The organism is Pseudomonas sp. F1_0610, from assembly GCF_047470865.1.
Lineage (GTDB): Bacteria > Pseudomonadota > Gammaproteobacteria > Pseudomonadales > Pseudomonadaceae > JAZDRH01.
Genome location: NZ_JAZDRH010000024.1, coordinates 1 through 47,982, shown reverse-complemented (window position 1 = coordinate 47,982; position 47,982 = coordinate 1). Strand labels below are relative to the sequence as shown.

The window sequence follows — 47,982 nt, the reverse complement described above, 5'->3', positions numbered from 1 at the left end:
ATTAATTATTCTTATTGTATGTGAAAGTTTTTTATGGGCTAAAAGCTTTTGACTCGATTACTTTTGCCCAAAAATTTAATGGCGTATTTAAGAATGTGTGCAATTTTCGGGAGTGCCTTACTGCATTCATCTTCAGAAAGGCTATATTTAATTAGCATTCTAAATTTCTTTGTAATTTGAGTAAGTGGTTTATATAAATCTCTTCATACCAGCACTTAGCATGTTTAATAGGTTGTATTTAGCTTAAGCAAATGGATCACTATCCTTATCATTATGCCAATTGTATTCAATATGCTGCGCAATATTCTGGGCATATTCGATATTAAAACGATCCGCGACAAAGCCTAGCGCCATATCTATGCCTGCAGATACGCCTGACGACGTATAAAACTTACCGTCTACGCACCAGCGAGCTGTTCTTTTCCAGTTAACGGCGTTGCTATTATTAATCACCCAGTCCCATGCTTTTTTGTTGGAGGTAGCGGTAATTCCATCAAGTATACCCGCTTTAGCAAGTAAAGCAGCGCCAGTGCAAACGCTTAAACACCAGAGGCTGGCATCTGCTAACTGTTTGAGCTGGGTAAGAAAATGAGTGTTGCTAACTAAGGCGCGTGTACCGCGGCCGCCTGGTACTAAGAATACAGCGTTAGGATCAGTTTGAGCGACGGATGTCATGCTTTCTACGCCTTGAGCACTGCGAATTAAGCCGCCATTAAGTGATACACAGTTAATTTTAAAGCCTTCAACATTACCTAAGACCTGTATTGGGCCTAAAGCATCTAAGGTTTCGTAATCATTAAACAGCAACACATTAATTAACATCTTCACTCCTTAAGCATGTGAATACATGCGGCATTCGGCTAGTAAAGCTAGGACATTAGGGTCGCGTTCACGAGCTTTTAGAAACACAATACCAATACGCTGTTTTAGCTGATATTGCTCTTGCAAAGTGATGAGTTTAACGCGATTTTCGTAAACTGCTGCAATTCGCCCGGGTAAGAGCGCATAGCCTACGCCGGAACTAACCATGCTAAGTAAGGTAAAAATATCGTTAACTTGCATTGCCACTTTGGGCGTAAAGCCTGCTTTTTTAAATACACGATCGCCATCTTGATGGGTGGCAAAGCCCGGCGTTAGGGTAATGAAGGTGGAATCTTTAAGTTCGGCCAAATCGACTTTTGAGCGTCGTGAGAAAGGTGAGTCGTTAGGTACTGTTAAGTAAATATCATCGCTAAAAATTTCATAGCTTTCACAGTCGCTATCTTTGGTATGTTCGCTGAGCGACACTAAAATAGCGTCTAGCTCCATGTTTTTAAGTTTATAGAGCAGGTCGCTGTTAGAGCCTAAGATTAGATCAATATTTAGTTCACTACGACGTAATTTCACGCCCATAATGAGTTTTGGAACGGTTTTGACCGTTAATGAATAAAGTGCGCCTAGTTTGAAGCGTTCGGCGGAGAAGCCTGCCGCTTCACGGGTGAGGCGCACAGCCTCTAAGGTGTCGGTAATAATCTGCTGTGCTTTATCTTCAAGCACTTGTGCGCTGGCTAGGGGCACAAGCTGGCGGCCATCGCGTTTAAAGAGCGGGCAGCGTAGGGCGCTTTCGAGGGAGTGAATGGCTTTATGCGCGCTGACGGTGCTGATACCAATCTCTGAGGCTGCACGTGACAGGTTACCTGTGCGCATAAAGGCGAGAAAAATCTCAAGTTTTTTTAGCGTGAGTTCTTCATCTATCCGCATGTTTAGCCTTTAGTGAAATTCAACCGCGTTGCCACAGACTGTAAAACACCTGTCCTGTATGTTTTTCACGGTGCAAACGCCAATTAGCAGGAAGCCCTAAGCAGGAGGGTGCTTGTTCGCTTTCCGTATATATCCAAGCATCTTCGCTTAACCAGTGGTTATCTTCTAACAAATGGCAGGCATTTTTCAGTAGATCTTGGTGGAAGGGAGGATCGAGCAATGCGATATCAAAAGGCTGCTGAGCGGCTTGTGTTAAATACTTAAGGCTATCGGTTAGTTCAACTTGGCCTGTATTACAGTTTAACGTAGTAAGGTGCTGCTTAAGTGTATTGACGGACTGGGGATTAAGCTCTAGCGCTAGTGCATATTCAGCACCACGCGATAAGCCCTCTAAAAAGAGTGCACCACTGCCGGCAAAACAATCTAGGAGTTTAGCCCCTTCAATATAAGGCGCTAACCAATTATAAAGGGTTTCACGAACACGGTCAGGGGTTGGACGCAAACCCGGCGCTTGAGTAAAACTCAAACGCCGAGAACGCCATTGCCCACCAATAATGCGTAGTTGGCTAGTGCCATTATGCGTTGTTACTGCATTACGCATGGATTTACGGCTCATTGATGACTGTATCCTTGTGCTGTTGTTTCTTTACGATCTACGGCTGGCGGTAGTGGTTTTTGAGCAACTTTTGGCCCTACGCTAACAACGCTCATGTTGTCTAACTGTACGTGTTTTTGCATGGCATGCTTAACTTGTTCCAACGTTAAGTCATTGATTTGTTGCATAAACTGCTGCTGCCAATCCAGCGGCATATCATAAAATCCATAAGCACCTAACTGCCCTACAATAGCTGAGTTGCTGGCGGCTGAGAGTGGATAGCTACCTGCGATTTCGCGCTTGGTATCAGCCAACTCTTTTGCTGTTGGGCCATTATTGATGAAATCAGCTAACAGCTCTTTGATAAATACTAGAGTTGCATCGCTAAGTTCTGCACGTGTTTGCAAGCTAATAGTGAATAAACCACGTTCTTGCAGGGTGCTAAAGTTTGAATAAACACCATAGGTTAAACCGCGTTTTTCCCGTACTTCTTCCATGAGGCGAGAGCCAAAACCACCGCCACCAAAAATTTGGTTGGCGACAAAGAGTGCAGGGTAATCAGGATCGCCACGTTTAATGCCTAAAGACGCTAAGGTTAAATGTGTTTGGGTAGATGGGTAAGTAATATGAACATTTTCAATTTTTCTTGCGGTTGGGCTTGCAACAGCTGGGAATGCTTGGCCTTTAGGCATAGCTTGGCTGATCTTCTCAGCCATTTGCTCAGCTTTTGCACGGCTAATATCCCCTACAATAGCAATGTTCAAATTGCTTGAGTTGTAGGCGTTACGATGGAAGGTGATGAGGTCTTGGCGTTTAATTTGTTTAATAGTACTAGCCGTGCCTGAACTCGGATGAGCATAAGGATGGTCGCCATAGAAGGTATCGTATAGCGCTAAGCTGGCAATGGCACCAGGGTTTTGCTTTTGCATTTCAAAACTAGCCAGCAGTTGGTTTTTTAAGCGATCAAGAGCAGGCTGTGGAAAGCTTGGCTGGGTAACCACTTCAGTGAATAGCTTAAGTGCAGGATCTAAGTTGTTTGGGTTGCTTAAACTGCGCAAGCTCATTACCGCCATATCACGGTAAGCTCCCGCATCAAACTGAGCGCCTAAGTTATCAAATTCCGCTGCAATATCGCCCACAAGCTTCTTGCCTGTACCTTCATCAAGCATGCTGCTAGTGAGGTTGGCTAAACCAAACAGCTGGCCATCACGTGAACTACCGGCAGCAAAGGTTAGCTGAATGTCCACCATGGGCAATTCACTGGCATGCATAAAGAGCACCTTAGTGCCTGTACTGGTGCGCCATTCTTGTATATCTAAAGCACGTGGTGCACGAGCGGGTTGATCCAATAAAGATAAGCTCTTGATCTTCGGATTATGTGCAGACAAGCTACTGCTAGTGTTTTGTGGTAGACAGCCTGAAAGTATAGCTAAGCTCAGTAAACTAACTGTTAGTGTGCGAGTAAGGCTCATGGGCGCGCCTCCTGTGGATAAAGATGAACAACACTTAAACGCGATTTAGTAAGGTAAGTACGCGCCGCTTTAGAAATATCAGCTGGAGTTACTTGCTCCAACGCTTTTACATCTTCGTCGAGCAAACGCCAAGATAAACCAACGGTTTCTAACTGCCCAATAGCTGTAGCTTGCGCCTCAATAGAATCGCGCTCATAGACTTGCGAAGCAATAACCTGTGCACGAACACGATCAAGCTCTGCTTGGGAGGGTGGCGTGGTTTTAAGCTTATCAATTTCTTTCCAGAAGCCAGCTTCAACCTGCTCCAAAGTAATGCCATTTTGCACATTAGGTGTCGCTCCTAAGGCAAACATACTACTGCCACGCGTATGAGCGTCATACCAAGCGTAAGCTCCTACGACTAATTCTTGTTTACGCTCTAAGTTAGTGGCTAAACGCGCACTAGGGCCGCTGCTTAAGACTGCACTGAGCAAGCGTAAGGCATGAATTTGTTTAGGATCTTCAAGGGTATTTAAGCTAGGTACGTTAAAGCCCATCATTAAGCTGGCAACTTGGCTGTTGAGGTAGAGGGTTAGACGGCGCTCACCTGGTTGGTCTAACTCAATAGGCCGTTTAGCGTCGGGAATTGGACGCGCTTTAATAGGGCCAAAATGACGTTGGACTAAGGTTTTGACCTGCTCTGGTTGCACGTCACCAACAATAACTAAAGTGGCGTTATTAGGTGCGTACCATTGTTCGTGCCATTGGCGTAAGTCATTGATTGTCATTCGATTTAAATCGTGCATCCAACCAATAGTCGGGATGCTGTAACTGCTTGAAGGATACACCATCGCCTGAAAACGCTCGTAAGCTAAGGATGTAGGACGATCGTCAGTACGCATGCGACGCTCTTCTTTAATAACTTCAATCTCACGCAGAAACTCATCTTCTGGCAAGGTTAGACCTGCAAGGCGATCAGCTTCTAGCTCTAAAGCAATTTCTAGGCGATCACTGGAAAGTACTTGGTAATAAGCCGTGTAGTCACTACTAGTAAAGGCGTTTTCTTGGGCACCAATATCACGCAAAATCAACGAAGATTCGCCCGGGCCGAGTTTACTGCTACCTTTAAACATCATGTGTTCTAGTGCGTGGGCAAGGCCTGTGCTACCAGGTGTTTCATAGCTGGAACCGACTTTGTACCAAAGTTGACTGACGACTACAGGTGCACGGTGATCTTCGCGTACAATGACTTTTAAGCCATTATCTAGAGTAAATTCAGTGGTAGCGGCAGATTCGTTGGCATTTGCCATAAGTGGTAGTAAACATGCACTAATAAGCAGCACGCTTACCTGACGAAATAGTTTTTTCATGCAAAAAGACCTTTTAAACTGCTGTGTAGTTTTAGCTTCAAGGGGCGGTTAAGTGCTAGGATACGTAACCATTTTACAAACAGCTATTGTAACTCGCTTATAATGAGCACAATGCCTGATAAGATTCTTCAATTGAGTGTTTGGTTCCTTTCAATCTGGAAGTTTAACTGTCCAACCAGACCTCTCTAATATGCCCAGTGGGAGCATTTTACGTGGAAAAAAAGCCTGAAAAAAAAGGGTTATTTAGTTGGTTTCGTCGTAAAAAAGATGACCAAGTAGCCGTTGAACAAGCTGTAACAGAACAGAACACAGAAATAACTCATGAGTCATCAGTTGACGATACAAGTGCTCAGCTAACGCAGCATGTTAACGCTGTTACTGACACAACAGAAGTGCAACATGTGGCAAGCATTGAGCCAGATGCTGTAGCTTCTACGCAAGCAAAGACACTAGAAGAAAAAAACACTAGCGTTATTTCTACGCCAAATACATCATCCTCAGAGCCAGAGCCAGAGCCAGAGCCAGAGCCAGAGCCAGAGCCAGAGCCAGAGCCAGAGCCAGAGCCAGAGCCAGAGCCAGAGCCAGAGCCAGAGCCAGAGCCAGAGCCAGAGCCAGATGTGCCTGAGTTAGAAAAGAATTTAGCGGGACAAGAAAAGCCAAATGCCAAGAAAAAAGGCTGGTTCGCTCGCTTAAAAGAAGGCTTGTCAAAAACCAGCGCTAGCTTTAGCGAAGGCATGGCTAGTCTCTTTTTGGGTAAGAAAAATATTGATGATGATCTGCTAGATGAGTTGGAAACGCATCTATTAATGGCTGACGTGGGCGTTGAGGCGACCACCAGCATTATGCAGAACCTCACTCAACGTGTTAGTCGTAAAGAGTTGGCAGATAGCGAAGCCTTATATAAGGCATTGCAGCTTGAGCTGTCTGAACTACTCAAGCCTGTTGATCAGCCACTACAGATTGATAGTGCGAAAACACCTTATGTAATTTTAGTGGTGGGGGTTAATGGTGTGGGTAAAACGACCACCATTGGTAAATTAGCCTCACGCTTACAAAAAGAAGGCAAGAAGGTCATGCTTGCTGCTGGTGATACCTTCCGCGCTGCTGCAGTAGAACAGCTACAGGTTTGGGGGGAGCGCAATAAAATCCCAGTGATTGCTCAGCATACAGGTGCGGACTCAGCTTCTGTCATTTTTGATGCCGTGCAAGCAGCTAAAGCTCGTGGTGTGGATGTATTGATTGCAGATACAGCGGGACGTTTGCACACCAAAGATAACTTGATGGAAGAGCTGCGCAAAGTTCATAGAGTAATTGGCAAATTAGACGATACAGCTCCGCACGAAGTACTTTTAGTGCTAGATGCTGGCACAGGTCAAAACGCCATTAACCAAACCCGTCAATTTAATGAAGCGGTTTCCTTAACAGGTTTGGCATTAACTAAACTGGATGGCACGGCTAAAGGTGGCGTTATTTTTGCATTAGCTAAGCAATTTAACTTGCCAGTGCGCTTTATTGGCGTAGGTGAAGGCATTGATGATTTGCGCGATTTTAACGCCGATGATTTTGTGAAAGCACTTTTTGCACAAGCAGAGAACGAATGATTCAATTTGAGCAAGTAGCTAAGCGTTACCCTAATGGACATGTGGGCTTACATGAGCTGACGTTTCGTGTAAGACAGGGCGAATTTATCTTCGTTACTGGTCATTCAGGTGCAGGGAAAAGCACTATGTTGCGCTTATTACTTGCCATGGAACGCCCTACCAGTGGAAAAATCTTACTGGCAGGGCAAGATTTGTGCAAAATCAACAATGCACAAATTCCTTACTTGCGTCGTCAAATCGGCGTAGTTTTTCAGAATCATCAGTTATTATTTGATCGCACAGTGTTTGACAATGTAGCCCTACCATTGCAAATCATGGGCTTATCGACAGAAGAAATTAATCAGCGGGTTAGCTTGGCATTGTCTCGTGTTTCATTAAAAGAAAAGGCCATGCAGTCTCCCGCAGACTTATCCACAGGACAGCAGCAGCGTGTTGGCATTGCCCGCGCGATTGTGCATCAACCTGCATTGCTATTAGCCGATGAGCCAACGGGTAATCTTGATCCTCGTTTAGCGGCTGAAATTATGAGTGTGTTTGAAGATATTAACCGCCTAGGCACTACAGTTATTATCGCTAGCCATGACTTGGCGCTGATTGCCCGTATGCGGCATCGCATGTTGACTTTGCAACGTGGGCGTTTAATCGGTGATGGAGAAGCAGGTTAATGAGCAAGCAAATAGTTCCTGATCAACCTGGGGTGCGAGTAGGCGCTACACCAAAAAACACGACAGAATTTACACCTGTAAAAGAGCCAGATACATTTTGGCAACTTTTGCGTATAGGCCTAACTAACCATAAAGCCAGTATTATAGATAGCGTTCAGCGCTTAATACGCCAGCCCTTAGGTAGCTTCTTTACTTGGTTGGTGATTGCAGTTGCGCTAAGTTTGCCCATGGGCTTGTCATTACTATTAGACAGCACTGATCAGTTAGATGGATCATGGCAACAGGCTGCTGAAATTTCTGTTTTTATGGATATTAAAGCCACAGAGACTCAAGCACAGGAGCTTGTTGAGCAAATAGAAAAGCTTTCCGCTGTGGTTGAAGTTAATTTGATTAGCCCACAGCAAGCTTTGCAAGAGTTTCAAGCGCTATCAGGTTTAGGCAATGCGCTGACTGAACTGCCAAGCAATCCATTGCCTTATAGTCTTCTGATTACGCCACAAAAAATTGATAAAGAAGCATTAGAAGATCTTAAACAGCAACTCGCTACTATGCCTTATGTTGAAATAGCGCAGCTCGATATGCAGTGGGTTGAGCGCTTAAGTGCGATGTTACGTGTAGGTAAGCACTTTATCTTTGGCTTAGCATTACTCTTAATTGCAGCGCTTTTACTAGTTATAGGTAATACCATTCGCTTGCATATAGAAAACCGTCGTACAGAAATTGAAGTGATTAAACTCGTCGGTGGCACTGATGGTTATGTGCGCCGCCCATTTTTATATATGGGCATGCTCTATGGTTTAGGCGGTGGATTGCTAGCTTGGTTAATCTTATCTGTCATCTTAAGCACATTGAATAATTCTGTAACAGAATTAGCCCAGTTATATGGCAGCGATTTTAGCCTACAAGGAGTACCCTTAATTGATGGGATTTCTCTAGTATTTGGTGCTATGATGCTAGGTTATATAGGAGCTTGGCTGGCAGTGTCAAGGCATTTAAGGGAACTTGCCCCACGTTAAAAGAGTTTAAGAATTCTTTAATAAAGCCAGTTTAGGATGGAACTTATCCACAGACTAACTATCTGATAGATGTGCAAAATACTGCGAAAGCAGTGACCGCAGGAGGATATCTATTTATGAGTAACAGTAAAGCATTACAACCAGCGTATGTATTATCTCCAGGAGCCAATCTGGACGCTTATGTGCAATCTGTAAATAGCATCCCATTACTTTCTGCCGAACAAGAACAAGCCTTAGGTGAACGCCTTTTTTATCAACAAGACTTAGATGCTGCTCGTCAATTAGTGATGGCGCACTTGCGTTTTGTAGTGCATATCGCACGTAGCTATTCAGGCTATGGACTTGCTCAAAGCGATTTGATTCAAGAAGGTAATGTCGGCTTAATGAAAGCCGTAAAACGTTTCAACCCAGAAATGGGCGTACGTCTTGTGTCTTTTGCAGTACATTGGATTAAAGCTGAAATTCACGAGTTTGTACTGCGCAATTGGCGCATCGTTAAAGTAGCAACGACCAAAGCACAGCGTAAATTATTCTTTAACTTACGTAGCCAGAAAAAAAGCTTACAGTGGTTAACGAACGACGAAGTTAATCGTGTAGCCGATACATTAGGTGTTGAAGCACGAGAAGTGCGTGAAATGGAAAGCCGTTTGACAGGTTCGGATATGGCATTTGATGCACCAACGGATGCAGATGATGACGTAGCCTATCAGTCACCGGCTTACTATCTGGAAGATCACAGTGCAGACCCAGCATTGCAACTAGAAGCTGCCGACACAACAGACAGCGAGAATGCAGAGCTATACCAAGCACTGTCTAATTTAGACGAGCGTAGCCGCGATATTGTAGAGCAGCGTTGGTTAGCAGAAGAAAAAGCTACCTTGCATGAGCTAGCCGCTAAGTATGATGTTTCAGCCGAGCGTATTCGTCAGCTTGAAAAAAATGCAATGAACAAAATTAAGGCGGCCATTGCTGCTTAGTATTTTGTATACAATTAAAAGCCCAACTATAGTTGGGCTTTTTTATTGAAATTTTTTTACTGGTTAGTAATACTGACTAAAGCATTTTAGGTGTAGTCATTCAGCTAGCTACTTTAATTCTATGCTAAATTTTATAAATTATAAGATAAGTTAATATGGACGTTTAATGAATACGCCATCAAAGAAAGAACAAGGTATTTTTGAAAAAGAAATCTTGCATAATAAAATAGTAAAAGAAAGAATACAGAAAATTAATACTGACTTAAACTCAGTGGCTAGCCTTAGTGATATATCTAGCATTTTTTATGCACACGAAAATGAAGGTACGTTAAAGTATAAAAATAAAATATTTTGGTGCGCTATATTCGTTTCTTCTCTTATTTTGTTGATCTCCATTTACTTCATGAGTTTAACCTTTAAGCATTTTGATAGCGGCTATGGCTTTTTATGGCTCATTCTCCCTTTCTTTGCTTTTTCTTTTGCAGCTAATCAGCGAAAAACAGAAGCTGCACGTTTAGCTTTAGTGGAGAAAGCACAGAAAATATACCTCTCGCTAAAATATGGGTTTGTCAATTTTCAAGAGCAAGCGAATATAACGCATCATCAGAATTTAACTGAGTTTTCTGCATTTTTTAAGCGAGGAAATTATGAAAATAAAGTCCCATTTTATGCTTCAGGGCTAATTCAGTGCGAAGATAAAGATGTTCCTTATACAGCTATTAACTATCATTACGTAAATCGTCGAGAGGTAGTTTCTACTGATGCTAATGGCAAACGCAGAATAAAAGTTGTTTATGATCACTTTGATAGTTGGGGAATGTTTTTAGGTGATATTCAGGCCCCAGCATTTGCATTAACTAGCTATAGAAATAATTATTATCCATATCAATGGACAACCTCCTCCATTGCATTTAATAAAAAACATTTTATAACAGGACGCTCAGAAATTGAGTTGGCGAAATTAATGCAACCACGAAATGTTCTAATCCTCGAAAAATTATTTAGCTCCCATGGCTATTTCGAATTTATTTCAGGTGAAAGTATAGACTCTGTATACTGGGCGTTTGAGCAAAATATTTTTTTACGTGATTATGACCAGTTTAACAATTGTGATACAGCAGCTAAAATTGGCAATATGCTAGAAACACTCAGGCTACCCATGTTTGAAAAGTTGATGACTGAAATTAAACCTATTCTTGAAAAAGTGGTGAAATAATGGACTTTACAATTATTCTTATTGTTTTAGCGGTTATTGCTTTTATCGTTATTGCAATCAATAACAGTATTATTACAGCCTACAATAGTACTAAGCGATCTTGGGCAGACGTTAATACCTATGAGCGACAAAAAGTTAATATTTTAGATTCACTCACACCTATAGTTAGCCAATATATTTCGTATGAAAGTGAAACCCTTAAACATATTACTGCGCTGCGCCAAAGTATAGTCTCTTTAGATGGTGCAACGCCTGACGGTGCTAGCTTAGAGAAAATTCAAGCACAAACAGAGCAAGTACTTAAAGGCTTGTCCGTCACAGTTGAAAACTACCCTGATCTTAAGGCAAACACTGTCTACTTAGATTTAATGAAACAAATTACATCACAGAATGAAAATGTAGGAGCAGCTATTACTATCTTTAACCGTAATGTTGAAATTTTTAATAGCAAAATTGAAACCTTTCCAACTAATGTTGTGAACGGTTTTCTAGCTAAAAAGCAACGTATTAATGAGTTTAAAGATAGCACTGCAGAAAAGAATATTGAGTTTAAGCCTAATTTTTAATGCTGGGATATTAGATAAGGCTCAATGCAATAAAGCGCTAAGCTTTTTATATAGCATAGGCGTTTATTGGGAGGATACTTATGGCTGATCAACTGCTACGTCATATCGCATTATTGCAATACATACCGTTAGAACCAAGCAAAATTACTACCGCTGAGCTAGAGTCAAAACTACATGCGGCTGGGTTTAGCTGTACCATACGGGCTGTACAGCGTGATTTACAGAAGCTGAGTTTGATTATGCCATTGGTGTCAGATGAGCGTAGTAAACCTTTTGGCTGGTCTTTTAGTCGAGATAGTAAAAGTCCAGCCTTTCATGCGCTTGATACCAGCACAGCCTTAACCTTCTTTTTAGCTGAGCAACATCTTAAGCATCTCTTACCGCCGAGTGCTTTGAAAGCCTTAGCCCCCCAGTTTGCACAAGCACACCGCCAATTAGATGGCCTTGAGAAGAATGAACTCAGTAATTGGAGTGAGCGAGTACGCAGCCTACCTAATGGAAAAACATTACTGCCTGCTGAAATTAATGAACAAATTTGGAATACAGTGTCAGAAGCCTTGATGGAGAAAAAGCAGCTTGAGGTAACCTACTTGAGTCGCAAACAACAGCAAGCGGCTGATTACCAACTGCACCCAGCAGGTTTAGTATCACGTCATTCAATGACCTATTTAGTGGCACGTTTTACTGATTCAGAAAAATACATGCATTTTGCGGTTAATCGAATTTTGCGCGCTTGTAAGTTAGAACAGGAGGCGCTGGTTGATGATTTTAACTTGGATGCGCATATCGCCGCTGGTAATTTTAGTTCTCGCTCAGCGTGCCCAGAAGTTGAATTAGTAGCTGATATCCATCCACAAGTGGCTTGGATTTTGACAGAAACGCCATTAAGTGTAGAACAAGAAATTACGCCTTTGCCTGACTCTCAGTGGTCAAGACTAATCGCCACAGTGCGTATGGACGAAGAAACACTATGGTGGATTTTTGCATTAAATAGCCAAATAAAGCTATATCAGCCGCAGGAATGGGTAGATCAAGTAAAGCAAAATATCAGTAATCTAGCGGCGCTTTATACGGATTAACTAGAATAAAAATTAGCAGATTTGAGTATTTTACGGTATACCCAATAGTTCGCGAAACAAAAATAGGTTTCGCTTACACACTTAGATAAGGATCAAATACGTTCACTATTTAAATTAATACAATACTTATAGATAGCTTTATTATGGATAGATTAAGCAAATTTTTGATTGGCCTTTCAATTGTCTTTTCACTTTCCCCCGCCCACGCGCAAGATCGTTATATCAACATAGGTACAGGTGGTGTTACTGGTACTTATTATCCACTAGGCAATAACATTTGCCGCTTGGTAAATCGCAATTCAGCCTTGCGTTGCAGTGTAGAAGCCACAGGCGGCTCTGTGTATAACGTTAATCGCTTACAAGCCAAAACTATGGATTTTGGACTTGTACAGTCTGATGTGCAAGCTGAAGCGGTGCTAGGGCAAGGTAATTTTAAGCAACCTGTGCACATGCTACGTTCAGTTTTTTCATTACATGCAGAGCCTGTGCATTTGATGGTGCGTAAACAAGCCAATATCCAACGTTTTCAAGATTTAAAAGAGAAAAGAGTGAATATTGGCAATGCAGGCTCAGGACAACGTTCATTAATGAATTTGATGATGCGCCAAGCCGGTTGGACTAAAAGCACTTTTAAGCTCGCCAGCGAGCTAAAATCTTCTGAGCAAGCACAAGCCTTGTGTGATAACAAAATTGATGCTGCATTTTGGACAGCTGGCATAGGGAATGGCTCTACGCAATCAGCTGCGGCGGCTTGCCCGATTGACTTGGTTAATATGGACGATGAGATTTCACAAGCAATCCTAGCAGCACATCCTGCGCTCTCTAAGGCAATTATTCCAGCTAATACTTATGCTGGAATTAGCCAAGATATTACCACTTTTGGTCCTCGAGGTACCTTAGTTACTCGTGCAGATACAGATGAGGAGGTGGTGTATCAGCTAGTAAAATCGATCTTTGAAAATTTTGAAACCTTTAAAAAGATCTATCCTACGTTTGCTGATTTAGAGCCACAGCAAATGATTTCTACAGGTTTGGTTGCGCCTTTACATAAAGGGGCTGAAAAATACTATAAGGAACAGGGTTGGCTTTAAACTCAGGCGGCAGCTTAGGCTGCCGCTTTTATATTTAGGCGATACTGTAAAAGAACAGCATCATAAAGGGCGCTAAGATGGTGAGAATAAGCCCACTCATGATAGCTGTTGGCATATAGCGTTTTTCACAGCTATCAACCACAAAGGGCAAGGTGGTATCCAACGAAGTTGCACCGCATACCCCAATGGCACTATTGGCATGGTTTCGTCCTAAAAGATAAACCACAGTAATCCCTAGTAATTCGCGAAACAGGTCAATTAATAAGGCAATGCTGCCATAGTTGCTACCCATATGTTGAGTAGCTAAGGTGGCCGACAAACTAAACCAGCCATAGCCAGAAGTTAGCGCTAATGAATGCGCGAGTTTTTCTTGAGTAATAAAACTTAAGATAACGCCTGCAATTAAAGAAGCTACTACCACTAATAGTGGGATAAGTAGAATGCGAGGTGCTAGCCAGCTACGGTCAATCTTAACTGTGGATAAATCAACACCAATACAAAACAGCAGCAAGTACAGCCAATAATAAATATTAAATAGAACTTTTCCTGTATCACTTTCATGCCAATGCAGTTGATAAAAAAGTACGCCTAGCAACACTAAGGCAAAGGCAATACAGCATTCCTTTATAGGATGTAGCATGGCACGCCAGCCTTTACTGGCGCTTGTGTTGGCTGTAGCTTTTTGATTTAAGGGTAAAATAACGATAAATACAATAAGGCTAGTTACCAGAGCATATAAAAGCGCCTGTTTAACAATGCTAAAGCCAGCTGATAACGAGCTAAAAGCTTGCCCTGATTCTAAACCAATGGTGAATAGAATGACCCATACAATAGGTGTAATTAGCTTTAAGAACAGTTGTTTCAGGCGGCTTTTACCTAGGCATTTGCCTGTTATGTAGCCACCAACTAAGGCGATTAAGCAAGGCAAAATAGACGCAAAGATATTACTTAGAACAGACAACATGAAGAGTGCTCACAAAAAAGGCGATCTAGGATCGCCTTGCTGATTATTTCTGGCGTTTAGTGACCCCAGGAAACTCCATTTCCTGATACCTAATAAATTTGGTTTTTTGTGTTAACTTGTAGCCAAGCCAAATAACAATAAAAACAACTAGTCCAATATAGGTAGCAAAGAATCCACCCCAGCTAATGTTGTTAGCCATATAGCTTTCATAATATTGCCCTAAGGTAATGATTAAACATAAGCCAAAGGCAAAAATGGGGCCTATTGGGAAAAAGCTAGAATGATAAGGAAGGTCATTTAGATTATAGCCTTGTGCCAAGTAACCTTTGCGGAAGCGGTAATGGCTAATGGCAATGCCTAACCATGCAATAAAACCTGTCATACCTGAGGCATTTAATAGCCATAAATACACAGTTTTTTCACCAAAAATATAACTTAAAAAGCATAAAGCAGAGATTATCGTAGTGGCATAAAGCGCATTACGTGGAACGCCATTGCTAGATAATTTCGCAAAAATACGGGGTGCTTTACCTTCTTTAGCTAGGGCATATAGCATACGGGTAGAGGCGTACATGCCTGAGTTACCCGCAGATAATACAGCCGTTAAAATAACCGCATTCATCAGTGCGGCAGCGCCAAGTAAACCAGCATTTTCAAATACTAAGGTGAATGGGCTGATGCTAATTTGTTCGATCAGATTGTCACTATTGCTCAATAAACGCGGTGAATCATAAGGAATAATCAAGCTGATTACTAAAATAGCGAAGATATAGAACAAGAGAATACGCCAGAATACTTTACGTACGGCGCTTGGAATGTTCTTACCGGGATCTTCTGATTCGCCGGCTGCAATGCCAATCAGCTCTGTACCTTGGAAAGAAAAGCCAACATACATGGCAATACCAATCATGGCTGGTAGTCCGCCAACGAAAGGTGCGTCGCCAATAAACCAGTTCGCCCAGCCAACGGTGCTCATATCTTTAGTGCCGTCCATGATGCCGAAAATCATCAAGGTGCCTGTGATAATAAAGATAATGACGGTGGCAACTTTGATCAGCGAGAACCAGTATTCAGCCTCACCAAAGCCTCTTACAGAAACATAGTTCAGTAAGAAGGTGATGCCTAAGAATACAGCACTCCAGATCCAGCCATAGCCATTGGCAGACATTTCAGGAAACCAGTAACTCATGACGAGCTGTGCTGCAACAAGGTCAACGGCTACTGTTACGGCCCAGTTGTACCAATAGTTCCAGCCCAGCGCAAAGCCAAAGCCAGGCTCAACATATTTGGCGCCATAGGTAGCAAAAGAGCCTGATACTGGCATATAGGCGGCAAGCTCGCCTAAGCTGGTCATTAAAAAATAGACCATTAAGCCAATTAAGGCGTATGACAAGAGCGCACTACCTGGGCCGGCACTGGCAATAGTCGCGCCAGAAGCAACAAATAAACCAGTACCAATAGAGCCACCAATCGCGATCATGGCCAGATGTCGAGATTTTAATGATCGACGTAAGCCGCCAGAGGCTGGCGCAGATTTAGTTGATTCAGACATTGTTTTCCTATATTACTTTTTCAGCATAGCGCGGATATTGGCTAACGCATCGTTACCGCGCGCTGCTTTTACCTCTACGGGTGCATCATCTTGACCTTCCCACTGCAGATCTTCGTGTGGAAGCTCATCTAAAAAACGGCTATGTGTACAGTTAATCACTTCACCGTACTGTTTACGTTTTGTCGCATATGTCATGATAAGGCGTTGTTTCGCTCGTGTAATTCCCACATAAGCCAAACGTCGTTCCTCCTCGATCGTATCGGCTTCAATGCTAGAACGGTGCGGTAAAATTTCTTCTTCAACACCCATGATATAAACAACAGGAAACTCCAATCCTTTTGAGGCATGCAACGTCATCATTTGCACGCCATCGGCTCCGTCCTCTTCTTCCTCTTGGCGCTCCAGCATGTCGCGCAGCACAAGCTTGGCGACAGCATCTTCAAAGCTGGTGGCACCTTCTTCGTCACGTTCAATTGTATTTTTTAACGCGTCGACTAAAAACTCAATATTGCCAATGCGAAAATCAGCAGCTTTATCACTGGAGCTGTTTTGACGAATCCAATTTTCGTAGTCAATATCTAGCACCATTTCACGAATACTTTGGATAGGATCGTCTTGCGCGCACCGTTGGCGCACTTTTTCCATATAGTGTTTAAAGCGAGTTAGGCGCTCAGTAAAGCGCTTATCCAATACTTCTTGTAAGCCTACTTCATCACAAGCGGCAAACATTGAAATGCCACGTTGAGAAGCATAATTACCTAGTTTTTCTAGGGTAGCTGAGCCAATTTCACGACGTGGCACATTAATAACACGTAAAAAGGCGTTGTCATCGTCTGGATTAATTAGCAAACGAAAGTAAGACATGATGTCTTTAACTTCTTGACGACCAAAAAAACTAGTCCCGCCAGTTAAACGGTAGGGTATTTTATGCACTTGTAATTTTAATTCCATCAATTTCGCTTGATGGTTGCCACGGTACAAAATCGCAAAGTCGCTATAAGGGCGTTGAGTACGTAAATGTGTGGTAAGAATTTCTAAGGCAACAGTTTCTGCTTCGGCATCTTCACTGCGACAGCGAATCACTCTAATTTCATCGCCGTGTCCCATTTCGCTCCACAGTTGTTTTGTAAATACGTGTGGATTATTGGCAATAAGTACGTTGGCACACTTTAGAATACGGCTAGTTGAACGATAATTTTGCTCTAACATAACCACTTTAAGCGAAGGAAAATCATCTTTTAATTGCATTAGATTTTCTGGACGAGCTCCGCGCCAAGCATAGATAGATTGGTCATCATCACCTACCACAGTAAATTGTGCGCGATCTTTAACCAATAGTTTGACCAATAGATATTGGCTGGCGTTTGTATCTTGGTATTCATCTACCAACATATAACGAATACGGTTGCGCCATTTTTCTAAGATATCTGGGTTGTTTTGAAATAAATTGACTGGCTGCAAGATCAGGTCGTCGAAATCGACCGCATTATAGGCTTTGAGTGTGCGTTGATAATGTATATAAATAATAGCAGCCGTTTGTTCACGAGGGTTACGTGCTTTTTCTAAAGCCTGCTCTGGCAGAACAAGGTCATTCTTCCAGTTGCTGATCATGCTTTTAACTTCTTCTACGCCGTCATCACCAGCGTATTCTTTTTGCATAATATCGCTTAGTAAACCTTTTACATCGGAGTCATCAAAAATAGAAAAGCCTGGCTTGTAACCTAAGGCTTGATGCTCGCGGCGAATAATATTTAAACCAAGATTATGAAAGGTGGAAACGGTTAAGCCTTTGCCTTCCCCTTTTTTGAGTAAGCTGCTTACACGCTCTTTCATTTCACGTGCCGCTTTATTGGTAAAGGTGACAGCGAAAATATGGCGGGCGGCGATGCCGCATTCTTGGATTAAATAAGCAATTTTACGCGTAATAACACTGGTTTTTCCCGAGCCAGCGCCAGCTAACACGAGTAGGGGCCCACTAATATAGTGCACAGCTTCTTGTTGGCGTGGATTAAGTCGGGACATAGTCAGCAGTAAATTGCACAAAAGCGGCTATTCTAGCATTGCTAAGCAACAAGCGCTGTCTAAAGACAAAAGAAAGGCGCTAAAAAATAGCGCCTTACTGATCAGTGGTAGGATTATTTAGCGTACAACGTGCAGGAAGTGCATGTGTTGTTCGTATTGATCCAAGATATCTTCAATAATTTCTTCGCGTGACCAGCCCATAACATCATAGTCTTGTCCACCTTCTGTTAGATGAACTTCAGCGCGGAAGTATTTACGATCCTCTTGGTCGTCCTCAATCATAAAGCTTGGTTGCGTATAGGCACGTGGTCGTACCTCATAGATAAAGTTGACTTCATCATTATGATCCACCTCTAAACGCACCTTGTTGCTTTTGGTTTTATCCACAATCACAGTGATGCTTTGCTTCTCTAGCTCGACTTTAACTTCATTAAACGCAGGTTCTACGACTTCATCAATAAAGCGATTAACGTGAGAACGGCGAGGGAACATCACGAGATTACGCAAACGACGTTGCCAACCACCATCATGTTTATTCTGTCGTCCATAGCTTTGGTGGCGCAGTATTTTCTTGGTGGAATCTATGCGCAAGGCTTTAAATAAGCCCCAAGTGGCAACTAACAAAATAATGGAGAAAGGCAGCGCACTGGCAATGGTGGCTGTTTGTAGCGCCTCCAGCCCGCCACTGAGTAACAAGGTGATGGCAACTACACCTGTGGAGGAAGCCCAGAAAATACGCTGCCAAACAGGGGTTTTGGTATTACCGCCAGAGGCCAGCATATCAATTACGAGTGATCCTGAGTCAGCAGAGGTAACAAAGAATAGCACCACCATAAATACCGCAATTAAGGAGAGCAGGGCGGAGAAAGGAAATTGCTCTAAGAAAACAAATAGGGCAATGGAGGCATCTTTGCTCACCGCTTCTGCAATGTTGACAGCACCATCACGCATAATCATATAAATAGCGCTATCACCAAAGAAGGTCATCCACATTAACGTGAAACCGGCTGGTACAAGTAGTACGCCTGTTACAAACTCACGAATGGTACGGCCACGTGAAACACGAGCAATAAACATACCAACGAAAGGCGACCAGGAAATCCACCAGCCCCAATAAAGCAGCGTCCAGCCACCAATCCAGTCGTTGTTTTGTGGTTCATAAGCATAAAGATTAAAGGTTTTACTGACAATTTCGGATAAGTAGGCACCTGTGTTTTGCACAAAGGTTTTCAGTAAGAATACAGTTGGGCCTAATGCCAAAACCAATACCATCAAGCCTACCGCTAACCAAAGATTCACTTCAGATAAAACACGGATACCTTTATCTAAACCAGTAGCGACAGAAAGTGTAGCTAAGCCTGTAGCAGCAATAATTAGAATAACTTGCGTTGTAGTGCCAATAGGCAGCGAGCTAAAAACTTGGTTTAGCCCTGTATTCATCTGTAATACGCCATAGCCCAATGAAGTGGCAACACCAAAGACTGTACCTAAAATGGCAAAGATATCTACAGCATGCCCAATGGGACCATAAATGCGGTCACCAATAAGTGGGTATAAAGCGGAACGTAATGTTAGCGGTAGATTATGGCGATACGCAAAAAAGGCAAGAATCAATGCCACAATGGCGTAAATAGCCCAAGCATGAAGTCCCCAGTGAAAGAAGGTGATATTTAATGCTTCTTTCGCGGCTAGAACTGACTGTGGGTCTGCATCAGGTGGTGCTAAAAAGTGTTTCACTGGTTCAGCAACGCCGAAGAACATTAACCCAATGCCCATGCCGGCAGAGAACAGCATGGCAAACCATGTGGTATTGCTATAATCAGGGCGACTGTGGTCAGGGCCGAGCTTAATATCGCCATAGCGGCTAATAGCTAGAAATACCACACTAATTAAAATAAGCGCAACGGCAAGAATGTAAAACCAACTGGCGTTGGTCAAAATCCATGATTGAACATGGGAGAAAGCGAGCTTTGAACTAGTAGGGAAAACACTCACATAAACTACTAGTGCGATGATAAGAAATGCCGATGTATAAAACACTGGCGGGTTGATTGTTCTATTTTTGGTAGAACTTTCCATTAGGTAAGCACTCCTTGGATTCGGTTGGCCGCCAAGGGGGCGGAAGGCTTAAAAGGGTAACAAATTGATAGCTTTATTTGAAGTTTTGCTCTCCAATCCATAGCTTTTATGTATTGAGTGAAGCGGGGAAAGCCGCTAAATAGAAGCCTTTGGCGAGTATTGATTTTTTTACTACAAAATGAAAAAAGCCCTGAGTTTTTCAGGGCTTTTGTTCGTTTTAGTCGTCACTTCGTGTTAAAAGTGCGGCTTTTTCGCGGCGTGGTCGCTGCTCTAATTGTTCCAGCTGTTCTAAGCTTGGTAGGCGCTCTCCCTTGCGGATAATCAAAGGCTTAGGTGCACTTTGTTCTCTAACAGGGGCTGGTTCATTGTAGCTATTACGTTGCTGCGTTGAATGGTTGTTGTATCGAGTAGAACGTCCCTGCCCCTGACTTTGCTGTCCACGATTATTATTTTGTGGGCGGCTATTCTGACGAGGTTTATGCCCCGTTTGTGTGGTGTTTTGGCGAGGATTATTTTTCTTCTCTTTTTCTGCTTCTGCCAGTAAATGGCTGGTTAAACGAGGTGCTTGGCCTCTTGGTGCGCGTGCAGCGTTATTGCTGGTAAATTGACTATTGCCTTGCTGGCGCCCGCGTTGGCGTTTTTGGTAAGGGCTTACATAATCAACGCTATTGCCAAAGTTATCTACCGCATCATCTAAAAATACTTCAGGGTCACGTCCAGCCGGCGCTGCTGCACGTTGTTGATGGGGGTTAGGTGTGCGCCGTTGGTTATGCTGTGGGCGTGTATTGTTAGAGCTACGACGCTGTTGAAAAGGCTGTTGCTCATCACTACTTTGGGTAGGATTTTGCTGGCGACGCGGCTGACGTAATTGACGTGTTTTGCGTGCAGGGCGTTCAGCTTGCTCTGTAGCATAATGGTTTGGGCTAGCAGGAGCAGCTGCAGTTTCTGATGAACCTGTTTGGGCTTGCTGTTCTTGTTCACGTTGCTTGCGTAAAAACGCATTTTTACGCAGATGATTGCGAGGAGTGCGGACCATATGTGGACGTTTTTCAGTTTTAGGTTCGGAGTCTTTGGGTTCCTCTGACGGCACAAAATTCATTGTGTCGCCAGCAGTAATCGTTTGTTTTGTAAGGCGTTCTATGCTGTGTAGCAGGCGTTCTTCGCTGCCACTAACAAGGGAAATCGCATGACCATTGCGCCCAGCGCGGCCTGTACGGCCAATACGATGCACATAGTCTTCTTCGACGTTGGGCAATTCAAAGTTCACTACATAGGGTAGTTGGTCAATATCCAAGCCGCGGGCAGCAATATCGGTAGCTACAAGAATACGTAACTCGCCAGATTTAAAATCCGCTAAAGCTTTAGTGCGTGCATTTTGGCTTTTATTGCCATGAATGGCGGCTGCGGGTAAACCTGCTTTGTTAAGGTATTCAGCTAAGCGATTAGCGCCATGTTTAGTGCGTGTAAATACTAATACTTGTTCCCAGTTACCTTGGGTCACTAAGTGCGCTAAGAGTTGGCGTTTTTGCGTAGCAGGTAAGCGATAAACAAACTGATCAATACGCTCTACCGTAGTATTAGGAGGTGTGACTTCAATACGTTGCGGTTCGTGCAAAAGATTATTCGCTAACCTAATGATGTCGTTTGAGAAGGTAGCCGAGAATAGTAAATTTTGGCGTTGTTCTGGCAGTAGTTTTAATACTTTCTTTACATCATGAATAAAGCCCATATCTAACATGCGGTCAGCTTCATCAAGCACTAAAATTTCAACTGCTGAAAGATCAACTTTGTCCTGTGAGGCTAAGTCGAGTAAGCGACCAGGGCAAGCCACTAAAACATCAACGCCTTTAGCGATAGCCTTAATTTGGGCTGTCATACCTACGCCGCCAAAGATGCAAGCACTGACTAAAGGTAAGTTTTGTGCATACAGAACAAAGCTGTCATGCACTTGTGCTGCTAATTCACGCGTAGGAGCCAGTACTAATGTATGTGGCTGGCGCTTGCGATGGCGACGTTCAATAACACGTCCACCAGGGAAAATATGTTCAAGAATAGGTAAGGCAAATCCGCCTGTTTTACCGGTGCCAGTCTGTGCTGCCACCATCAAGTCCCTACCTTTTAATACCGCAGGGATAGCTTGGAGTTGTACTGGTGTCGGTTGCGTATATCCCGCAGCTGACACAGCGTTCACCAAGGCTTCAGATAAACCTAGGGAAGCAAATGACATGCAGTCTTCCTGTCTGTCGGCGACCCGCCGACGTTGGGGCGCTATGTTCAAATGCTGCGTACTGGTGTATTGCTCAAAAAGCACACCCTATTCGCGACAACCGTCCTGCGCTGGGCGGATATCCGAATGGAGGCACGTAGCTAGTGGGGAGCCTGCAACAGAGCAGGCTCATAAATCTCAGCGTGGAAGCTTTAGATTTTCCCAGATCGCTAAACTTGGCTCGGCTTGGTTAAGAGTATAAAAATGTAGGCCGGGTGCGCCGCCTTGAAGTAGGCGCTCACACATTTCACTGATCACTTGTTCGCCAAAGGCTTTAATACTTTTGGTATCGTCGCCATATGCTTCTAGTTGTTTACGAACCCAGCGTGGCATTTCAGCACCACAGGCATCGGAGAAACGAGCCAGTCGGGTGTAATTGGTGATCGGCATAATGCCTGGAACGATCGGGATTTCGATGCCGAGTTTACGCACTCGTTCAACAAAATAGAAGTAGCAATCTGCATTAAAAAAGTATTGCGTGATTGCGATATTCGCGCCTGCTTTTACTTTTGTCGCGAAATTGCGTAGATCTTCTTCGAAATTGCGGGCTTGTGGGTGCATTTCGGGATAAGCAGCGACGGCAATAGTAAAGTGGTCATCTGTCTCTTTTCTGACAAATTCCACTAATTCATTGGCATAACGCAACTCTCCGCTTGCCATTCCCATACCAGAAGGTAGGTCACCACGTAATGCTACAAGGCGATTAATTCCTGAGTTTTTATACATAGTTAACAATTGACGAAGATCGGCTTTGGTATCGCCAACACAGGAAAGATGGGGTGCAGTAGACACCTTAATTACATCATTTAAGTGTTTTACTGTATCTATAGTGCGATCACGGGTAGAACCACCTGCACCATAAGTACAGGAAAAATAGTTAGGGTTATAAGTAGCTAAATGCGCAGCAGTTTGCATTAGCTTTTCATGACCAGCATCGGTTTTGGTGGGGAAAAATTCAAAGCTAAATTGGCGTGTGCTACTCATCATTTCGTCCTTTATCTCCAGCAGAAACTGGCTAACTTGTTGCTTATAAAATTAGTTTTTGACCGATTAAAAGCATAATCACGGTATATGTTGTCAGTTTGAGTTATTTCTTTGCGGCTTTACGATACGTTTTTTGCCGATTTAAACTCAATGTATCTTTTTTCAATCTCTCTATGAAAAATGCTATAGCAGTTTTTCGGCTTACCTTGAGATAGCTTGAAGCTAGATTACAGTCATTGGATATAACCAAACAATTATAAAAAGCTATATAGTTATATTTTTTTGTTTTGTTAAAAGTATGACTTGAGTAGTCTTTAGCTTGAGATTTTTAACCTTTTTATAACTTTTTTGGGCAAGAGCAGGTAAGCTATATGGGCTAGTTTTGGGTATTATTTCGGGTAAAAAATGGAAGCGTCAGAAGTACAATTAAGCCGTGTAGAGCTGCTTCAGCATACCGCTCGTCGCAATAGTATTTATGGTCTGAGCAATCTACTTTTATTAGTACCATTACTACTATGGTCACAATTGGCTTATCTTTCTACTACACAAAAGCAGCCAATGAGTTGGCAAATGCTTGGGCAAGTGCTTGGCAATTCCTTGTTCTTGAGCTTTGTAGGCTTGTTGGTTTTAAACTTGTTGTTAGATGTTTTAGTGAGTAAGCGACCACGCTATGTTGGCTTAAGAAAATGCGCTTTTATTTTGAATATTGCCTTTATGCTGTTCTTAATTGTTAAAGGGCTCTATTTAATAATTCCTGTTTTACTCTATAAATTATTAAGTTACTTACGCTATCTCAGTTTCTTTAACGCCAAGGATTTAAAACTATGACAACAGCATTATGGTGTGTACTTATTGTTTTTTTAATGCCCTATGCGGGCACCTTGCTAGCTAAAATATTAGGTAAGATGCCTCTGAAGGCAAATCATGATCCACGCGCTTTTTTAGAGCAAGTACAGGGCATTGCTAAACGCGCGCATAATATTCAGCTTAATAGCTTTGAAATAGCTCCGTTTTTTGCGGCCGCAGTGATTATTGCGAGCTATTTAGCAAAAGTTAACCCTGTTTTGATTGATACCCTAGCAGTGACTTTTGTGATTAGCCGCGTAGTGTACTTTATGTGCTACTTATTAGATTGGGCACTTGTACGCTCAATCATTTGGACACTAGGGCTTTTGATAATAGTGAGCCTGTTCCTCGTTGGGATTTAACTTTTTAGTTGTTGCGTAACTAACAGTCCTAGTTGCGCAATAGCTTTCTCGCTACGTTCATCCCAAGGATAACCATAGCTTAAGCGAATGCAGTGTCTAAACTTTTCACTGGCTGAAAAAATAGGACCTGGCGCTAAACTAATGCCTTTGTTTAATGCCTGTTGAAATAAATATAAAGAATCTACGGCTTCTGGTAGTTCTACCCATAGGAAATAGCTGCCTTGTGGGCGACTAACACGGGCTTCTGCAGGAAAATAACGAGCAATGGCCGCTAGCATTTGTCCTTGCTGTACTTCTAAGGTGTTGCGTAAACGGCGTAAGTGTAAATCGTAGCCACCATGCTGTAAGTAGTCTGCAATGGCCGCTTGAGATGGCACTGCTGGTGAAATCGTGGTCATTAAGCGGAGTTTTTTGATGCGCTCAGTGAACTGCCCGCCAGCTACCCAACCAATGCGATAACCTGGGGCTAAACATTTAGAAAATGAACCACAATGCATCACCAGTCCTTGCTGGTCATAGCGTTTCACAGGTTGATTAGGCGTGTTGCCAAAATACAGCTCGCTATAAACATCGTCTTCAATTAAAGGTACTTGATGTTGTTGTAAGAGCTTATAAAGCTGCTGCTTGCGCTCATTGCTCATAGTGGCACCAATTGGATTTTGCAAAGTAGGCATAAACCAGCAGGCTTTAATAGGTAGTTTTTCTAAGGCGTTAGCTAATGCCGTTAAATCTATGCCATCACGTGGATGCACAGGGATTTCTACGGCTTTAAGCTGTAGTCGCTCAAGCATTTGCAAACATGCATAAAAAGTAGGCGATTCGATAGCAACTAAATCACCTGCTTGAGTAACGCTTTGTAAACATAAACTCAGAGCCTCCATTGCGCCATTGGTGATAACTAACTCATGCGGAGCCAGCAACATGCCAATTTGGCTATAGCGTAAAGCAATTTGTCGGCGTAACTCAGAGTTCCCATCTGTCATATCGCTGACGATTTCATGCTCTGGCATTTGCTTCATACTGCGTGAAAGGCAACTGGCTAAGCGTGCTAAAGGGTATAAGCTGGGGTCAGGAAAAGCAGAGCCAAAAGGAACAGTATTAGGGTCACGTAATGAGTTGAGCACTGAAAAAATCAGCTCACTAACGGCTACCTCGTGGCTTTCTAAGGATTGGCTATACACCTTAGGCTCATCTAAGGGGGCCTGTTGTTGTGCCCGTACAAAATAACCAGAGCGTTCTTGCGCTACTAACAATCCTTTGCTTTCAAGCAGGTAATAGGCTTGAAAAACCGTTGATTGGCTAATGCCATAAATGCGGCTAGCTTGTCGAACTGAAGGCGCTTTTTCTCCCGCCGCCAGTACGCCATTGCGGATTAAGGCAGCAATTTCTTCGGCAAATTGTTCGTAGCGCTTCATGCTGATTACTGTCCTACAGGTGCGGTAAAGTTATTTTTGGTAGTGAGTACGTACTCTGGCTTAGCAATATCATGTACGGCAAAGACTACAGGCACAAAGCTTTCAGTGAGTGCTTGAGTTTGTGTAACAGTCACAGGCAAATGACCAATTTCCCCAGGCTGTAAACTCAATATATGCTCTTTGTTTAACTGAAAATGTGGTGCATCTTTTAAGCTGATTTGGTAAGAGCGTGGTTCTTGTGTTTTATTAATAACCTTAATCATATAGGTGTTTTCGTAATAACCATCAAGATTTTCGCGGAACATGGTGCGATCTTTAATAACATCCATACGCATAGGTGCACGTTCACTCAAGCCCCAGCCTAAACCAATAAACATCACCAATAAAGTGATAGCGTAACCCACTAAGCGAGGCCGTAAAAAATGTGTTTTGCCGCCGGCAAGCGCGCGTTCAGATGTATAGCTTATAAGGTCACGCGGATAATTCATCTTATCCATCACTTCGTTACATACATCCACACAAGCACCACAGTTGATACAGCCCAGTTGTAAGCCGTCACGAATATCAATGCCTGTTGGGCATACTTGAACGCACAGGGTGCAGTCAATACAAGAGCCCATAGTTTCAGTTTCCTGACCCTTTTTACGTGTACCTCGTGGCTCACCACGCTTGGCGTCATAGCTCACTAATAAAGTACTGTCATCAAACATAACGCTTTGGAAGCGCGAGTAAGGGCACATGTGGGTGCAGACTTTTTCACGTAGAAAGCCAGCAGCTAAATAGGTGCCTAAGGTGAAGAAAAAGACCCAAAAAACACTGAGCGCCGTGGCTTGAAACTGCATTAAGTTTACGCTTAATTCACGAATGGGAGTGAAGTAACCAACGAAGGTTACAGCGCTGATTAGACCTACGAGCAACCATAAAAAATGCTTTGCAAAAACACGAATAGCTTTATTTACAGACCAAGGTGCGTTTTGTAATTTAATACGTTGATTACGCTCACCTTGTGTTAGGTGTTCGATTCGTAAAAAAATCCAAGTCCACACACTTTGAGGGCAGCTATAGCCGCACCACACGCGTCCAGCTAAAACAGTCAGAAAAAATAAACCAAAGGCACATATGATTAATAGCGCCGAAAGCAAAATAAAATCTTGTGGCCAGAATGTAGTGTTAAAAATATAGAAACGCCCATTAGGAAAGTCCCATAGTACGCTTTGCCTGTCATTCCAATTTATCCATGGAATGAAGAAGAAAATAGCCAGTAGAAAACCTGTAAATAGCAAGCGAACGTTGCGAAATAGACCGGTGTAGCTACGAGTAACAATGCTGGTGCTGTTCTTTTTATTTTTTTTCGGTGTTTCTATTTGTACAACGGGAATTTGCTGGCCCATGACCTTACCCCAATATGGCTAAACGACAGCGGCATAGTGAAGATAATCTGTTATGAATAACAGCAGCAGATTTTTATAAAAAAAGCATAGCAGATGAGGATGTGTTATCAGTTTATACAAAGGCGCTAGATTAAGAGAAGCTGAACTTAAGACAAAGTTTTGTGTGGTTTTTTGTAAATCTTTGCGCTTGCACTTGGTTTCTATTGGTAAAGCATTGATACTTGCGCATGTTTTGTATCTAGCCTATGAGATTAATTACTATGTCATTTAAACATTATTTTGTGTTAGCTGCATTGTTAGGCTTGGTCGCCTGTGGTGGTGTTGATCCTAATTCTCCAGAAGGTAAACGTCAGGCCATTTTCAAGGAAATGCTTAAAGAAAGTGAAGATTTAGGTGGCATGATGCGTGGTCGCCTGCACTTTAATGAAGACAGTTTCTTAGCTAAAGCCGAAAGTTTAGATAAAATCACACGCACACCGTGGCAATATTTTGAGCATCAAGGCGATGAAAAAAACGTGGCTAAAGGTGATATCTGGCAAGAAAAAGAGAAGTTTATGCGCCTTGCTGATGACATGGAAAAGGCCACAGCCGCTTTAGTAACTACCGCGCAACAGCGCCCTATTAATATAAGTGCATTGCAGTTACGTACTGACCAAATGGAGCAGGCTTGCAGCACTTGTCATAAAGCTTTTCGTCAGTATTAAAAACACAACCACTATGAGTAAGGAGATGTCCCTATGTTAATCAATTTCTTAGTGTTACCCCTAAAACAAATGTAATAGGTAGAGAACTTGGCTTCTCTACCTTGGAGAAGATAAGTGATTATTTTAGAAGAAATTAATGCGCAAAATTGGGAAGCCTGTACAGAGCTGGAAGTAACAAGTGAGCAAGAAGATTTTATTGCTTCAAACCTATACTCCATTGCCCAATTACAGTTTTTGCCAAACTTTTGCGGCAAAGCTATCTATTACCAAGGAACCTTAGTCGGGTTTGCGATGTATGGCATTGATAACGATGATGGTAATTATTGGATCTATCGTTTCATGCTAGACAAAGCTTACCAACAAAAAGGCTTGGGAAGCTTAGCAATGCAAGCTGTCATAGAGGATATCCAGCGACAGAATAAAATGGCTATTCCTTCTATTATGCTAGGCTATGCGCCTGAAAACATTGCAGCTAAGCGGCTGTACCTCAAACTAGGCTTTAAGGTACAGGGTATGGCTGAGTGGGGTGAAGAACTAGCAAGTTACACACTATAAAAATTAAGGGGCTTTTTAGCCCCTTAATTTATGCTAAGTGTAGCTCAGAGGTGAAGCAGGGTGCGTTAGCTAAGCTGTCGTGTACAGGGCAGTTGCTATTTACGAAGTTAATAAAACGTTGAATCTGCTCTGGAGTATTGTCGGCTTCAATAAAAAACTGCGTATGGATTTGGCTAAAACCAATTTTTGCGGTTTTATTTTTACCCAGGAAGCCATCAGGATCTAGCTCGCCTTCTATCTTAATGCGTAAACTTTTTAGGTTAATCTGATGAAAGGGCGCAAAAGCTTTAGCCACAATCACTTTGCAGGCTGCCAAACTACAAAGTAATGCTTCTACAGGATTCATTCCCTGATCTGTCCCACCTAAATGACTAGGCTCATCAAGCAGCATACTGAATTGACGCGATGTGCATTTTACTTGTAAACCAGATAATGCTTGAGCTTGGGCGCTAAAGATTTCTACAGCCATTTTATTACTACCTATTAATGCAGTGCGCGGAAAGATTCAATTAAGGCAGGAATGCCGGGCAGCATACCGATACATGCCATAATTAATGTTAATAAAATAAACATGATACTTGGAATAATCCAACGATCAGTACGGCTTAGTTTTTGCCCACGTTCTTTATCGCCAATAATGCCAAGGTTATCTAGCAGCATGGTTAATGACCAACCAAATGCAGGGTTCACTAAAGCGGAGCTAAAAACTACGATGGCCGCCGACTGTGAGGTTTTTCCTTCGCGGGTCATTTGCATACCTGCTTCCAGTAATGGAATAAATACCCCTACAAGTAAGGCAATGCTCATTACAGGAGGCCAAATAGCAAGGTCGATTGGGTAGCCTAAGAAAGCCGCAGCTAGGCATAGCAGCCCTGTTAATATGGCACCTGCTGGAATAGGGCGTTTAGCAATAGCTGCAGGTATCATATAAGTACCCCATGAAGATGCTACATTACCGCCACCTAAGGCTGTACCAATAGCTTGACGCGCTGCAGCAATACACATGGTGTCATCAATATTCATCAGCACCCTGTCCGTATTCTTCGGATAGTTAATTTGCTGGAAAATACGATGTCCTAAAAAGTCCGGCGACCACATAGCAACGGCTAGGATGGCAAAAGGTGTTACAGCAATAAAGTGCTCTAAACTAGGTAAGCCAATTTGCCAGCCAGTACCTTCTCCCCACCAGTAAGCTGGGTTCATGTTGGGTATGCCAGGCAAGGTATTAAATTCAAAATGTGCACCCAATGCAAAGGCAATCAAGCCCGCCATTGTTGAACATAATGGAATGGCTAGCCAGCGTTTGCCTAAGTGTTCTAAATAGGCATAAAGGACAATGGTCGATAAAATAACGACAAAGGCGATATAGCCCATATCCATGCCATTGGCCCAGGTATAGAGCTGTTTAATCTGACCTGTAACGCCAATAAAACCAAGGTATAGCAATAGACCGCCACAGACTCCGTCACTGGTTAAACGTGCTAGCAAACTACCACCACGGAACAAACCAAGGAAAAATCCGAACAAGCCAATTAATAAGCCTAAAGCAAGAGGATGACCACCTGCGGCAATAATTAATGGAATAAGCGGAATTAATGGACCATGTGTCCCCGCAAGGTTAGCTCTTGGATTAAAAAATCCGGAAAAGAGCAGTACAAACAAGGTAACTATGATTAATTCAAAACGTGTATTCTCACTAATAAAGCCAGCGCTTAGGCCTAAAGGTACGGCAAAAGCAGCAACAATAGCAGCCACCATAACAATCTTGCCGATGGTTGCTGCGAGTGCAGGAACCCAGTCTTCATATTCAAAACGATAATCTTTAAAAGGCCAGTTAGGACGCCAGCGTTTAGGTGCCATGATGCTTAATTCATGTTCTAAGTAGTCTTTACGCGTGGCAAAGCTACTGCTGGGTTGGTGTTGCTCGTTATAGCTTACTTCTTGCTTGTCACTCATTGTTTTGTACTTCTAATTGGGTTGTTAAGCACGAACTAAAACCCAAGCCGCAAAGACGGCTTAGGTAATGGTTCAATCAAAATATTGTTGTTGTTATGAGTGGCGAACATTCGCCTATAAGAATGAGCCAATGAAAATTAGCTCAAGAATGGACAACATGCTGAATTGAACTTTAGCGCTTAACAATGCTGCTTTCGGACAGGGTTTACCTTTGTCGCAAGATAGGTTAGGCAGCTAACTAATTTATAGAATTTAGCTGTAAGCCAGTAAATTAGCAGCGTTTGGCTTACCCAGTGGTACTAAATCTATAAAAAGATATGTTGTAAAACTACATTTTATAAAGAAAAACATTAAAAAAAATTAGTAAAACTACCTTTGTAATAATTTTTTTAAATAAAAACGACTCCCCTTTTTCTTTGAAATATAAATTAAGCTTTGATTAAGTTAAGAGGCCTAACATAACCACATCAACTATAAGGTTAAGCAGACACTCAGGTGCGCTTAAGTAAGTGAGGATGAAATGAAAAAATTGATGTGGGGAACAGGCGTAGTTAGCCTATTGATATGGGGTATAAGCCTTTTGTTACTGCCAGAAAATACCAACATGGATATTTGGTTTTGGCGCAAACAGCTTATTTATGTCACTGGCGTTGCTTCTTTTGCCTATATGTCGCTGATTATGTTGCTAGCGATACGTCCTAAATGGTTAGAAAACCCTTTAAATGGCCTAGATAAAATGTACCGCCTGCATAAATGGGCAGGTATTTGGGCTATTTCCTTAGGCGTTGTGCATTACTTAATCAAATTAAGCAAGGATATTTTGATTTTATACGTCGAGCGCGGCGCTAAAGGACCGCGTGAGGACTGGTTCTTGGATATCTTTCGTGGAGCCGCGAAAGACTTAGGTGAATGGGCTGTTTACTTTTCAATAGCTATGCTGGTGATTACGCTATGGAAAAAATTTCCGTATGACAAATGGCGCATTATTCATAAAAGCTTAAGCGCATTTTTCTTAGTCATTGTATTCCACGGCGTTGTTCTAAGCCCGTCCGAATGGTGGTTGCAACCTATAGGGATGTTTATGGCTGTTTGCTCATTATTGGGCAGTTACTGTGCAGTTATAGCTATCTTTGGACGCATTGGAGCGCAGCGCAGATTTTCTGGAAAAGTAGAGTCTGTAGAACAATTGGCAAATGGAATTGTAGAAATAACCTGTAATTTAGGTAAGAACTGGCATCATACCCAAGGGCAGTTCGCATTTATAAAACACACAGCTTTAGGTGAGCAGCATCCTTTTACTATTAGTAGCGCAGATAAACACGATGGCCGAGTGCGTTTTGCGATTAAATCATTAGGTGATGACACCACCTTGTTATATCACAGTGTAAAAGTAGGGGATAAGGTTGAAGTAGAAGGTCCATACGGTTGTTTTAGCTACAATGAAAACAGCCAAACAGAGCAACTATGGGTAGCGGCAGGCATTGGTGTAACGCCATTTATTGCTTGGCTTGAAGGGTTACAAGAACAACCTGAAAAAGCCCCAAAAGTGACACTGCATTATTGTGCAAATAATGAGCAAGAGGGGGTTTATGCAAAACGATTACAAGCCCTAACAGAAACTATTGATAACATTACATTAGTTATTCATTACAGCGAACAAGAAGGTTATTTAACTGCTGATAAATTGCTACAAGGCACCGCACAAAACACCCCAATCTGGTTCTGCGGCCCAAGCGGTTTTGCCAAAGCCATTAAAACTGGAATGCAAAAAGCAGGGCGTGATTTAGCATTATTCCATAACGAATACTTTGAAATCCGCTAAGGCCGTAAACACTAAAAATCCCGCTTAGGCGGGATTTTGTGTTTATTTGCAGGTTATTACGTTAATACGTTGTCGTTTTTATATAAAACTAATAAAACTCATTAGCTTTTAAAAAGCGCTTTACCTAACTTATACCAAGCAAAAAGGCAAAACCTATCAAACCCGCATTTTGCACATTGCATTGTATGCAATACTAAATATTGACGAAGTAAAAATAGCCTGTGCAGCTTTGGTTGCACAATAATAGAAGATTGTTTTCTGATGAAGATAAAAATCCAGATTTGTTTGGTTATTTTCTACTCAACACATTAACTGCGTGTGGTGATAATAGTTTTCAGCCTATTTACTTGCTGCCTTATTTGTCGCCTAAATTCTACAAAATATCAGAGGAAGAAAAAGCCTGACAAGCGGCAAAAAAGAGCGACAATAGCTGATTTAAAACAAGGATGCACAAGCCAGCGCCTATTGCATACTGAGGGTGTGCTCAATGGTGTATGTTTGGGGCAACTTTCTAAACGATGAAGTAAATATATTACTGAGCAGCAACATAGTGATAGAAAGCTGGCAAGCTGATCCGAAAAGTATCGCCCAAGTCATCGCGTTGATGGTAGCTTATTACTATTTGGCGAGAAATATTAGAAGTACAGACCCAGAACAAGCGCGTAAATACTTTATTAAGAGTTTAAATTATCTTCAAAGCGAGCATATTCGTAGACTTGACGAAACTCTCTACCTTGAGCATCCAGAAGTTGGGGTTTTTAGTTTTCTAACCAGTACCACGATGAAGCATAATCTGGGTGCACTAGTAAAGCGCGATCATGAACATATGACATGCACTTATCCTAATGAAATTAAAAGCAGTTTAATGAACCCGAAACTCTCTGAAGAAAGCAGAAAATATATATTGCAGTTTTCATGTTTAGGCTCAAATTCAGATATTAACTTTAAGGATTTTATTATTCGTTGGGAATAATAAATTTTATCGATTATTAAAAATGAAAGAGCGACGTAAATTATTTTATACTAGATTAAGTGAAAACCTAAAGAAAATAGATTTTTCTAGTAAAAATTTAAAATCAAAAGTGACAAAGGGAAAGTTAGAGCTTTGGTTTAATGATGGAATGCATGCTTTAATAAATATAACAACTTTTGTGACGCACCATAAAAAAGGAGAGTTTGGAGCAGATGTTGGAATAATTATTTCCTCTGGTAAAATATTCAAACTATTGAATGATACAAGATTATTTAACGAATACCCAATCTATGATAGAGAAAGGTTGTATGTTGCTACCCATCATAATTTTGTGCCAAAGCATGAAGTTGATGGGCTTTATAATTTTTATTTAGACGTCGATATTGAAAAAGAAGTAAATAAAATAGTTGCGCATATAAAAAATTATACTTTGCCAATTGTGTATGGCTTTCAAGAAGATTATGAGTTTTTATTAACTATATATGATAAGCCAATAATTGGAATTTATGCAGGTTTAAGCAATCCATTTTATATCGGAATTATTTTATGTCTATTAAATAATACAGAAGATAAAATAGATAAAATTATGAGCTATGCTTGTGGTGAACATGCCAGTAGATACATTGATTTTTTTGAGTCTGATTATCAATTAGGCATAAAAAAATTGAAAGAAGCTTTAATTAAATTGGAATGATCTGACGAAAGCAGCAAGTCTGTAAATAATTTATTAATTATTTATATGCGAAAAATTGCCCATTAAGTGTGAAAAATAATAATGAATACGCCCCTTAATTAAGGGGCGTTGTTGTTTTTATGGCATGTCTTTAAGTAGGTGTACCGCGAGTGAGCGCAGTGGGGTTAGTTGTTGGCTTATCAGTAAAAGTTGGGTTTGTAATAAACGTAAAGTGTCATCTTCTTCGTCTGTACTATCCCGCAAGCGGTAGGTCTGAGTAATCTCTGTTTCATCCTCTAGGCTGATGTCTTTACGTTTTTCCAGTTGCTTGGCAATAACCAGTAGGCTGTGATGAAGCTGGTCGGCTTCACGCTCAAGCGAGTTATAGGTAGGTGCATCAGCTAGGTTTTGCCGGTGCGCACCTAGCGCAGAAATATAGCCTAGTAAGGTATGGGATAGCAGCAGAATACGAAAACCAATATCGGTATCTCGTCTAAACTGTCCGGGTTCTTTGAGCATATTAGAAAGCATGCCGGATAAAGCTGCATCAGCATTATGTGCATTACGGCGCGCAATGCGGTATTTCATATCGTCGGTTTTGCCTTGGCTGTACTCTTGCATAATTTGTGCAAGATATAGGCTGTTTGCTTTTAACGCGCGGGCCACCACCTTGTTTAATTGCCGACCTTGCCAGTCTGGCAAAATAAAGAATACCGCTAAACCAGCTAAAGCACTGCCTAAAAGCGTGTCGGCAAGGCGAGGTAAAAACAGGTTATAACCATCGCCTATTTGGTTAAAACAAACCAATACCATCAGGGTAATAGCCGCAGTCGATAAGGTGTATTTAATGGTACGAGTGGCGAAGAAGGTAACGCCGGCAGCGACAGCAAAAAAAGCCTGAATCCACAGGTTGGGAAATAAATTAAATAGCACCCAACTGGCAGCTAAACCAAAGACTGTACCTGTTACACGCTGAATAAGGCGAATGCGTGTAGCGCCATAGTTAGGGCGGCAAACAAATAATGTGGTGAGAATAATCCAAAAACCCTGATTAAGATCTAAGGCGTGCATTAGTCCGTAGCCTGCGCAAATGGCAATAGCTAGGCGTAAAGCATGGCGAAAGAGGGAGGATTGAGGCGTTAATTGTTGCCAGATGTTTTCAAAGGCTTCTTTAAGTGACTTGGGTTCACGGTCAAAAATTTCACTGTCTTTATTTAGATTTAACGCATCAGGGTTGCTGGCGCTGCGCAATAAATGATCCAGAGCGCTTAGATTGTTGGCCAGTGCGCGTAAGGAGCGTAATAAATCACGCCATTCGAGATTATTTTGTTGCTTTAAATAAGCAATAGAGCTTTGTAAATCCTCTAATGCGGCACTATGCCCAGCCCCATAATCAAACGGTTGACGTAGCTCTAAGGCTTTAGCTAAAGCTTTGCAGGCATCGCCTTGCTCACGCAATAAACGTAAACAGCGGTATAAAACGTCACTATGGAAAAAGGTATTCGTGAGTTCGTTATATGGGTAGTGCGACGAGCTAGCACGTTCATGAATGTCCTGTGCTAAAAAATAGAGCTTCAAATAGCGTCCAATTTTTGCCTTAGAACGGGCATTACTCACACGGTGCAAAATGAGCGTTTTCGTATGATTAAGCGCCTCCACAACCTTGCCATTTTGTTGCGCTAAAGCGATACGGCGCTCTTCTAAATTAAGGTTACGCAATGGTTCAAAAAGGTTTGATTTGGCTTTTAGGTATTGGCATTGTGCTCGAAATAATCGCGCTAAACTCAGTTGCAATGGTTGTTGATTAAACAAACCATGCCAAATCACTGAAATCAGCCCATACCAAGCAGCACCAAAGAGTAGGTAAATAGTGTCTTGCCCGAAATGTTTGCTGACACCATGGTTCTGCTCTAAGCCAATCATGGTATAGACCGACAAAATTAATGAGGCCTGTGCGATAGTCGCGTAGCGCTCGGCGACAGCACCTAGCATGGTTAAACTAAAGCTAATAATAAAGAGAAAAATCGCGAATAACCAAGGGTAGGGGTAAACCAGCTCTACACTAATAGCTGTAATAGCAAAGCAAATTAATGTGGCCATTAGAGCAAAAAGGCGCCCTTGCCATGTGTCATCGCTTTCAGCTAAAGCGCTAGCAATAACACCAAGAAATAGGGGGATCATCGCCGATAGCGGTCCTTGCCACCAGCTCCAGAGCATGCATCCTGCCAGTGCGATGAAAAACCGAACACTAGGCCCGAATTTGTCAAAGGCCCATAAACGGCGTAAAGAGAGGCTTAAGCGTGAAACAGTCATGACAATTACCTTAAACCTGAAACAGTAACGTCATAGTAATAGATATTTGAGCTAACTAGCGAGTGCTGTTAGTGCTTAAGCGTAAATTTTCCATAATGAAGGATCTTGCAGGTTACGAGTCGACACATAGCGTGGAGTGCCACTTACTTCTTCTAGCTCAGTAGTGCCACCTAATTGATCCACAATACGGTAACGCTTACCTAAATTGCGATCTTCTAATGGGTATAAGCGGTAAATTTGTTCAGCTAACTCAGATAACGTAGTCATTTTTTCACTCCGTAAAAAAAGATAGTTATTTTATATATCTTTAGAGTGACAAAATGATTAAGAGTTCATGTAAGTATTATGACGATGCCGTAGAAAGCGACTACGGCATCACAGTTTGCGGTTATTTTAACCCAGCAGCCTCTCGTAGAGCGGTTGCGCGATCTGTTTTCTCCCATGTGAAAGCAGTAAAAGTATCTTCGCCGACCGTCATATCAAATGGGTTGCGACCAAAATGACCATAGGCTGCGGTTTGCTCGTACATAGGGTGAAGTAAATCAAGCATTTTAGTGATGGCGTATGGGCGCAAATCGAAGTGTTCACGAACCAATTGAATGATCTTCTCATCACTAATTTTATTGGTGCCAAAGGTATTAATAGAAATAGACGTTGGCTGGGCAACGCCAATAGCATAGGAGACTTGAATTTCACAGCGATCGGCTAAGCCGGCCGCCACAATATTTTTTGCTACGTAACGACCCGCGTAAGCCGCGCTACGGTCAACTTTTGATGGGTCTTTACCTGAGAAGGCACCGCCGCCATGCCGCGCCATGCCGCCATAGGTGTCTACAATAATTTTACGACCGGTTAAGCCACAATCACCCACTGGGCCGCCAATCACAAAGTTACCTGTTGGGTTGATATGGAACTGCGTATCTTTATGCAATAAATGCGCTGGAATGGTGTTTTTAATAATCAACTCCATTACAGCTTCACGTAAATCTTTCAAGCTAACGTCAGGGTTGTGTTGGGTCGACAGCACAATAGCATCAATACCGACCACTACGCCGTTTTCATAGCGGCACGTAACTTGGCTTTTGGCATCTGGGCGTAACCAAGGTAGTAAGCCGCTTTTGCGTGCTTCGGCTTGGCGCTCTACTAAACGATGGGCAAACGTAATAGGGGCTGGCATTAAAACACTAGTTTCGTTGCTGGCATAACCAAACATTAACCCTTGGTCGCCTGCACCTTGATCTTCTGGCTTGCTGCGATCAACGCCTTGGGCAATATCTACTGATTGTTTGCCAATAATATTAACAATGCCACAGGTTGCACCGTCGTAGCCTACATCAGAGCTGTTGTAGCCAATATCAACAATAACATCGCGTACCAGTTGCTCTAAGTCGATCCAAGCGTTGGTTGTGATTTCACCAGCAATAATAGCAACCCCTGTTTTGACTAAGGTTTCGCAGGCAACACGGGCTTGTTTGTCTTCAGTAATAATGGCGTCAAGAATAGCGTCAGAAATACGGTCAGCAATCTTATCTGGATGGCCCTCAGATACAGATTCAGACGTGAAAATTGAATATTCGCTCATAGCGGTTCCTTTCTAGTTTACCGTGAGAGAAGCTTTAGTATTCGGCTTAGCGAAGTGTCGTAGCTGAATCTGAAAGCCATTTTTTAAACCTAAATACAGACTTTCGCTGGGGATAAGTCCGGCTGCATTCGCCCATTGGGCAAGTTCTTCTTGGTCAAACCCTAACCAAAGATCGCCGCAGGTATCTTTCGCCCAGCTTTGATCATGTTGGCATAGCTCAGTAATTAATAAGCTGCCACCTTGTTTCACTAAGCGCGCCAGTCTATGCAATGCTTGGGCAGGTGCGGCAAAGTGATGTAAAACCATGTTCACAACCACACAGTCGGCTGGTGCTATATCGTCAGTTAGGGCATCAGCTAATTGTAAGTGAACATTTTTTAGATTTTGTTGCTGGCAAAGGTTTTGTGCCAGCTCTAACATGTGAGCGCTATTATCAAGGGCGCGTACATGGGTGAAACGCTTGGCCAGTTCAGGTAAAAAACCACCATCACCAGGGCCAATTTCCATGACATCCGCTGTTTTGCTAAAACCTAGGGCGTCTAATAAAGCCAGCAAGCTATCGCGAAACTGAGGTACACCGGCAATTAAATCTTGTCGACTGGGAAAATCCTCAGCAAATTTCGCAAAAAACTCTTGGCTAGCCTGTGCTCTTTGTTCATGCACAAAGTCAATGCGCTGTTGAATCTCATCGCTTAACACCAGTTGGTCTATGTCCAATAGCAGGCTGCGGTGTAGGTTTTTTAATACACTGTCATTTTTGGCTAACGCACGACGGTAAAAAATAGCATTGCCTTCACGGCGTGTAGCCACTAAGCCAGCTTGTGCAAGTACCTTTAAATGATGACTAATGCCAGATTGTCCTGTAGAAAAAATATGAGCTAACTCTAAAACACCAAAAGAATCATTGCTTAATGCGCGCAAAATATTTAGCCGCAAGGGCTCTCCTGCGGCTTTACAAAAGCTCGCAAGTATTTCGTCGGTGATAGAGATCGTTATTTCTTCGTTCATGGTGGGGCAGTGTAGACTGAGAAAAGCATCACTTCAACAGCTATATCAAATTTTTTTGATATTACCTTGCGTGGCGTTATCTGTTACAAAACTAAGCAAATAGGCATAAGTGATAGCAGATATTTCGTTTTATTTCGCCAATGGCTTGTTTCTAGCATTGCTCCTTGCGCGCTTGTGGGGGAAAATGGCGTTTTAAAAACCGTCTTTAGATTCTGTAGGAGATTCAACGATGCCCACTCGTCGTGAGCGTGCTAATGCCATACGCGCACTAAGCATGGATGCCGTGCAAAAAGCCAAAAGCGGCCATCCAGGTGCCCCAATGGGCATGGCCGATATTGCCGAGGTGTTATGGTGTGACCATCTACAACACAATCCGGCAAACCCACAATGGGTGAATCGCGACCGTTTTGTTTTATCCAACGGTCATGGCTCCATGTTGCTCTACTCATTGCTCCATTTAACAGGGTATGACGTTACCCTTGATGACTTAAAAAATTTCCGTCAATTACATAGTCGCACACCTGGGCATCCTGAGTATGGTTATACCGCTGGCGTTGAAACCACGACAGGCCCACTTGGCCAAGGTATTGCTAATGCGGTTGGTTTTGCCCTTGCGGAGAAAGTACTCGCAGCGCAATTTAACCGTGAAAACCATGCCATTGTGGATCATTACACCTATGTGTTTTTAGGTGATGGCTGCATGATGGAAGGTATTTCCCACGAAGTGTGCTCATTAGCAGGCACCTTAGGTTTAAACAAGCTTATTGCTTTCTATGATGACAATGGCATTTCTATTGATGGCAATGTACAAGGCTGGTTTGGTGATGATACGCCAGCACGCTTTACAGCCTATGGCTGGAATGTCCTACCTAATATTGATGGTCATGATGGCGAGGCTATTGCTAAGGCGATTGAAGCGGCTAAAGCCAGTGATAAACCAACACTTATTTGCTGCAAAACGACTATTGGTTTTGGTTCACCTAATAAAGCCGGTAAAGAATCAAGCCATGGAGCGCCTTTGGGTGATGATGAAATCGCACTAACCCGTAAACAACTGGGTTGGAACCATGGCCCTTTTGAAATCCCAGCCGATATTGCAGCGGAGTGGGATGCCACAGAAGCAGGCGCTAAAGCACAAGCTGCTTGGGATGCTAAATTTGCTGCCTATGCGCAAGCCTATCCAGAATTAGCTGCAGAATATACGCGTCGCATGGCAGGTGAGTTGCCAGCTGACTTCGCTGCAAAAGCAGCCCAGTACATTGCAGATGTAGCGGCTAAAGGCGAAACCATTGCCAGCCGTAAAGCCAGCCAAAATGCACTGAATGCGTATGGTCCATTACTGCCTGAACTATTAGGTGGTTCTGCTGACCTTGCAGGTTCTAACCTGACATTATGGAAAGGCTGTAAAGGTTTAACTGCCGACGATGCATCAGGCAACTATGTATTCTATGGCGTACGTGAGTTTGGTATGAGTGCCATTATGAATGGTGTTGCTCTGCATGGTGGACTCATCCCTTACGGTGCTACCTTCTTAATGTTCATGGAGTACGCGCGTAATGCGGTGCGCATGTCCGCGTTAATGAAGCAACGCGTACTCTATGTATTTACTCATGACTCCATTGGTTTAGGTGAAGATGGCCCAACTCATCAGCCAGTTGAACAAATGGCTAGCTTACGTACTACGCCTAACTTAGACACATGGCGCCCATGTGATGCGGTTGAGTCTGCTGTGGCGTGGAAATACGCTCTAGAGCGTAAAGATGGACCAAGTGCGCTGATTTTCAGCCGGCAAAACTTAGATCATCAAGCCCGTACAGAAGCACAAGTTGCCAATATCAACCGTGGTGGTTATGTACTAAAAGACTGCCAAGGCGAGCCTGAGCTTATTTTAATATCTACTGGCTCGGAAGTCGGCTTGGCGGTTAAAGCCTATGATGCGTTGACCGCTCAAGGACGCAAGGTACGAGTTGTTTCTATGCCATCAACCAATGTGTTTGATGTGCAAGATGCGGCTTATAAACAAAGTGTTCTACCTATTGAAGTAGGTGCACGTATTGCCATTGAAGCCGCACATGCTGATTTCTGGTACAAATACGTAGGTTTAGATGGCCGCATTATTGGTATGCATAGCTATGGTGAGTCAGCACCTGCAGAACAATTGTTCGCAGAGTTTGGCTTTACCTTAGATAACGTATTGTCTTGCGCCGCTGAACTATTGGAAGACTAATTAAGTCATCAGCCCTAGCCTTGGCTAGGGCTATCTTCTAAATAAGGTTGTAGCATGTCATCGCGTCCCTTTCGAATTGCATTAAATGGTTACGGGCGTATTGGTCGTTGCGTTTTGCGTGCCTTGCACGAGCGCAAGTTGCCAATAAACCTTGAAATTGTCGCGTTAAATGATCTTGCCGATCAAGCCAGCATTGAGTACTTAACACGCTTTGACTCTACCCATGGACGCTTTCCTGGCGAAGTTGAAGTAGAAGATAATTGTCTGCATATTAATGGGCAGTGTGTGCAGGTGTTGCGCCAAGCTGAACCAGAAAATATTGACTGGCAAGCGCTTAATATAGACTTGCTTTTGGAATGCTCAGGGCAATACACCAGTCGCGATCAAGCCATGCGTTTTATTCGTGCAGGTGTGCCGCGCATGCTCTTATCACAGCCTATGGCAAGCGCAGAAGATATAGATGCAACTGTCGTTTATGGCTTTAACCATACGACATTAACTGGGCAGGAAATATTAGTTTCTAATGCGTCATGTACCACCAACTGCGGGGTGCCTGTGCTAAATGTGTTGAATCAAGCCTTTGGTATTGATCAAGCCTTTATTACGACAATTCATTCAGCCATGAATGATCAGCCCGTGATTGATGCGTATCATCATCCAGATTTACGTCGTACCCGCTCGGCATTTCAATCTATTATCCCAGTGTCAACAGGTTTAGCCCGCGGAATTGAACGACTATTACCCGAACTAACCGGGCGTATTACAGCCAAGGCAATGCGTGTGCCGACAGTGAATGTCTCTTGTTTAGATATCACTGCTCATGTACAGCAAAGAGTGGATAAACAACAGGTGAATACTGCTTTGCAAACAGCCGCTAAGCAAGGCGTCTTACAAGGTTTATTAGGCTATACCGAGTTGCCACATGCCAGTTGCGATTTTAACCATGACCCTCATTCGGCGGTATTAGATGCCAGCTTAACCCAAGTGTGTGGTGAGCGAATGCTGAATATAGTGGTCTGGTTTGACAATGAGTGGGGCTTTGCCAATCGCATGCTAGATACAGCCCATTACTTTTTAACAAAAGCTGCCACCAATAGCCCAGTAAAGGACTAAGAATGACTGTTTTGACTATGAAAGATATTGATCTTGCTGGTCAGCGAGTGCTGATTCGTGAAGATCTTAATGTGCCAGTTAAAAATGGCCTAGTTACCAGTGATGCACGTATTCTAGCGGCGCTGCCAACGATTCGTCTTGCCCTAGAAAAAGGCGCAGCAGTACTGGTTTGCTCACACCTAGGTCGTCCTGATGAAGGGCAATTTAGTGAAGAAAATAGCCTAGCTCCCGTTGCGGCCTACTTAAGTAAAGCACTGAATCGAGACGTTCCTTTAGTACGTGATTACTTAGAGGGCGTAGAGGTACAAGCAGGTGAAATCGTACTCTTAGAGAATGTACGCTTTAATCTGGGTGAAAAGAAAAACACAGATGAATTGGCCAAAAAATACGCGGCGCTGTGTGACGTCTTTGTGATGGATGCTTTCGGCACAGCGCACCGTGCTCAAGGTTCCACACATGGTGTAGCAAAATTTGCTAAAGTAGCCTGTGCAGGGCCTTTATTAGCTGCTGAGCTTGATGCCTTAGGCAAAGCGCTAGATAAACCAGCGCGACCAATGGCAGCCATTGTGGCAGGTTCAAAAGTATCGACTAAGTTAGATGTGCTCAATAGTTTATCCGAGCTATGTGATCAGCTTATTGTTGGCGGTGGCATTGCCAATACATTTTTAGCGGCTGCTGGTTTGCCTGTTGGTAAATCGCTTTATGAGCCTGAATTGGTAGAAACAGCCAAACAAATTGCAGCTAAAGTAAGTGTACCATTACCTGTTGATGTGGTAGTTGCCAAAGCTTTTGCAGCAGATGCACAGGCGACAGTAAAGGCAGTGGCGGATGTGGCAGAGGACGATATGATTTTAGATATTGGCCCACAAACAGCCCAGCAATTTGCTCAACTACTAACTAGTTCAGGCACTATTTTATGGAATGGTCCTGTGGGTGTATTTGAGTTTGACCAATTTGGCAACGGCACAAAAGTGTTAGCGCAAGCTATTGCACAAAGTTCGGCGTTTTCTATTGCAGGCGGTGGAGATACCCTTGCAGCAATAGATAAGTATAATGTAGCACAAGATATTTCTTATATTTCTACTGGTGGTGGAGCTTTCCTTGAATTTGTTGAAGGAAAAGTATTACCAGCAGTTGAAGTTTTACAGCAGCGCGCAAAAGCGTAAGCTTATTTTATGTTTAGCCAGCGTGCCAAGCTGGCTAAAAACACTTAATTAATCCCAAGTAGGAGACTACTTATGGCACTAATTAGCATGCGTCAAATGCTTGATCACGCCGCTGAATATGGCTATGGCGTACCAGCATTCAACGTAAATAACTTAGAACAAATGCGCGCTATCATGGAAGCAGCGGATAAAACCGACTCCCCTGTTATTGTGCAGGCATCAGCAGGTGCACGCAAATATGCTGGCGCCCCTTTCTTACGCCATTTAATTTTGGCGGCAGTTGAAGAATTTCCGCATATTCCAGTATGTATGCATCAAGATCATGGCACTAGCCCTGATGTTTGTCAGCGTTCAATTCAACTGGGTTTTTCCTCAGTCATGATGGACGGTTCATTAGGTGCAGATGGTAAAACACCAACGACCTATGAATACAATGTTGAGGTTACTCGTCGCACAGTTGAAATGGCCCATGCGTGCGGTGTTTCTGTTGAAGGTGAGCTAGGCTGCCTAGGTAGCCTAGAAACAGGCACAGCAGGCGAAGAGGATGGCATTGGCGCAGAAGGCAAGCTAGATCTAGAGCAGATGCTGACTGATCCAGAAGAAGCGGCTGATTTTGTACGTAAAACCCAAGTAGATGCTCTTGCTATTGCGATTGGTACTAGTCACGGAGCGTATAAATTCACTAAACCACCTACAGGCGACACCTTAGCCATTGAGCGTATTAAAGAAATCCATAAACGCATCCCTAATACGCACTTAGTCATGCATGGATCAAGCTCTGTACCTCAAGAATGGTTAGCTATTATTAATGAGTTTGGTGGCGATATTAAAGAAACTTATGGTGTGCCTGTTGAGGAAATTGTAGAGGGCATCAAGCACGGCGTACGTAAGGTCAACATTGATACTGACTTGCGCTTAGCTTCTACAGGTGCAATGCGCCGCTTTATGGCACAAAACCCTAGCGAGTTTGATCCACGTAAGTTCTTTAGCGAAACAGTTAAGGCCATGCGTGATGTGTGTATCGCACGTTACGAAGCCTTTGGTGCAGCGGGACATGGTTCAAAAATTAAACCAATTTCTCTTGAGAAAATGTATTTGCGCTATGCCAGCGGTGAATTAGACGCTAAGGTTAACTAAAACAAAAAGCCCACCAAATAGTGGGCTTTTTGTTATTGAAACTTCAAGTTACATATCTGGTCATTTAGTTTGACCAGTGACAAATAATCGCAGGCTAATAGTTTGTTATAGTGTTTGAATATTAGCTTATGCATAAAGTAAGCGGGGAGAAATCATGCAAGGGAACAAAGAAGTTGTTGAATGTTTGAAAGTATTATTGCGTGGCGAGCTAGCGGCTCGTGACCAATACTTTGTTCATTCACGCTTATACGAAGACATGGGGTTAACCAAGCTCTATGAACGTATTAATCATGAAATGGAAGAAGAAACTCAGCATGCTGACGCTTTACTAAAGCGCATTCTATTTCTAGAAGGCAAGCCTGATATGTCGCCAGAGTCATTTACCTATGGTGTTGATGTACCAGACATGCTGCGTAAAGATCTTGCTTTAGAATACAACGTACGTGCTGCTTTAAGTAAAGGCATGGCTTTATGTGAAGCACATGGTGACTTCGTTTCACGTGATCTGCTACTTGTACAATTACAGGATACCGAAGAAGATCACGCTTATTGGCTAGAAAAACAGTTAGGCTTGATCGAGAAGATTGGTCTTGAAAACTATTTACAGTCACAAATGAATTAACTTGTGTCTGTGGTCATGTAAAGCTGAATGTTCAGCTTTACTTTATTTACCCAACAACATCGATGTGAAGGGGAATTAATATGATTCGTAAATTAGCTTTAGCTTCAGTTTTAGCAGCGCTTACTGCACCAGCATTCGCAGCAGACTGCGCTGTAACTATTGAAGGCACTGACCAAATGTCTTGGAATCTATCAAACATTGAAGTGAGCAAAAGCTGCACTAAGTTTGATGTGACGCTAAAACACGTTGGCACCTTGCCAAAAAATGTAATGGGTCATAACTTTGTTTTAACTAAACAAGCAGACTACCAAGCCGTTGCGCAAGAAGGTATGGCTCTAGGTTTAGACAAAAACTATGTTAACGACGCTGATGCACGCGTAATTGCACACACTCCAGTCATTGGTGGTGGTGAATCTGCAACGGTATCTATTGACGTTAGCAAACTATCAGCAGATGAGGCTTATGAGTATTTCTGCTCATTCCCAGGCCATTTCGCAATTATGAAAGGTACTCTAAAACTAGTTGATTAATACTAGTGGTTAGCCAATGAATATGTTGGCTAATTGAGCACTTTGAAAGCTTGATCCTAGTAATAGGGTCAGGCTTTTTTATTTCTATAAGGTCAATTGCAACATATGAAAAAATACATTGTATGGGCTTTGCTAGTGCTCTGTTGCAGCCAAGCTCAAGCTGAAACTATTAAGTGTAAACCTGTAAAAATAATCACAGGTGATACCTTTACATGTGAACAGGCGGATAAAAAAATAATCACCGTCAAATTAAATCAAATTGAAGCGCCAACATTAGCTCAAGCATATGGACAGGAAGCTAAACGGTTTTTATCTCGTTATTTAGATAGATTTGTTGAACTTGATATTTATGGTGATAACGAGGCTGAGCCAATAACAGCGACAGGTTATATTTATAGGAGGTGTAGTTGCAACCCAATAGACCATCCGTTAGCTGACTTAAACAAGTCAACAGACTGTGGTTGTCGCTCTGATATCAACAAAATAATGATTGACCAAGGTTATGCATGGCATTCACCCTTTAGCCAAAGCAATCCTGAATATATCAAAGCCGAACAAGAAGCTAGAAACAATAAGCGTGGCTTGTGGGCAGACCCTAACCCAATAGCGCCTTGGCAATGACATAACTAGCCGAATTAATACATAGTTTGATTATGCTAGGATAGATAACTAATTCATAAACCTACTAAGCCGTATTGATCTTTCGCTGACGTAGAGTGCACGGCATACGCAACTAATATTTGAGAAGTTCTGATGATCAAAATTTTCGCTGTTGTGTGTAAAAAACTGCTACTAAGCCTGTTATTGTTGTTACAGGTAGCCTGCGTTGGTATACAAAAAAATGATACTGTCGTTTTTGTGGCTAAGCCAACTTGGATTTCAGGTATTAAAGTGGGAGATAACTACAGTAAAGACTTCCCTGACGCAGTTCAAGGTGAGCATATAGAAGTAGTGAATGCGGGTTTTTGGCTAATGAGTACTCAGCAAGAAACCAAGCTGGCTTATGAGTTTGCGTTAAAAGTTATACAGCCATTTAACCGTAAAGTTTATTCACGAGCCATACTGGCTGACCCCAGTGATGTGGATCATCCGTTTGTTTATGATCACTCTTTAGATATGAACACACCCGCTACTTTGGTCCGCCATAACCATATTGAAGGCCTGCAAGATGGGCAACAATACACACTCTATTTTGAGTTTTATGCTGACCCTGAGCGCACGCATTTAATAGAGCGTATTGAGCAACCTATACGTTCAGCGTTAATACAAGAGAATAACTGTGTCTACTTTGGTAAAGTACTGAGCCAAGAACGTTTTAATCAAGAAAAGATGGCATTGTTTTGCGCAAAATAACTTAACGCTTAATTGGTTGTATGAAATTTACTTACGCCTGGTGTCTTGCTGAAATGTACTAAGCTATCTAATAAAATTTCAGCCGCAGGACCCAGTGGCTTAACCTTAGTGGTGTATAGATAGAAACGATGAGATTGAACTTGCCCCGGTTCTAATTTAATGGCTTTTAACTTACCACTGGCCAACTCGGCAGTTATTAAATGCCTAGGCAGCCAAGCAAAACCTAAGCCATTACTAACAAAATGAATAGCTGTTTCAAAGTTAGTCACTGTCCAGCGTTGTTGCGCATGTAACCAGCCCATATCGCGTGGGTTGATACGACCTGAATCACGCAACACCACCTGTAGATGCTGGGTAAGCTCATGCTCTAGGTTGATACCTGTATATTTATGCAAAGGATGTTCAGGATGAGCGACAGCAACAAACTCAATCAGGTCTAATTCAACAGGTAGATAACCATTAATTTTTAATGTGCTAACAATGATATCAGCCTTACCGCTAAGTAGTAGCTCTTCACTTCCAGACAAAATTTCTTCACTTAGCGTTAACTTGCAGCCTTTACTTAAGGGCATAAAAGCACGTAATGCAGCCATTAATCGTTCTTTAGGGTAAGCCGCATCTACAGCTAGGTGCAGTTCAGCCTCCCAGCCCTTTTCAATGTTACACGCCAAGGCCTCCAGAGCTAGTGCGTGATCTGTTAATTGACGTGCTTGGCGCAAAAGGATTTGCCCAGCCTCTGTTAGCACTGCTTTGCGACCATCAATACGCAATAAAGAAACCCCAAGCGCCTCTTGCAAGCGGTTAATGTTATAGCTAACAGATGATTGTGATCTATGCAGGGCGCTCGCTGCTTGGGCAAATCCGCCATGGTCGATGACAGCTTGCAATGTACTCCATTGCTCTAGTGATGCACGAGGTTTTGCCATATAAAATATTTAAATTAATAATGATAGATTCTAATTTTGCATTGTATGTGATTTTCTAGAATATCAATATATAA

General features: G+C 42.6%; 43 protein-coding genes. 23 read left to right on the top strand and 20 right to left on the bottom strand.

The window, feature by feature from the left end:
• Positions 1–243 precede the first annotated feature (243 nt).
• Genes VQ643_RS12625 through VQ643_RS12605 form a run of 5 tightly spaced genes read right to left on the bottom strand, consistent with a single transcriptional unit; the run spans position 244 to position 5,156 of the window.
• Complete coding sequence (locus tag VQ643_RS12625; RefSeq protein WP_414200160.1) at positions 244–822, bottom strand: DJ-1/PfpI family protein; 579 nt, start codon at positions 820–822, stop codon at positions 244–246.
• A 9-nt stretch (positions 823–831) separates the two neighbouring features.
• Positions 832–1,740, bottom strand: coding sequence for a LysR family transcriptional regulator (locus tag VQ643_RS12620; protein WP_414200159.1), 909 nt, complete (start codon positions 1,738–1,740; stop codon positions 832–834).
• Positions 1,741–1,759: 19 nt separating this feature from the next.
• Positions 1,760–2,356: a 16S rRNA (guanine(966)-N(2))-methyltransferase RsmD gene (rsmD, locus tag VQ643_RS12615; RefSeq protein WP_414200158.1), complete on the bottom strand. Its 597-nt coding sequence runs from the start codon at positions 2,354–2,356 to the stop codon at positions 1,760–1,762.
• Positions 2,353–3,807 (bottom strand): M16 family metallopeptidase, encoded by a 1,455-nt coding sequence (locus VQ643_RS12610; protein WP_414200157.1) that lies wholly within the window; start codon positions 3,805–3,807, stop codon positions 2,353–2,355. Before VQ643_RS12610 ends, rsmD begins: the two co-directional genes overlap by 4 nt.
• Positions 3,804–5,156, bottom strand: a complete 1,353-nt coding sequence (locus VQ643_RS12605) for a M16 family metallopeptidase (RefSeq protein WP_414200156.1) — start codon at positions 5,154–5,156, stop codon at positions 3,804–3,806. The genes VQ643_RS12610 and VQ643_RS12605 overlap by 4 nt, the downstream gene beginning before the upstream one ends.
• 212 nt (positions 5,157–5,368) lie before the next feature.
• On the opposite strand from VQ643_RS12605, the gene ftsY reads away from it, so the two are divergent.
• The 8 genes from ftsY (at position 5,369) to VQ643_RS12565 (ending at position 13,367) form a co-directional block, all read left to right on the top strand.
• A complete protein-coding gene (gene ftsY / locus VQ643_RS12600) occupies positions 5,369–6,757 on the top strand; it encodes a signal recognition particle-docking protein FtsY (protein ID WP_414200155.1) in 1,389 nt (462 codons plus the stop codon).
• Complete coding sequence (gene ftsE, locus VQ643_RS12595; RefSeq protein ID WP_414200154.1) at positions 6,754–7,422, top strand: cell division ATP-binding protein FtsE; 669 nt, start codon at positions 6,754–6,756, stop codon at positions 7,420–7,422. Before ftsY ends, ftsE begins: the two co-directional genes overlap by 4 nt.
• Positions 7,422–8,438 carry a permease-like cell division protein FtsX gene (gene ftsX / locus VQ643_RS12590; protein WP_414200153.1) on the top strand — a complete coding sequence of 339 codons (1,017 nt, stop codon included), beginning with the start codon at positions 7,422–7,424 and terminating at the stop codon, positions 8,436–8,438. The genes ftsE and ftsX overlap by 1 nt, the downstream gene beginning before the upstream one ends.
• A 116-nt stretch (positions 8,439–8,554) precedes the next feature.
• Positions 8,555–9,415, top strand: a complete 861-nt coding sequence (gene rpoH / locus VQ643_RS12585; RefSeq protein ID WP_414200152.1) for an RNA polymerase sigma factor RpoH — start codon at positions 8,555–8,557, stop codon at positions 9,413–9,415.
• 166 nt (positions 9,416–9,581) lie between these two features.
• Complete coding sequence (locus tag VQ643_RS12580; protein ID WP_414200151.1) at positions 9,582–10,631, top strand: hypothetical protein; 1,050 nt, start codon at positions 9,582–9,584, stop codon at positions 10,629–10,631.
• Complete coding sequence (locus tag VQ643_RS12575) at positions 10,631–11,197, top strand: LemA family protein (protein ID WP_414200150.1); 567 nt, start codon at positions 10,631–10,633, stop codon at positions 11,195–11,197. Before VQ643_RS12580 ends, VQ643_RS12575 begins: the two co-directional genes overlap by 1 nt.
• Positions 11,198–11,277: 80 nt before the next feature.
• On the top strand, positions 11,278–12,276 hold the full coding sequence (locus tag VQ643_RS12570; protein WP_414200149.1) for a helix-turn-helix transcriptional regulator: 999 nt from the start codon (positions 11,278–11,280) through the stop codon (positions 12,274–12,276).
• Between the two features lie 143 nt (positions 12,277–12,419).
• Positions 12,420–13,367 (top strand): TAXI family TRAP transporter solute-binding subunit, encoded by a 948-nt coding sequence (locus tag VQ643_RS12565; RefSeq protein WP_414200147.1) that lies wholly within the window; start codon positions 12,420–12,422, stop codon positions 13,365–13,367.
• A 34-nt stretch (positions 13,368–13,401) separates the two neighbouring features.
• Here VQ643_RS12565 and VQ643_RS12560 read toward each other — a convergent pair whose 3' ends face one another.
• From VQ643_RS12560 to metF, 6 genes are all read right to left on the bottom strand, one after another.
• Complete coding sequence (locus VQ643_RS12560) at positions 13,402–14,331, bottom strand: lysine exporter LysO family protein (protein WP_414200146.1); 930 nt, start codon at positions 14,329–14,331, stop codon at positions 13,402–13,404.
• Positions 14,332–14,374: 43 nt separating this feature from the next.
• Positions 14,375–15,883 carry an amino acid permease gene (locus tag VQ643_RS12555; RefSeq protein WP_414200145.1) on the bottom strand — a complete coding sequence of 503 codons (1,509 nt, stop codon included), beginning with the start codon at positions 15,881–15,883 and terminating at the stop codon, positions 14,375–14,377.
• Positions 15,884–15,895: 12 nt separating this feature from the next.
• Positions 15,896–17,905, bottom strand: coding sequence for a DNA helicase Rep (gene rep, locus VQ643_RS12550; protein ID WP_414200144.1), 2,010 nt, complete (start codon positions 17,903–17,905; stop codon positions 15,896–15,898).
• 117 nt (positions 17,906–18,022) lie between these two features.
• Positions 18,023–19,984 carry a BCCT family transporter gene (locus VQ643_RS12545; RefSeq protein ID WP_414200143.1) on the bottom strand — a complete coding sequence of 654 codons (1,962 nt, stop codon included), beginning with the start codon at positions 19,982–19,984 and terminating at the stop codon, positions 18,023–18,025.
• Positions 19,985–20,201: 217 nt separating this feature from the next.
• Positions 20,202–22,211 carry a DEAD/DEAH box helicase gene (locus VQ643_RS12540; protein ID WP_414200142.1) on the bottom strand — a complete coding sequence of 670 codons (2,010 nt, stop codon included), beginning with the start codon at positions 22,209–22,211 and terminating at the stop codon, positions 20,202–20,204.
• Positions 22,212–22,388: 177 nt separating this feature from the next.
• A complete protein-coding gene (metF, locus tag VQ643_RS12535; protein ID WP_414200141.1) occupies positions 22,389–23,234 on the bottom strand; it encodes a methylenetetrahydrofolate reductase [NAD(P)H] in 846 nt (281 codons plus the stop codon).
• Positions 23,235–23,639: 405 nt separating this feature from the next.
• Here metF and VQ643_RS12530 point away from each other — a divergent pair, with 405 nt between their 5' ends.
• Both VQ643_RS12530 and VQ643_RS12525 read left to right on the top strand, forming a co-directional pair.
• Entirely contained in the window at positions 23,640–24,062 is a 423-nt protein-coding gene (locus VQ643_RS12530; protein WP_414200140.1) for a hypothetical protein, read from the top strand.
• On the top strand, positions 24,059–24,442 hold the full coding sequence (locus VQ643_RS12525) for an MAPEG family protein (protein WP_414200139.1): 384 nt from the start codon (positions 24,059–24,061) through the stop codon (positions 24,440–24,442). Before VQ643_RS12530 ends, VQ643_RS12525 begins: the two co-directional genes overlap by 4 nt.
• Here the strand turns inward: VQ643_RS12525 and VQ643_RS12520 are convergent.
• Positions 24,439–25,857, bottom strand: a complete 1,419-nt coding sequence (locus VQ643_RS12520) for a PLP-dependent aminotransferase family protein (protein WP_414200138.1) — start codon at positions 25,855–25,857, stop codon at positions 24,439–24,441. The two genes, VQ643_RS12525 and VQ643_RS12520, sit on opposite strands and share 4 nt — an antisense overlap.
• 5 nt (positions 25,858–25,862) lie before the next feature.
• The gene (gene ccoG, locus VQ643_RS12515) at positions 25,863–27,248 is read right to left on the bottom strand and encodes a cytochrome c oxidase accessory protein CcoG (RefSeq protein ID WP_414200137.1); all 1,386 of its coding nucleotides are present in this window, start codon (positions 27,246–27,248) and stop codon (positions 25,863–25,865) included.
• Between the two features lie 260 nt (positions 27,249–27,508).
• Between ccoG and VQ643_RS12510 the strand changes: the two genes are divergently transcribed.
• Complete coding sequence (locus tag VQ643_RS12510) at positions 27,509–27,952, top strand: c-type cytochrome (protein ID WP_414200136.1); 444 nt, start codon at positions 27,509–27,511, stop codon at positions 27,950–27,952.
• Positions 27,953–28,066: 114 nt separating this feature from the next.
• Positions 28,067–28,507 (top strand): GNAT family N-acetyltransferase, encoded by a 441-nt coding sequence (locus VQ643_RS12505; RefSeq protein WP_414200135.1) that lies wholly within the window; start codon positions 28,067–28,069, stop codon positions 28,505–28,507.
• Positions 28,508–28,535: 28 nt separating this feature from the next.
• Here VQ643_RS12505 and VQ643_RS12500 read toward each other — a convergent pair whose 3' ends face one another.
• Both VQ643_RS12500 and VQ643_RS12495 read right to left on the bottom strand, forming a co-directional pair.
• Positions 28,536–28,976 (bottom strand): OsmC family protein, encoded by a 441-nt coding sequence (locus VQ643_RS12500; protein ID WP_414200134.1) that lies wholly within the window; start codon positions 28,974–28,976, stop codon positions 28,536–28,538.
• 14 nt (positions 28,977–28,990) lie between these two features.
• Positions 28,991–30,463, bottom strand: a complete 1,473-nt coding sequence (locus tag VQ643_RS12495) for a DUF3360 family protein (protein ID WP_414200133.1) — start codon at positions 30,461–30,463, stop codon at positions 28,991–28,993.
• Between the two features lie 520 nt (positions 30,464–30,983).
• On the opposite strand from VQ643_RS12495, the gene VQ643_RS12490 reads away from it, so the two are divergent.
• The 3 genes from VQ643_RS12490 to VQ643_RS12480 all read left to right on the top strand — a co-directional run bounded on the left by VQ643_RS12490 (position 30,984) and on the right by VQ643_RS12480 (position 33,952).
• Positions 30,984–32,285: a ferric reductase-like transmembrane domain-containing protein gene (locus VQ643_RS12490; protein WP_414200132.1), complete on the top strand. Its 1,302-nt coding sequence runs from the start codon at positions 30,984–30,986 to the stop codon at positions 32,283–32,285.
• A 487-nt stretch (positions 32,286–32,772) separates the two neighbouring features.
• The gene (locus tag VQ643_RS12485) at positions 32,773–33,258 is read left to right on the top strand and encodes a hypothetical protein (RefSeq protein WP_414200131.1); all 486 of its coding nucleotides are present in this window, start codon (positions 32,773–32,775) and stop codon (positions 33,256–33,258) included.
• A 22-nt stretch (positions 33,259–33,280) separates the two neighbouring features.
• Positions 33,281–33,952: a hypothetical protein gene (locus tag VQ643_RS12480; RefSeq protein ID WP_414200130.1), complete on the top strand. Its 672-nt coding sequence runs from the start codon at positions 33,281–33,283 to the stop codon at positions 33,950–33,952.
• Positions 33,953–34,069: 117 nt separating this feature from the next.
• Here the strand turns inward: VQ643_RS12480 and yccS are convergent, their stop codons facing one another.
• From yccS to VQ643_RS12460, 4 genes are all read right to left on the bottom strand, one after another.
• On the bottom strand, positions 34,070–36,244 hold the full coding sequence (gene yccS, locus VQ643_RS12475; protein ID WP_414200129.1) for a YccS family putative transporter: 2,175 nt from the start codon (positions 36,242–36,244) through the stop codon (positions 34,070–34,072).
• 75 nt (positions 36,245–36,319) lie between these two features.
• The gene (locus tag VQ643_RS12470) at positions 36,320–36,511 is read right to left on the bottom strand and encodes a hypothetical protein (protein ID WP_414200128.1); all 192 of its coding nucleotides are present in this window, start codon (positions 36,509–36,511) and stop codon (positions 36,320–36,322) included.
• Positions 36,512–36,632: 121 nt separating this feature from the next.
• The gene (gene metK, locus VQ643_RS12465; RefSeq protein ID WP_414200127.1) at positions 36,633–37,826 is read right to left on the bottom strand and encodes a methionine adenosyltransferase; all 1,194 of its coding nucleotides are present in this window, start codon (positions 37,824–37,826) and stop codon (positions 36,633–36,635) included.
• Positions 37,827–37,838: 12 nt separating this feature from the next.
• On the bottom strand, positions 37,839–38,834 hold the full coding sequence (locus tag VQ643_RS12460; protein WP_414200126.1) for an ArsR/SmtB family transcription factor: 996 nt from the start codon (positions 38,832–38,834) through the stop codon (positions 37,839–37,841).
• A 229-nt stretch (positions 38,835–39,063) separates the two neighbouring features.
• Between VQ643_RS12460 and tkt the strand changes: the two genes are divergently transcribed.
• From tkt to VQ643_RS12420, 8 genes are all read left to right on the top strand, one after another.
• Positions 39,064–41,061, top strand: coding sequence for a transketolase (gene tkt / locus VQ643_RS12455; RefSeq protein WP_414200125.1), 1,998 nt, complete (start codon positions 39,064–39,066; stop codon positions 41,059–41,061).
• Positions 41,062–41,115: 54 nt separating this feature from the next.
• The gene (locus VQ643_RS12450) at positions 41,116–42,174 is read left to right on the top strand and encodes a type I glyceraldehyde-3-phosphate dehydrogenase (RefSeq protein WP_414200124.1); all 1,059 of its coding nucleotides are present in this window, start codon (positions 41,116–41,118) and stop codon (positions 42,172–42,174) included.
• Between the two features lie 2 nt (positions 42,175–42,176).
• Positions 42,177–43,340 carry a phosphoglycerate kinase gene (locus VQ643_RS12445; RefSeq protein WP_414200123.1) on the top strand — a complete coding sequence of 388 codons (1,164 nt, stop codon included), beginning with the start codon at positions 42,177–42,179 and terminating at the stop codon, positions 43,338–43,340.
• 72 nt (positions 43,341–43,412) lie between these two features.
• Complete coding sequence (fba, locus tag VQ643_RS12440) at positions 43,413–44,477, top strand: class II fructose-bisphosphate aldolase (protein WP_414200122.1); 1,065 nt, start codon at positions 43,413–43,415, stop codon at positions 44,475–44,477.
• A gap of 154 nt (positions 44,478–44,631) precedes the next feature.
• The gene (gene bfr, locus VQ643_RS12435; protein WP_414200121.1) at positions 44,632–45,099 is read left to right on the top strand and encodes a bacterioferritin; all 468 of its coding nucleotides are present in this window, start codon (positions 44,632–44,634) and stop codon (positions 45,097–45,099) included.
• A gap of 80 nt (positions 45,100–45,179) precedes the next feature.
• Positions 45,180–45,629, top strand: a complete 450-nt coding sequence (gene azu / locus VQ643_RS12430) for an azurin (protein WP_414200119.1) — start codon at positions 45,180–45,182, stop codon at positions 45,627–45,629.
• Positions 45,630–45,734: 105 nt separating this feature from the next.
• On the top strand, positions 45,735–46,250 hold the full coding sequence (locus VQ643_RS12425) for a thermonuclease family protein (RefSeq protein WP_414200118.1): 516 nt from the start codon (positions 45,735–45,737) through the stop codon (positions 46,248–46,250).
• Positions 46,251–46,382: 132 nt separating this feature from the next.
• Positions 46,383–46,982: a hypothetical protein gene (locus VQ643_RS12420; RefSeq protein ID WP_414200117.1), complete on the top strand. Its 600-nt coding sequence runs from the start codon at positions 46,383–46,385 to the stop codon at positions 46,980–46,982.
• An 8-nt stretch (positions 46,983–46,990) separates the two neighbouring features.
• On the opposite strand, the gene VQ643_RS12415 is transcribed toward VQ643_RS12420, so the two are convergent.
• The gene (locus VQ643_RS12415; protein WP_414200116.1) at positions 46,991–47,908 is read right to left on the bottom strand and encodes a LysR family transcriptional regulator; all 918 of its coding nucleotides are present in this window, start codon (positions 47,906–47,908) and stop codon (positions 46,991–46,993) included.
• Positions 47,909–47,982 lie beyond the last annotated feature (74 nt).

Excerpts from the sequence above, each read along its gene's own strand:
- VQ643_RS12625 (WP_414200160.1), bottom strand. The coding sequence starts at position 822 with ATGTTAATTAATGTGTTGCTGTTTAATGATTACGAAACCTTAGATGCT.
- VQ643_RS12620 (WP_414200159.1), bottom strand. The coding sequence starts at position 1,740 with ATGCGGATAGATGAAGAACTCACGCTAAAAAAACTTGAGATTTTTCTC.
- rsmD (WP_414200158.1), bottom strand. The coding sequence starts at position 2,356 with ATGAGCCGTAAATCCATGCGTAATGCAGTAACAACGCATAATGGCACT.
- VQ643_RS12610 (WP_414200157.1), bottom strand. The coding sequence starts at position 3,807 with ATGAGCCTTACTCGCACACTAACAGTTAGTTTACTGAGCTTAGCTATA.
- VQ643_RS12605 (WP_414200156.1), bottom strand. The coding sequence starts at position 5,156 with ATGAAAAAACTATTTCGTCAGGTAAGCGTGCTGCTTATTAGTGCATGT.
- ftsE (WP_414200154.1), top strand. The coding sequence starts at position 6,754 with ATGATTCAATTTGAGCAAGTAGCTAAGCGTTACCCTAATGGACATGTG.
- ftsX (WP_414200153.1), top strand. The coding sequence starts at position 7,422 with ATGAGCAAGCAAATAGTTCCTGATCAACCTGGGGTGCGAGTAGGCGCT.
- rpoH (WP_414200152.1), top strand. The coding sequence starts at position 8,555 with ATGAGTAACAGTAAAGCATTACAACCAGCGTATGTATTATCTCCAGGA.
- VQ643_RS12580 (WP_414200151.1), top strand. The coding sequence starts at position 9,582 with ATGAATACGCCATCAAAGAAAGAACAAGGTATTTTTGAAAAAGAAATC.
- VQ643_RS12575 (WP_414200150.1), top strand. The coding sequence starts at position 10,631 with ATGGACTTTACAATTATTCTTATTGTTTTAGCGGTTATTGCTTTTATC.
- VQ643_RS12570 (WP_414200149.1), top strand. The coding sequence starts at position 11,278 with ATGGCTGATCAACTGCTACGTCATATCGCATTATTGCAATACATACCG.
- VQ643_RS12565 (WP_414200147.1), top strand. The coding sequence starts at position 12,420 with ATGGATAGATTAAGCAAATTTTTGATTGGCCTTTCAATTGTCTTTTCA.
- VQ643_RS12560 (WP_414200146.1), bottom strand. The coding sequence starts at position 14,331 with ATGTTGTCTGTTCTAAGTAATATCTTTGCGTCTATTTTGCCTTGCTTA.
- VQ643_RS12555 (WP_414200145.1), bottom strand. The coding sequence starts at position 15,883 with ATGTCTGAATCAACTAAATCTGCGCCAGCCTCTGGCGGCTTACGTCGA.
- rep (WP_414200144.1), bottom strand. The coding sequence starts at position 17,905 with ATGTCCCGACTTAATCCACGCCAACAAGAAGCTGTGCACTATATTAGT.
- VQ643_RS12545 (WP_414200143.1), bottom strand. The coding sequence starts at position 19,984 with ATGGAAAGTTCTACCAAAAATAGAACAATCAACCCGCCAGTGTTTTAT.
- VQ643_RS12540 (WP_414200142.1), bottom strand. The coding sequence starts at position 22,211 with ATGTCATTTGCTTCCCTAGGTTTATCTGAAGCCTTGGTGAACGCTGTG.
- metF (WP_414200141.1), bottom strand. The coding sequence starts at position 23,234 with ATGAGTAGCACACGCCAATTTAGCTTTGAATTTTTCCCCACCAAAACC.
- VQ643_RS12530 (WP_414200140.1), top strand. The coding sequence starts at position 23,640 with ATGGAAGCGTCAGAAGTACAATTAAGCCGTGTAGAGCTGCTTCAGCAT.
- VQ643_RS12525 (WP_414200139.1), top strand. The coding sequence starts at position 24,059 with ATGACAACAGCATTATGGTGTGTACTTATTGTTTTTTTAATGCCCTAT.
- VQ643_RS12520 (WP_414200138.1), bottom strand. The coding sequence starts at position 25,857 with ATGAAGCGCTACGAACAATTTGCCGAAGAAATTGCTGCCTTAATCCGC.
- ccoG (WP_414200137.1), bottom strand. The coding sequence starts at position 27,248 with ATGGGCCAGCAAATTCCCGTTGTACAAATAGAAACACCGAAAAAAAAT.
- VQ643_RS12510 (WP_414200136.1), top strand. The coding sequence starts at position 27,509 with ATGTCATTTAAACATTATTTTGTGTTAGCTGCATTGTTAGGCTTGGTC.
- VQ643_RS12500 (WP_414200134.1), bottom strand. The coding sequence starts at position 28,976 with ATGGCTGTAGAAATCTTTAGCGCCCAAGCTCAAGCATTATCTGGTTTA.
- VQ643_RS12495 (WP_414200133.1), bottom strand. The coding sequence starts at position 30,463 with ATGAGTGACAAGCAAGAAGTAAGCTATAACGAGCAACACCAACCCAGC.
- VQ643_RS12490 (WP_414200132.1), top strand. The coding sequence starts at position 30,984 with ATGAAAAAATTGATGTGGGGAACAGGCGTAGTTAGCCTATTGATATGG.
- VQ643_RS12485 (WP_414200131.1), top strand. The coding sequence starts at position 32,773 with ATGGTGTATGTTTGGGGCAACTTTCTAAACGATGAAGTAAATATATTA.
- VQ643_RS12480 (WP_414200130.1), top strand. The coding sequence starts at position 33,281 with ATGAAAGAGCGACGTAAATTATTTTATACTAGATTAAGTGAAAACCTA.
- yccS (WP_414200129.1), bottom strand. The coding sequence starts at position 36,244 with ATGACTGTTTCACGCTTAAGCCTCTCTTTACGCCGTTTATGGGCCTTT.
- VQ643_RS12470 (WP_414200128.1), bottom strand. The coding sequence starts at position 36,511 with ATGACTACGTTATCTGAGTTAGCTGAACAAATTTACCGCTTATACCCA.
- metK (WP_414200127.1), bottom strand. The coding sequence starts at position 37,826 with ATGAGCGAATATTCAATTTTCACGTCTGAATCTGTATCTGAGGGCCAT.
- VQ643_RS12460 (WP_414200126.1), bottom strand. The coding sequence starts at position 38,834 with ATGAACGAAGAAATAACGATCTCTATCACCGACGAAATACTTGCGAGC.
- tkt (WP_414200125.1), top strand. The coding sequence starts at position 39,064 with ATGCCCACTCGTCGTGAGCGTGCTAATGCCATACGCGCACTAAGCATG.
- VQ643_RS12450 (WP_414200124.1), top strand. The coding sequence starts at position 41,116 with ATGTCATCGCGTCCCTTTCGAATTGCATTAAATGGTTACGGGCGTATT.
- VQ643_RS12445 (WP_414200123.1), top strand. The coding sequence starts at position 42,177 with ATGACTGTTTTGACTATGAAAGATATTGATCTTGCTGGTCAGCGAGTG.
- fba (WP_414200122.1), top strand. The coding sequence starts at position 43,413 with ATGGCACTAATTAGCATGCGTCAAATGCTTGATCACGCCGCTGAATAT.
- bfr (WP_414200121.1), top strand. The coding sequence starts at position 44,632 with ATGCAAGGGAACAAAGAAGTTGTTGAATGTTTGAAAGTATTATTGCGT.
- azu (WP_414200119.1), top strand. The coding sequence starts at position 45,180 with ATGATTCGTAAATTAGCTTTAGCTTCAGTTTTAGCAGCGCTTACTGCA.
- VQ643_RS12425 (WP_414200118.1), top strand. The coding sequence starts at position 45,735 with ATGAAAAAATACATTGTATGGGCTTTGCTAGTGCTCTGTTGCAGCCAA.
- VQ643_RS12420 (WP_414200117.1), top strand. The coding sequence starts at position 46,383 with ATGATCAAAATTTTCGCTGTTGTGTGTAAAAAACTGCTACTAAGCCTG.
- VQ643_RS12415 (WP_414200116.1), bottom strand. The coding sequence starts at position 47,908 with ATGGCAAAACCTCGTGCATCACTAGAGCAATGGAGTACATTGCAAGCT.